At 63.4% G+C, this 54,947-nt stretch carries 58 protein-coding genes and 1 tRNA gene (2 of these 59 running past the window's edge); 19 read left to right on the forward strand and 40 right to left on the reverse strand.

All coding sequences use genetic code 11. The features are described from left to right. The 9 genes from gspD to gspG form a co-directional block, all read right to left on the reverse strand. Positions 1-1,686 carry the 5' portion of a type II secretion system secretin GspD gene (gene gspD, locus ACU8YE_RS18835; protein WP_446929335.1) on the reverse strand. 729 nt of this gene lie to the left of the window's left edge, so the window shows 1,686 of its 2,415 coding nt (coding positions 1-1,686); its start codon is at positions 1,684-1,686; the stop codon falls past the left edge of the window. A 37-nt stretch (positions 1,687-1,723) separates the two neighbouring features. Then, positions 1,724-2,566: a type II secretion system protein N gene (locus ACU8YE_RS18840; RefSeq protein WP_446929336.1), complete on the reverse strand. Its 843-nt coding sequence runs from the start codon at positions 2,564-2,566 to the stop codon at positions 1,724-1,726. Between the two features lie 17 nt (positions 2,567-2,583). Continuing rightward, positions 2,584-3,150 carry a type II secretion system protein GspM gene (gene gspM / locus ACU8YE_RS18845; RefSeq protein ID WP_232041276.1) on the reverse strand — a complete coding sequence of 189 codons (567 nt, stop codon included), beginning with the start codon at positions 3,148-3,150 and terminating at the stop codon, positions 2,584-2,586. Positions 3,151-3,160: 10 nt separating this feature from the next. Beyond that, complete coding sequence (gene gspL, locus ACU8YE_RS18850) at positions 3,161-4,597, reverse strand: type II secretion system protein GspL (protein ID WP_446929337.1); 1,437 nt, start codon at positions 4,595-4,597, stop codon at positions 3,161-3,163. A gap of 167 nt (positions 4,598-4,764) precedes the next feature. Next, a complete protein-coding gene (gene gspK / locus ACU8YE_RS18855; protein WP_446929338.1) occupies positions 4,765-5,850 on the reverse strand; it encodes a type II secretion system minor pseudopilin GspK in 1,086 nt (361 codons plus the stop codon). A 1-nt stretch (position 5,851) separates the two neighbouring features. Further along, a complete protein-coding gene (locus ACU8YE_RS18860; RefSeq protein WP_260803874.1) occupies positions 5,852-6,583 on the reverse strand; it encodes a PulJ/GspJ family protein in 732 nt (243 codons plus the stop codon). After that, complete coding sequence (gene gspI, locus ACU8YE_RS18865; RefSeq protein WP_045206679.1) at positions 6,564-6,962, reverse strand: type II secretion system minor pseudopilin GspI; 399 nt, start codon at positions 6,960-6,962, stop codon at positions 6,564-6,566. The genes ACU8YE_RS18860 and gspI overlap by 20 nt, the downstream gene beginning before the upstream one ends. Beyond that, positions 6,959-7,453 carry a GspH/FimT family pseudopilin gene (locus tag ACU8YE_RS18870; protein ID WP_440840096.1) on the reverse strand — a complete coding sequence of 165 codons (495 nt, stop codon included), beginning with the start codon at positions 7,451-7,453 and terminating at the stop codon, positions 6,959-6,961. The genes gspI and ACU8YE_RS18870 overlap by 4 nt, the downstream gene beginning before the upstream one ends. Before the next feature lie 35 nt (positions 7,454-7,488). Continuing rightward, the gene (gspG, locus tag ACU8YE_RS18875; protein WP_280928280.1) at positions 7,489-7,959 is read right to left on the reverse strand and encodes a type II secretion system major pseudopilin GspG; all 471 of its coding nucleotides are present in this window, start codon (positions 7,957-7,959) and stop codon (positions 7,489-7,491) included. A gap of 175 nt (positions 7,960-8,134) precedes the next feature. Between gspG and ACU8YE_RS18880 the strand changes: the two genes are divergently transcribed. Together ACU8YE_RS18880 and ACU8YE_RS18885 are read left to right on the forward strand one after the other, a co-directional pair. After that, positions 8,135-8,818, forward strand: coding sequence for a type II secretion system protein N (locus tag ACU8YE_RS18880; protein ID WP_232041270.1), 684 nt, complete (start codon positions 8,135-8,137; stop codon positions 8,816-8,818). Positions 8,819-8,957: 139 nt separating this feature from the next. Beyond that, complete coding sequence (locus ACU8YE_RS18885) at positions 8,958-9,572, forward strand: EF-hand domain-containing protein (RefSeq protein WP_316870632.1); 615 nt, start codon at positions 8,958-8,960, stop codon at positions 9,570-9,572. A gap of 140 nt (positions 9,573-9,712) precedes the next feature. On the opposite strand, the gene hppD is transcribed toward ACU8YE_RS18885, so the two are convergent. Next, positions 9,713-10,819 (reverse strand): 4-hydroxyphenylpyruvate dioxygenase, encoded by a 1,107-nt coding sequence (gene hppD / locus ACU8YE_RS18890; RefSeq protein ID WP_322018665.1) that lies wholly within the window; start codon positions 10,817-10,819, stop codon positions 9,713-9,715. A 156-nt stretch (positions 10,820-10,975) separates the two neighbouring features. Here hppD and ACU8YE_RS18895 point away from each other — a divergent pair, with 156 nt between their 5' ends. Together ACU8YE_RS18895 and ACU8YE_RS18900 are read left to right on the forward strand one after the other, a co-directional pair. Further along, on the forward strand, positions 10,976-11,464 hold the full coding sequence (locus ACU8YE_RS18895) for an Lrp/AsnC family transcriptional regulator (protein ID WP_027680403.1): 489 nt from the start codon (positions 10,976-10,978) through the stop codon (positions 11,462-11,464). Between the two features lie 19 nt (positions 11,465-11,483). After that, on the forward strand, positions 11,484-12,455 hold the full coding sequence (locus ACU8YE_RS18900; protein WP_322018664.1) for a 5'-nucleotidase: 972 nt from the start codon (positions 11,484-11,486) through the stop codon (positions 12,453-12,455). A 57-nt stretch (positions 12,456-12,512) separates the two neighbouring features. Here the strand turns inward: ACU8YE_RS18900 and ACU8YE_RS18905 are convergent, their stop codons facing one another. The 10 genes from ACU8YE_RS18905 to ACU8YE_RS18950 form a co-directional block, all read right to left on the reverse strand. Beyond that, the gene (locus ACU8YE_RS18905) at positions 12,513-12,947 is read right to left on the reverse strand and encodes a hypothetical protein (RefSeq protein ID WP_440076348.1); all 435 of its coding nucleotides are present in this window, start codon (positions 12,945-12,947) and stop codon (positions 12,513-12,515) included. 11 nt (positions 12,948-12,958) lie between these two features. Further along, a complete protein-coding gene (locus ACU8YE_RS18910; RefSeq protein ID WP_322018662.1) occupies positions 12,959-13,120 on the reverse strand; it encodes a hypothetical protein in 162 nt (53 codons plus the stop codon). Between the two features lie 100 nt (positions 13,121-13,220). Then, on the reverse strand, positions 13,221-13,610 hold the full coding sequence (locus ACU8YE_RS18915) for an SgcJ/EcaC family oxidoreductase (RefSeq protein WP_446929339.1): 390 nt from the start codon (positions 13,608-13,610) through the stop codon (positions 13,221-13,223). A gap of 35 nt (positions 13,611-13,645) precedes the next feature. Further along, complete coding sequence (locus ACU8YE_RS18920) at positions 13,646-14,083, reverse strand: hypothetical protein (protein ID WP_446929340.1); 438 nt, start codon at positions 14,081-14,083, stop codon at positions 13,646-13,648. Positions 14,084-14,104: 21 nt separating this feature from the next. After that, the gene (locus ACU8YE_RS18925; protein WP_414561218.1) at positions 14,105-14,518 is read right to left on the reverse strand and encodes a hypothetical protein; all 414 of its coding nucleotides are present in this window, start codon (positions 14,516-14,518) and stop codon (positions 14,105-14,107) included. Beyond that, positions 14,509-15,252: a LysM peptidoglycan-binding domain-containing protein gene (locus ACU8YE_RS18930; protein ID WP_414561217.1), complete on the reverse strand. Its 744-nt coding sequence runs from the start codon at positions 15,250-15,252 to the stop codon at positions 14,509-14,511. Before ACU8YE_RS18930 ends, ACU8YE_RS18925 begins: the two co-directional genes overlap by 10 nt. 134 nt (positions 15,253-15,386) lie before the next feature. Next, complete coding sequence (locus tag ACU8YE_RS18935; protein WP_446929341.1) at positions 15,387-16,493, reverse strand: sulfotransferase family protein; 1,107 nt, start codon at positions 16,491-16,493, stop codon at positions 15,387-15,389. Next, positions 16,490-17,137 (reverse strand): adenylyl-sulfate kinase, encoded by a 648-nt coding sequence (gene cysC, locus ACU8YE_RS18940; RefSeq protein ID WP_232041262.1) that lies wholly within the window; start codon positions 17,135-17,137, stop codon positions 16,490-16,492. Before cysC ends, ACU8YE_RS18935 begins: the two co-directional genes overlap by 4 nt. Before the next feature lie 16 nt (positions 17,138-17,153). Beyond that, positions 17,154-18,791: a methyl-accepting chemotaxis protein gene (locus tag ACU8YE_RS18945; protein ID WP_316870638.1), complete on the reverse strand. Its 1,638-nt coding sequence runs from the start codon at positions 18,789-18,791 to the stop codon at positions 17,154-17,156. Between the two features lie 257 nt (positions 18,792-19,048). After that, positions 19,049-19,744 carry a GNAT family N-acetyltransferase gene (locus ACU8YE_RS18950; RefSeq protein ID WP_232041261.1) on the reverse strand — a complete coding sequence of 232 codons (696 nt, stop codon included), beginning with the start codon at positions 19,742-19,744 and terminating at the stop codon, positions 19,049-19,051. Positions 19,745-20,144: 400 nt separating this feature from the next. Here ACU8YE_RS18950 and kefF point away from each other — a divergent pair, with 400 nt between their 5' ends. Beyond that, entirely contained in the window at positions 20,145-20,702 is a 558-nt protein-coding gene (gene kefF, locus ACU8YE_RS18955; protein ID WP_433865569.1) for a glutathione-regulated potassium-efflux system oxidoreductase KefF, read from the forward strand. 23 nt (positions 20,703-20,725) lie between these two features. After that, positions 20,726-22,666 carry a glutathione-regulated potassium-efflux system protein KefC gene (gene kefC, locus ACU8YE_RS18960; RefSeq protein ID WP_446929342.1) on the forward strand — a complete coding sequence of 647 codons (1,941 nt, stop codon included), beginning with the start codon at positions 20,726-20,728 and terminating at the stop codon, positions 22,664-22,666. A 99-nt stretch (positions 22,667-22,765) separates the two neighbouring features. On the opposite strand, the gene ACU8YE_RS18965 is transcribed toward kefC, so the two are convergent. Further along, positions 22,766-23,560, reverse strand: a complete 795-nt coding sequence (locus ACU8YE_RS18965; protein ID WP_024977378.1) for a DUF1835 domain-containing protein — start codon at positions 23,558-23,560, stop codon at positions 22,766-22,768. 183 nt (positions 23,561-23,743) lie between these two features. Between ACU8YE_RS18965 and ACU8YE_RS18970 the strand changes: the two genes are divergently transcribed. From ACU8YE_RS18970 to ACU8YE_RS18985, 4 genes are all read left to right on the forward strand, one after another. Further along, positions 23,744-25,054, forward strand: a complete 1,311-nt coding sequence (locus ACU8YE_RS18970) for a M20/M25/M40 family metallo-hydrolase (RefSeq protein WP_232041258.1) — start codon at positions 23,744-23,746, stop codon at positions 25,052-25,054. A gap of 163 nt (positions 25,055-25,217) precedes the next feature. Continuing rightward, on the forward strand, positions 25,218-25,958 hold the full coding sequence (locus tag ACU8YE_RS18975) for a 2Fe-2S iron-sulfur cluster-binding protein (protein WP_232041257.1): 741 nt from the start codon (positions 25,218-25,220) through the stop codon (positions 25,956-25,958). Positions 25,959-25,967: 9 nt separating this feature from the next. Continuing rightward, positions 25,968-26,999, forward strand: a complete 1,032-nt coding sequence (locus tag ACU8YE_RS18980) for an FAD binding domain-containing protein (protein WP_446929343.1) — start codon at positions 25,968-25,970, stop codon at positions 26,997-26,999. Continuing rightward, complete coding sequence (locus ACU8YE_RS18985) at positions 26,996-29,194, forward strand: xanthine dehydrogenase family protein molybdopterin-binding subunit (protein WP_446929344.1); 2,199 nt, start codon at positions 26,996-26,998, stop codon at positions 29,192-29,194. Before ACU8YE_RS18980 ends, ACU8YE_RS18985 begins: the two co-directional genes overlap by 4 nt. Positions 29,195-29,341: 147 nt before the next feature. Here ACU8YE_RS18985 and ACU8YE_RS18990 read toward each other — a convergent pair whose 3' ends face one another. Continuing rightward, positions 29,342-29,626 carry a hypothetical protein gene (locus ACU8YE_RS18990; RefSeq protein ID WP_232041254.1) on the reverse strand — a complete coding sequence of 95 codons (285 nt, stop codon included), beginning with the start codon at positions 29,624-29,626 and terminating at the stop codon, positions 29,342-29,344. A gap of 498 nt (positions 29,627-30,124) precedes the next feature. On the opposite strand from ACU8YE_RS18990, the gene ACU8YE_RS18995 reads away from it, so the two are divergent. Both ACU8YE_RS18995 and ACU8YE_RS19000 read left to right on the forward strand, forming a co-directional pair. Then, positions 30,125-31,279 (forward strand): porin, encoded by a 1,155-nt coding sequence (locus ACU8YE_RS18995; RefSeq protein WP_446929345.1) that lies wholly within the window; start codon positions 30,125-30,127, stop codon positions 31,277-31,279. A gap of 144 nt (positions 31,280-31,423) precedes the next feature. Beyond that, the gene (locus tag ACU8YE_RS19000) at positions 31,424-32,422 is read left to right on the forward strand and encodes a tripartite tricarboxylate transporter substrate-binding protein (RefSeq protein WP_440840083.1); all 999 of its coding nucleotides are present in this window, start codon (positions 31,424-31,426) and stop codon (positions 32,420-32,422) included. A 6-nt stretch (positions 32,423-32,428) separates the two neighbouring features. Here ACU8YE_RS19000 and kdpE read toward each other — a convergent pair whose 3' ends face one another. The 3 genes from kdpE to hisC all read right to left on the reverse strand — a co-directional run bounded on the left by kdpE (position 32,429) and on the right by hisC (position 34,907). After that, positions 32,429-33,133, reverse strand: a complete 705-nt coding sequence (gene kdpE / locus ACU8YE_RS19005) for a two-component system response regulator KdpE (RefSeq protein ID WP_260803857.1) — start codon at positions 33,131-33,133, stop codon at positions 32,429-32,431. A 70-nt stretch (positions 33,134-33,203) separates the two neighbouring features. Continuing rightward, a complete protein-coding gene (locus ACU8YE_RS19010) occupies positions 33,204-33,515 on the reverse strand; it encodes a high-potential iron-sulfur protein (protein WP_232041250.1) in 312 nt (103 codons plus the stop codon). A 324-nt stretch (positions 33,516-33,839) separates the two neighbouring features. Then, positions 33,840-34,907 carry a histidinol-phosphate transaminase gene (gene hisC / locus ACU8YE_RS19015; RefSeq protein WP_446929346.1) on the reverse strand — a complete coding sequence of 356 codons (1,068 nt, stop codon included), beginning with the start codon at positions 34,905-34,907 and terminating at the stop codon, positions 33,840-33,842. A gap of 353 nt (positions 34,908-35,260) precedes the next feature. Between hisC and ACU8YE_RS19020 the strand changes: the two genes are divergently transcribed. Then, positions 35,261-36,403 (forward strand): tyrosine-type recombinase/integrase, encoded by a 1,143-nt coding sequence (locus ACU8YE_RS19020; RefSeq protein ID WP_446929347.1) that lies wholly within the window; start codon positions 35,261-35,263, stop codon positions 36,401-36,403. 10 nt (positions 36,404-36,413) lie between these two features. Here the strand turns inward: ACU8YE_RS19020 and ACU8YE_RS19025 are convergent, their stop codons facing one another. The 3 genes from ACU8YE_RS19025 to ACU8YE_RS19035 all read right to left on the reverse strand — a co-directional run bounded on the left by ACU8YE_RS19025 (position 36,414) and on the right by ACU8YE_RS19035 (position 39,650). Continuing rightward, positions 36,414-37,724, reverse strand: coding sequence for a phosphoribosyltransferase-like protein (locus ACU8YE_RS19025; RefSeq protein ID WP_446929348.1), 1,311 nt, complete (start codon positions 37,722-37,724; stop codon positions 36,414-36,416). A gap of 2 nt (positions 37,725-37,726) precedes the next feature. Beyond that, complete coding sequence (locus ACU8YE_RS19030; protein WP_446929349.1) at positions 37,727-38,584, reverse strand: hypothetical protein; 858 nt, start codon at positions 38,582-38,584, stop codon at positions 37,727-37,729. A gap of 475 nt (positions 38,585-39,059) precedes the next feature. Continuing rightward, positions 39,060-39,650 carry a recombinase family protein gene (locus ACU8YE_RS19035; RefSeq protein ID WP_446929350.1) on the reverse strand — a complete coding sequence of 197 codons (591 nt, stop codon included), beginning with the start codon at positions 39,648-39,650 and terminating at the stop codon, positions 39,060-39,062. Between the two features lie 189 nt (positions 39,651-39,839). Here ACU8YE_RS19035 and ACU8YE_RS19040 point away from each other — a divergent pair, with 189 nt between their 5' ends. Both ACU8YE_RS19040 and ACU8YE_RS19045 read left to right on the forward strand, forming a co-directional pair. Further along, complete coding sequence (locus ACU8YE_RS19040; RefSeq protein ID WP_446929351.1) at positions 39,840-40,070, forward strand: helix-turn-helix domain-containing protein; 231 nt, start codon at positions 39,840-39,842, stop codon at positions 40,068-40,070. After that, a complete protein-coding gene (locus tag ACU8YE_RS19045) occupies positions 40,067-40,777 on the forward strand; it encodes a hypothetical protein (protein ID WP_446929352.1) in 711 nt (236 codons plus the stop codon). The genes ACU8YE_RS19040 and ACU8YE_RS19045 overlap by 4 nt, the downstream gene beginning before the upstream one ends. Before the next feature lie 13 nt (positions 40,778-40,790). Here the strand turns inward: ACU8YE_RS19045 and ACU8YE_RS19050 are convergent, their stop codons facing one another. The 3 genes from ACU8YE_RS19050 to ACU8YE_RS19060 form a co-directional block, all read right to left on the reverse strand. Beyond that, a complete protein-coding gene (locus ACU8YE_RS19050) occupies positions 40,791-41,744 on the reverse strand; it encodes a DNA-methyltransferase (RefSeq protein WP_446929353.1) in 954 nt (317 codons plus the stop codon). Positions 41,745-41,798: 54 nt separating this feature from the next. Continuing rightward, positions 41,799-42,383, reverse strand: coding sequence for a hypothetical protein (locus ACU8YE_RS19055; protein WP_446929354.1), 585 nt, complete (start codon positions 42,381-42,383; stop codon positions 41,799-41,801). A 246-nt stretch (positions 42,384-42,629) separates the two neighbouring features. Continuing rightward, the gene (locus ACU8YE_RS19060; protein WP_446929355.1) at positions 42,630-43,241 is read right to left on the reverse strand and encodes a hypothetical protein; all 612 of its coding nucleotides are present in this window, start codon (positions 43,239-43,241) and stop codon (positions 42,630-42,632) included. Positions 43,242-43,331: 90 nt separating this feature from the next. Here ACU8YE_RS19060 and ACU8YE_RS19065 point away from each other — a divergent pair, with 90 nt between their 5' ends. Beyond that, entirely contained in the window at positions 43,332-43,622 is a 291-nt protein-coding gene (locus ACU8YE_RS19065) for a helix-turn-helix domain-containing protein (protein ID WP_308217203.1), read from the forward strand. A gap of 757 nt (positions 43,623-44,379) precedes the next feature. Here the strand turns inward: ACU8YE_RS19065 and ACU8YE_RS19070 are convergent. From ACU8YE_RS19070 to ACU8YE_RS19085, 4 genes are all read right to left on the reverse strand, one after another. Further along, positions 44,380-45,780, reverse strand: coding sequence for a hypothetical protein (locus ACU8YE_RS19070; protein ID WP_446929356.1), 1,401 nt, complete (start codon positions 45,778-45,780; stop codon positions 44,380-44,382). A gap of 2 nt (positions 45,781-45,782) precedes the next feature. Next, positions 45,783-46,067, reverse strand: a complete 285-nt coding sequence (locus tag ACU8YE_RS19075; protein ID WP_446929357.1) for a helix-turn-helix transcriptional regulator — start codon at positions 46,065-46,067, stop codon at positions 45,783-45,785. Positions 46,068-46,134: 67 nt separating this feature from the next. After that, complete coding sequence (locus tag ACU8YE_RS19080; protein WP_446929358.1) at positions 46,135-46,890, reverse strand: hypothetical protein; 756 nt, start codon at positions 46,888-46,890, stop codon at positions 46,135-46,137. A 136-nt stretch (positions 46,891-47,026) separates the two neighbouring features. Next, positions 47,027-47,102 (reverse strand) — tRNA-Arg (locus tag ACU8YE_RS19085). Positions 47,103-47,483: 381 nt separating this feature from the next. Here ACU8YE_RS19085 and ACU8YE_RS19090 point away from each other — a divergent pair. Both ACU8YE_RS19090 and ACU8YE_RS19095 read left to right on the forward strand, forming a co-directional pair. Beyond that, on the forward strand, positions 47,484-48,332 hold the full coding sequence (locus ACU8YE_RS19090; RefSeq protein WP_446929359.1) for a c-type cytochrome: 849 nt from the start codon (positions 47,484-47,486) through the stop codon (positions 48,330-48,332). Between the two features lie 175 nt (positions 48,333-48,507). After that, the gene (locus ACU8YE_RS19095) at positions 48,508-48,921 is read left to right on the forward strand and encodes a surface-adhesin E family protein (RefSeq protein ID WP_232041247.1); all 414 of its coding nucleotides are present in this window, start codon (positions 48,508-48,510) and stop codon (positions 48,919-48,921) included. A 16-nt stretch (positions 48,922-48,937) separates the two neighbouring features. On the opposite strand, the gene ACU8YE_RS19100 is transcribed toward ACU8YE_RS19095, so the two are convergent. Next, positions 48,938-50,011 carry a DUF2993 domain-containing protein gene (locus ACU8YE_RS19100; RefSeq protein WP_446929360.1) on the reverse strand — a complete coding sequence of 358 codons (1,074 nt, stop codon included), beginning with the start codon at positions 50,009-50,011 and terminating at the stop codon, positions 48,938-48,940. Continuing rightward, a complete protein-coding gene (locus ACU8YE_RS19105; RefSeq protein WP_446929361.1) occupies positions 50,008-51,165 on the reverse strand; it encodes a hypothetical protein in 1,158 nt (385 codons plus the stop codon). Before ACU8YE_RS19105 ends, ACU8YE_RS19100 begins: the two co-directional genes overlap by 4 nt. Positions 51,166-51,251: 86 nt before the next feature. Between ACU8YE_RS19105 and ACU8YE_RS19110 the strand changes: the two genes are divergently transcribed. Beyond that, positions 51,252-52,070: a MerR family transcriptional regulator gene (locus tag ACU8YE_RS19110; RefSeq protein ID WP_232041244.1), complete on the forward strand. Its 819-nt coding sequence runs from the start codon at positions 51,252-51,254 to the stop codon at positions 52,068-52,070. 91 nt (positions 52,071-52,161) lie between these two features. On the opposite strand, the gene ACU8YE_RS19115 is transcribed toward ACU8YE_RS19110, so the two are convergent. The 3 genes in view from ACU8YE_RS19115 to ACU8YE_RS19125 are tightly spaced (at most 10 nt apart) and all read right to left on the reverse strand, a layout consistent with a single transcriptional unit that may run on beyond the window. Continuing rightward, positions 52,162-53,058 carry a metal-dependent hydrolase gene (locus tag ACU8YE_RS19115; protein ID WP_232041243.1) on the reverse strand — a complete coding sequence of 299 codons (897 nt, stop codon included), beginning with the start codon at positions 53,056-53,058 and terminating at the stop codon, positions 52,162-52,164. Next, complete coding sequence (locus ACU8YE_RS19120; RefSeq protein WP_102063953.1) at positions 53,055-54,077, reverse strand: alpha/beta fold hydrolase; 1,023 nt, start codon at positions 54,075-54,077, stop codon at positions 53,055-53,057. The genes ACU8YE_RS19115 and ACU8YE_RS19120 overlap by 4 nt, the downstream gene beginning before the upstream one ends. A 10-nt stretch (positions 54,078-54,087) precedes the next feature. Next, positions 54,088-54,947: the 3' portion of an SDR family NAD(P)-dependent oxidoreductase gene (locus ACU8YE_RS19125; RefSeq protein WP_147218435.1), read on the reverse strand. Its footprint extends 31 nt past the window's final position; the window shows 860 of its 891 coding nt (coding positions 32-891); its start codon lies beyond the right edge, outside the window; the stop codon is at positions 54,088-54,090.

The following is a 54,947-nucleotide window of genomic DNA, read 5'->3' on the forward strand; positions in this document are numbered from 1 at the left end:
CACGTTCTGGCCGATCAGGATCTTGGCCTCTTCGTTGTCGAGCGTGATCAGGTTCGGGGTGGACAGCACGTTGACAGAGCCGTCCGAGCCCAGCGCCGACAGAATCGCGCCCAGGCCGCTGGCCTTGTTGAAGACGCCGAAGTTGCCGCCATTGAGCTGCCCGACGTTCACGTTCGAGAGCGCCGTCTGCGCCGCCGTGCTGCCGATGCCGCCCGTCGTGATGGTGGCAATCGTGCCGGCCAGCGTCAGCAGGTTGCCCGAGCCGGTGCCGAAGTTGGTGCCGCCGCCGCCGTAGGTGTTCGGGCCGCCCGCGCCCACCATCCACTGGATGCCGAGTTGCGACGCCTTGGTGGCCGTCACTTCCACGATCATCGATTCGATATAGACCTGCGCGCGGCGCGCGTCGAGATCGTCGATCACGGCGCGCAGGTTGCGGTAGACCGGCTCGCTGGCGGTGATGATGAGCGCATTGGTGGCCGGATCGGCCTGGATGATGCCGCCGGTGGTCGGCGTGTTGTTCTGCCCGAACGAGGCGCGGAACGAAGAGCTGCCGCTGCCCGAGCCGCTGCCCGACCCCGAGCTGCTGCCGTAGTTGGTGTTCTGCGTGTTCTGGTTCTGCGAGGTGTTCACGCCGCCCGCCGGCTGCGAGGTCGCACCTTGCGCGGCGCTCTGGCCGCCCGGGCCGGTCGCTGCCGAGGGCGACAGCGTGGCATCGGCCGCGACGATCGCGCGCAGCGTGGTGGCCAGCTGCACCGCGTTGGCGTTCTTGAGCGGTACCACCCAGATGTTGCCCGGGCGTGCGTTCGGAACGTCGAGCTTGGCGATCAGCTGTTTGGCTTGCGCAAGGCGTGCCGCACTCGACGCACGCACCATCACGCTGTTCGAGCGTGGTTCAGCCACGACCGACGTGCGCAGGCTCGGGTCCGACAGCGCCGCGCCGGCGCCCGCTCCGCCTGCGCCACCGGCCGACGGGTCGAGCAGCTTCTGCAGCGTGGCCGCCACGTCGATGGCCACGGCGTTCTTCAGCGGAATCAGTTCGGTCTCGCCGGCCACGGGCGTGTCGATGGAGGCGATGATGCGGCCGATGCGGCGCAGGTTGTCGGCGTAATCGGTAATGACCAGCGTGTTGTTGGCCGGGTAGGCGGTGATCGTGTTGTTGGGCGCGATCATCGGGCGTAGCACCGGCACCAGGTTGTTGGCCGATTCATGCTGCAGGCGGAAAACCTGCGTGACGACCTGCTCGCCGCCGCGCGAGCCCGCCGCGCCCACGCTCGTGGGGGAGCCCTGCAGCTTGGCGTCGGCTTCCGGCACGACCTTGGTGAAGCCGTTGCCCTCGACAATCGCGTAGCCCTGCATGCGCAGGATCGAGCCCAGCGATTCCAGCGCCTGCGCGCGCGTCACCGGCTTTTCGGTGACGAGGTTGACGGTGCCCTTCACGCGCGGGTCGACGATGAAGTTCTTGCCTGTGGCCTGGCCGACGGCCTTGACCACCGAGTCCAGATCCGCGTTGACGAAATTCAGCGAGACCTCATCCCCGGGGTTGCCGGCGGCGCCGTTCTGGGCAGATGCCGCGCTCGGCGGAGCGGCAAAGACTGGCATCGAGCCGGCCACCATTGTTGCGCAGCATGCCAGGACGATGGCGCGAACGGTGAGTCGGGGGGAGGCGTTGTACATGGTCTCGTTCATGGTTGTCGGCACGCTGGCTCGCGCGCCGGCTTGAGGATCAAAAGCGGAGTCGATGATTGGACCCGTCGCGCGGGCCCAGCAGACTCAACAGGCCAATCAATTGCGGTTCCGACTCCGGCGTGGCACTGGCCACGCCGGCAAAATGCGCGCCCTGGCCAAGCGTGCCCTGGCCCTGCAGGGTGAGCGGCCCGGCCAGCGTCGACAGCGACAGCTGCATCGGCCCACCGCTCACGCCGCCAAACGACACCACCGCCTGGTAGCTGCCCAGCGGCCGTACCCGGCTGAGGCTGGATGATACCTGCTCGAGCGTGACAGTCAGCGCGCCCTGGGCGGTGTCTGGCTGGCCCTTTCCACGGCCGAATCGGCCCGAGAGCGGCGTCCACTGGGCCCGCAGCCGGCCGTCCAGCTTGAGCGTGTTGAACGGTGCGCCAATGCCTTCCAGCAATGATGCCGGCAGGGCGACCGTGCCCGCCTCCGCGTCCCAATGCCCTGGCGTGACCGTCAGCGTGACCGGCTTCTCCAGCGCGCGATCGTGCGTCAGGTGCGCGCGCAGCGTGCCGGTCAGCAGGGGCAGCATGTCGATCGACCAGGACAGCCGACCGGGCAGCACGGTTGCATCGGCGCCGCCGTTGCCGGCCGTCAGCGCCAGCGTTGCGCTGCCGTGCCAGATACTGCCCTGGCTGTCGGCCAGCAAAACGCGGTGGCCCGTGGCTGCGGCGATGCGCTCCGCCGCCCATGCGGCCGGATACTGCGCCACCAGGGTCACGCCCACGGCCAGCAGCGCCACGCCACACCACAGCACGCGCCAGCCGAGGCTCGTGCGCTCGTCGGACTCGGCACGGCGGCGCAAGCGCAGCGGCGGAAGCGATTCAATTCCCATCGGCACGATCGGACCCGTCAGTGGCCTGCGGCGGCGGGGCCTTGCAGCGTCGCCGTCACGTTGACCAGGGCCGTCGCGCCCACGTATTTGATGTTCGTGTCGATCACCTTCATGCGCTGCGCCTGCCGCACCTCCTGCAGCCATTCGGCGACGGCGCCGAAGGGCACCTTGTCCAGTTGCACCTGCACGCTCTCGCCCGACATCGCCATCCGCGTGGCCTTCAGGCCGTGGTTGGTCAGGCTCGTGTTGAGTGCCTGCTGCAGTTCCGCGCCGCGCGGCACGGGTGCAGCGGCAATGGCCGACAGGCTGCGCGCTTCCTGACCGAGCGTTTCCATCTCGGCGAGTTGGGTACGCATTTGGGGCAGGGCTTTCTCGATGCGGCGCTGGCCTTCAAAGGCCGGCTCCCACAGCACCAGGTAGACGATCACGAGTAACAGCACCACGCCGCCGCCAGCCAGGATGCGGCGCTCGCGCGGTTCGCGCTGCATCCAGAAGGTCGTGGCCGCATCGCGCACCGAGTCCGGCACGCCAATGCGCGGCAGGCGGCGGGATGACGATCGGGAAGAAGAGGAGGAAGTCGCCATGGAGGAATCGTTATTGGGCGATGGAGACCGTCCAGCGCGAGCCCGGTACGGTCGCCTCGGCACCGCGCGGGGCCTCGGCGGTGTCCATGTTCAGGCCGACATTGCGAGCAGCGGTGCGCAGGCTGGCGGTGTCGGTGCCGTCCGTGAGCGTGACCGTGAGCGCGCGGCCGTGGTAGTCGAGCGCGAGCAACGCGTCGGGCGCGAGGCCGGTGGCAGCCTGGGCGAAGCGATCGGCCAGCGGCAGGAAGTCGTCCGGCGCCGATTTGCCGGCGGCCAAGCGCAGTTGCTCGACCTGGCGGCGCATCTGCGCGGGCGGGTCGAGGATCACGGGCGTATTCGGGAATGCCGTCTGCAATTGCGCGCGCATGGCGGTATCGAGCCGCTTCTGCTCGGCGCGCAGCGTGAGCCAGCGCGCGTTCATGCCGATGAGCTGCACGACCACGATCAGCACGGCCAGCGCGATCGGCAGGCGCCACAGGCTCCAGTCCATGCCGGCCACGCCGCCGCTTGCAAAGTCGAACTGGCAGAGATCGGCTTCGCCTGACGCGAGGGCGTCGCGTGCGCCGGCGGCCCAGGTGGACCAGTCCAGCGTGGCGGTTGCGGGGTCGGCGGAGAGGCTGGGCGCCAGCTCGCGCAGTGCCGGGGACACCATCAGCGTGGCCGGCGTGGGGGCAATCCCCAGCCAGTTGCCGACGTTTGCGGGCAGCACGCGCAGACCGTAGCCCTCGGCGCGGCCGGTGCGTACGGTGATGTCGATGGCGACGGGCGCATCCGGGTCGGACGGCGGTGCCGCATCGAGCGCGATGATTGCCGGTGCGACCGCGGCCACGGTTTTAGCAGCAGGCGCGTCGGCTGCGGGTTCAGCGGCAGAGGAAGCGTCAAGCGACGGCTCGGCACGTTCGACGGCGCTTGCCGATTCTGCAATCGGCGCTGCCGCTACGGCAGGTGTTTCAAACGGCACGCAAAGCTGCGCGGGCAGCAGATGGCAGGTGCGGTGCTTGTGGCCGGCAAAGGTATCCAAGATGAAGCGGACCCACGCGCGATCGGCAATCATCAGCGCGCGCGATTGCGGCTCGCGGGGGGCGCGCCAGCCACGGGCCGGTGCATCTCCGAGGCGGGGCCCAAGGGCGATATGGCATTGCTGCGCGTCCTGCACGAGGCGGTCTTCCACCAGGTTGGGCAGGGCCAGACGCAGCTTGGGCAGCGCCAGCGGCGGCATGTTGGCCGGCACCAGCAGCACATCGGCGGCGGGCAGCAGAAGGATCAGGCGGTCAGCCGCGGGCAGCTCGTCGGTGCGCGACGTGCCTTCGCGCTGAACACGTTGCGGCCCCTGCGCGCCTTCTTCACGCACCAGCGCGAATGGCACGGAGGCAAGCGCGCCCGCCGACCAGCGTTCGGGCGATTGAATGGGCCGGTGCGGCAGGCGCACGTACAGGGAGGTCGTCAAACCGCTCCTCTATTGATATTGATCTTGAGAGTGTGAATGCGAACTGCCGACGGAAGCGCCGGATTGCGCAAAACCCGCGATGCTGAACGATGCGGATGACAATACGGCGAAGGCCAGGGTCTGTCTACAAGCGGCGCGTACGCACGTGGCGGGGTGTTGCGCCGCCGTCATGACGGAATCTCGTCGATGCGGCGGACCCAGACGATGCGGGTCGCGTTATTGTTGATCGGATCGCCACGTGAAACAAGCGCCACTTCCCCGATCCGAGCGCGCTCGTGGCGGGCCATGCCGTAGACCAGAAAATAGTGGGTCTGCACGTCCAGCAGATTGGCTGCGGCGGTGGTGTCGACCCCGGGCGCGATGCCGCGCAACTGGTTCGTGACATCGCCGATGTTGCGGAAGTACGCGCGGTCGCGCGCCTGCACCAGCGAGCGGGCGCGGTCCAGGCTCAGGTTCGGGATGACGGCGGCCAGCACTTCGGCGCTGGCCGTGTTCGCGTTGATCTGCGTGCGGGTAGGCAGCACGATCACGTAGGGGCGCAGCTTGGCGATCATGTCGGCCGTGTAGCCGGGAATCGTCAGCAGGCTGGCCACGTCGTCGAGCGGCCGGGGGCCGTTGCTGTTGCTGCCGCCGCTCCCGCCGCCGCTGTCTTCGCCGCCTTGCTGACCGCCCTGCATGCCTTCGAGCGACTGGAAGCCGCCCAGCATCTGCGCCAGGTACGTCGCCGTGATATTGGCCAGGCTCGGGTCGATGTTGAGCGACTGCAGCAGCAGACCGTACGCCTTGATGGCGTCCTTGTCGCGGCCGGTGATGAGGGTGCGGGCGCCCAGCGTCTGCGCCGTCAGCAAGTTCATCAGGTTGAAGCGTGCCTGGGCATCGAAGATGCGGCCCGACAGGTACGACTCCTCGCCGGCCGTATCCGTGCGCAGCGAGCTGCCGAGGAAGTCCGACAGCTTGGTCTCCTGGATCGGCACAGCCCAGATTTCGCCAAGGTGGTCGACGGCGCCGGTGCGGCGTTGGTCATCGCGCAGGATGAGGCGCGCCCAGTCGATGCCGGCCCGCGCGATCCATGTGGCCTGCGCTTTCAGGCGCTGGTTTTCCACTGCGCGGATCTCCACCTGCTGGCGCCACAACATGCCCGACACGATGACCACGGCCAGCGTGACGACCAGCAGGGCCGTGATGATGGCCGCGCCGCGCTGGCGCCGGGCACGCGCGTTACGTTGGGCAGGTTGACGAGAGCATCGCGCCATGTCAAAGCCCCGTCATGCAGATGCGCGTGAAGCGCTGCGGCGCGCCCTGCGGCGTCATGCGCACGAGCAATGCCAGTTCCACCGCGCGCACCGAGGCGGCCGGCACGACCACGCCCGGGCTGTTGGCCGTCGGCGCCGACGCGCTGGGCGCGGAAGCCGTCGGCAAGCCGGTGAGGGTGGTGGTGTTGCTGCCGGCCGGGAACAGCGCCGCCGACAGCGCGCCCGTGTTGTCCATCCAGCCGCCGGGTTCAATCCAGGCGCGCGCGCTGATGCTGTCGACGTTGGCGGCGAGCAGGTAGCGCGCCGCGCCCGCGCCGCCCTGGCGCAGGTTGTCCATCGCATTGCGCAGGTCGCCGCGGTTGGTGATCGGTTGGGTCTGGAGGCGTTCGAGCCGGCCGTCGACGATGCGGTAGAGCACCACCTGCCACGCGGGCGGCTGGCCGTCGTCGCGGCGGTCGCGCACCATCAGCACGCGGTTGGCGTCCACCTCCACTGGTGAGCGCGACAACGTGTTCGGATCGGCCAGTTGGGTGCAATCGGCGTCGAACTGGGCGTAGGCCGTCTTGAGTGCTTCGATGCGTTCGTCGCGCTGGGCCAGCGCCTCGTGCGTGCGGGTCATGCTGTCGAGCCCGCGCCAGGCAATCACGGCCAGGATGGCCAGCAGCGTGATCGCCACCAGCAGTTCGAGCAGGGTGAAGCCGCGCGCCGAACGGTTAGAAGACATTGCGCGCATCGTTCGGCAACAGAGTCACGAGCCAGGCCAGCCGCACGGATTTGGAAGCGTCCGGATAGACGGACACCTCCACGCGGCGGAACACCGGGTTGGGCGTGGTGGCGATGGTCTCTTCGCACCACAGTTGTGTATCGCCCTGCGGGCAGGCGAAGCCGCGCGCGCCGGGGTCGGGGAAGACGCGTGCCAGGCGCAGGTTGGCGAGGTGGTTTTCGGCGCTCCAGGTGGCTATCATGCGCGTCTGCAGGGAGTCGCTTGCGGTGGTCATGCTGCCCATGGCGCGCATGGTGGCAGTCAGCGCCACGGCCACGATGGTCAGCGCCACCAGCACTTCGAGCAGGGTGAAACCGCGCGTGCGCGTTGGACGGTGGCTGCGCGTCATTGCGTTTGCGTCTCCGTCAGCACGCGCGGGCCGCCGTCTGATACCACGTCGACGCGCGAGCCCTGCGAGGTCAGCGCCACGCGCCACGGCAGGCCGATCGCCTCACGGCCGAACACGAGGCGCTGCGGGGCGCCCGGCACCGCAGCGGCACCGGCTACGATCTGTACGTTGTCCATGCCTTGGCGCCAGTGGCCCGGCGCGAGCACGTCCTGGTTGAGCACGCGCCAGCCACTCGGCGTCGATTCGTAGAAGCGCCAGCCCTGCGCATCGCCTTCCCACGCCACGGGGCGCGAGGTGAGTTGCGCCTCTTCCTGAGCCAGTTCGATCAGGCGGGCGAGCTTCTGCGCGTCATCGGCCAGTTGCGAGCGCGGGTTGGGCGTGGCGTTGACGGCCACCACGGCCAGCACGATGCCGATGATGACCACCACCACCAGCAACTCCAGCAGCGTAAAGCCGAGAGCCCGCCGGCGGCGGTGTGGATGGCCGAGCATGGTGAGCGGGTGGGGGCTGGGGGGACGGCGGCGGCTTAGTTGTCCCAGTTGCCGATGTCGGCGTCGTTGCCCGTGCCACCGGCCTGGCCATCCGCGCCGAAGCTGAAGACGTCCACTTCACCGCGCACGCCGGGATTCAGATATTGGTACGGGTGGCCCCACGGGTCTTTGGGCAGGCGTTCCAGATAGCCGCCGCCTTTCCAGTTGTTGGGGATCGGCTCGGTGGTCGGCTTGGCGACCAGCGCCCCGATGCCTTGTTCGGTGGTCGGGTAGCGGCCGTTGTCCAGGCGATAGAGCTTGAGCGCCTGCGAAATGGAGGCGATGTCCTGTTTGGCGGCAATGATGCGCGCCTCGTCAGGACGGCTCATGATCTTCGGCACCACCAGCGCGGCGAGGATGCCCAGGATCACCACCACCACCATGATTTCGATCAGGGTGAAGCCACGCGCCGCATGTCGGGCGAGGGCGCGCTGGCGGAAGGAAGAGCGAAGTTGGCCTTGCATCATGGCGACAGAGTTGGCAATAAGGGGAAGAGACACAGTATATCCGTGACATATGACCATATATTGCACGCGGGGGTCATGCCGCGTTGGCTCTAGAGCCGCACCTCCAAGCTGTTCACCGAACCGGCATGAAGGGCGGATAGAATCGGCGTATTCCTACGGTGCCTTGCCCCATTTCATGAACGCTCGACAGTCGTCCCGCCTGCTCAGTCTTGTACTGTTTGCTGCCCTGTGTGCGCTCCTGACGCACTGGGTGCTGACGCTGTCGTCGCTGCGCTCGCTGGGTACGCCGCGCGAGGCGCGTGTGGCCCAGACCGACGCGCTGGAGACCGGCGCGGCCGTCACGCTCTTTGGCGGTGGCCCGCAGAATGGCCCGCGCGATGTGCAGGTGATGGGCGTGGTGGCTGATCTGGCCGATGGTTCGGGCGCGGCCATCGTGTCGGTGGACGGCGGCGCACCGCAGGCGGTTCGGGCCGGCAAGTCGCTGTCACCCAACCTCAAGCTGGTGGAAATCAAGGCGCGCTCGGTAGTGATCGAGCGTAACGGTGCGCGCCAGGAGATTCCGCTGCCAGCCAGCGCCGTGGCCGGCGTGTCGCCTGCCAATCGCCATGCGCCGCCTTTGCCGCTGCCGCCTGCAGGTGCCGCAGCTCCGCTATCGACGCCCGCTATGCCACCCGCGCCGCCAGTTGCCAACAACCCGGCCAACACCGCCATGCCGGGCGCCATGCTGCCCATTGCGCCCGCTCAGATCAACACGGGTGACGAGCCTGCCAGCCAGGGCGGCGGTATCGTCGGCCCGCGTCACCGCGCGGCGGCGGCCGCACGCAAGGGCGATAACCCCCAGCCGGGTGCCAACCAATAGGCACGGGGCGGCCCCGCCATGCGGTGGGGCGCGCATATTACAGGGCATGTCATCGGGGTAACAGCGTGTAAAAGCCGGCAACGCGTCGGCATTGTCGGGTTCTAATCCGCTACACAGTCCATGTGAAAAGGAGCTGACCATGACCAACAAACGTGCTGTCCAAGCCTTCCTCGCCACCTCGGCCCTGTTCCTGGCCATGTCGGGCATGAACGCCCGTGCCCAGGATGCCAGCGCCCCAGCCGCCAGCGCACAGGCGCCCGCGACAGTGCCAGCTGCGCCGCAAGCCAATGCGCCTGCCGGCAAGCCTGGCCGTCACGGCGGCGGCCTGAAGGCCCTCGACACCAACGGCGACGGCCAAATCTCGCGCGACGAGGCCAAGGGTCACACCTGGCTTGAGAAGAACTTCGACCAGATCGATACCAACCACGACGGCCAACTCAGCAAGGACGAGCTGGCCGCCTGGCACAAGGCCCACAAGGGCGAGATGCGCGAAAAGATGGCGCAACGCTTCGACGCCAAGTTCAAGGCCGCCGACAAGGACAACGACGGCTCCTTGACCAAGGACGAAGTGCAGGCCGGCATGCCGCGTCTGGCCAAGAACTTCGACCAGATCGACGCCAACCACGACGGCAAGATCACCGAAGACGAAATCCGCGCCTACATGAAGGCCCGTCACGATGCCCGCAAGGCGCAGAAGAACACCCCTGCAGCCGCGGCCATGCCGGGCGGCCCGTCTGCCACCAAGGGCGAATAAGCCTTCCACCCGCGGTATCGGTTGTAAGCAAGCGGCGCCTTCGGGCGCCGTTTTTTATTGCTTGCCGCGACGCCCCAAAAAAAACACCCCGATGGCGAACCACCGGGGTGCGGGTACAGCTCGCCTGAAGTTGAGGGTTTTCAGGCCGGCTGATCGTCGGCCTTGAGCACGCCGCGGCGCATCTGGTCGAGTTCGATCGACTCGAACAGCGCCTTGAAGTTGCCCTCGCCAAAACCTTGGTTGCCCTTGCGCTGGATGAACTCGAAGAAGATCGGGCCGAGTTGGTTCTCGGAGAAGATCTGCAGCAGCAGGTCGCCCGGCGCGCCATCGATCAGAATCTTGCGCTTCTTCAGTTCCGCCACGTTTTCGCCATGGCCGGGGATACGCTTGTCGACCAGTTCGTAATACGTGTCGATCGTGTCGAGCAGCGTGATGCCGTTGCTGCGCAGTGCGTCCACCGTGTTGAACAGGTTGGTCGAGCCCAGCGCAATGTGCTGGATGCCCTCGCCGTGGTACATGTCCAGATACTCCTGGATCTGGCCGGCCTTCTCCGTCCCTTCCTCGTTGATGGGGATGCGGATGTTGCCGCACGGGCTCGTCATCGCCTTGCTCTTCACGCCCGTGACCTGGCCTTCGATGTCGAAGTAGCGCACTTCGCGGAAGTTGAAGAAGCGTTCGTAAAACTCGGCCCATTCCTTCATGCGGCCACGGTAGACGTTGTGCGTCAGGTGATCGATGTAGGTCAGGCCGTGCCCGGTGGGGTTCGGGTTGGCGCCCGCGATGGGCACGAAATCCACGTCGTAGATGCTGATGTTGCCGATGTCGCCGGCCTTGGCGTTGTTCTTGCCGGTCCAGCGGTCGACCAGGTAGATCAGCGAATCGCCGATGCCCTTGATGGCCGGAATGTTCAGCTCCATCGGGCCGCTGTGGGTGTCGAAGCCCCAGGCGCCCAGTTCCAGAGCGCGCTTGTAGGCGAACGCGGCGTCCTGCACGCGAAACGCGATCGCGCAGATCGACGGGCCGTGCAGGCGCGCAAAGCGCTGCGCGAACGAATCCGGCTCGGCGTTGATGATGAAATTGATCTCGCCCTGGCGATACAGCGTCACGTTCTTGTGACGGTGCTTCGCGATGGCGGTAAAGCCCATGTTCTCGAACAGCTTGCCCATGGCAACGGGGTCCGGCGCGGCGTATTCGATGAATTCGAAACCGGCGGTGCCCATCGGGTTTTCCCAAGGCGTGAATTGCATGGTGAGTCTCCTGTGGGGGCGCGCTCTGGAGCGCTCAGGTCTTTGACGATCCTCGCAGTGTAGGAGTGTCCCTCCAAGCAAAAATTGCGAAGTTGTGCCCACCTTGCTAAATTTGCGCAAGAAAATTGCCGAATTAATTGGTGCGGAGCAACAAAAATGAATAAAGTGGAACTCGACAAGATCGACCGCAAGATCTTGGAAGTCCTGCAGAACAACGGCCGCCTCACCAACCTCGAAGTCGCCGAGCGGGTGAATCTGTCGCCCAGCCCGTGTTTGCGACGCATCCGCCGCCTGGAAGAGTCCGGCGTCATCCGCCAATACGCCGCGCTGCTCGACCCGACCAAGATCGGGCTGGGGCTGTCGGCCTACATCAACGTGCGGCTGGAAAAGCAGGGCGGTGCGCCCAAGGGCAAGGGGCCGTCAGACATCTTTCGCGCCGCCGTGGCGACATGGCCCGAGGTGGTCACGTGCTACGCCATGACCGGCGAGATGGATTACCTGCTCAAGGTGTTCGTGGAAGACATGGAGCACTTCGCGCGCTTCATCCGCGACCAGCTGCTTGCGCACCCGGCGGTGATCGATGTGAAGAGCAGCTTTGCGTTGGAGCGGATTAAAGATACGACGGCGTTGCCGGTGGTGGTTTGAGGGGATAGTGGAGTAGGTAGTGGCTTATCCAATAGAACGAAAGTTAGTAATTGGGGTGGCGTCCAGCGCCTTGTTCAATCTCTCTGAGTCGGATGAGATTTACAAACGACAAGGCGTTGAAGAGTATCGGCTGCACCAAGAAGAAAATCTAGACACACCGTTCCCGAAAGGTGTTGCATTTCCGTTCATCAGGCGGTTCTTACGCATCAATCAAGTCTTTCCGAAGCAATCGCCCGTGGAGGTGGTTCTCTTATCTCGAAATTCTCCGGAAACAGGGCTACGTGTCTTTCGTTCTATCAGGTACTACGGACTTGATATCACACGGGCGGCATTTATGGCCGGGCGGTCACCCTATGAATATGTCCCCGCCTTTAACGCGGCCTTGTTTTTGACGGCAAATCAGGCCGACGTTCAACAATCAATCGACGCTAACTACCCAGCAGGCCTGGTGTTGCCCTCGACAGTGTATGACGACGAGCTTGATATCGAGTTGAGGGTCGCTTTCGATTTCGACGGTGTTATCGCAGACGATGAAGCGGAGTCGGTGTACAAGCGCAACAACGATCTGGGAGAGTTCCAGGCCCACGAATCGGCTCATCGCGAAATACCTCATCAACCGGGGCTACTTGCAAATCTATTTATGAAACTTGCCTTCTTACAGAAGCTTGAAGAAAAGCGAGTGAAGGAGGAGCCCGGATATAAGAAATTGTTACGTACGGCTATTGTGACTGCGCGCAATGCACCGTCGCACGAGCGCGTAGTTACCACTTTGAAATCGTGGGGAGTATCACCCGATGAGTCATTTTTTCTCGGAGGAATGGACAAGACGAGAATTCTCTCGATTCTGAAGCCGCATATGTACTTCGATGATCAATTGAGTCATCTGCAATCTTCTGCCGCCAATATTCCGATGGTCCATATCCCTTTCGGAATTGCCAATCGAGGGCATGCTGGTCGATCCGTACCGGTGGGAAGTGTTGGACCTGCTTGAGCGAGAAGAAAACAAAAACAGTAGGAAGGCTTCCCCGAGACGGGCGGGGATGCTGAATCAGGCGGCCACTAGTGAGCCATCGCTGAAGATGAGCGGTGCATGTTCCGTGGGGCTCCAAGATTTCAATGCGGCGCCCAAACGACTGATTGCCGCAGCCTCGATGGGAACCGCGAAACGAGCGCTTTCTTGGTCCAGTCGGTCACCGCGTCGTTCATATTCGATCTCCAGTGCTGTGGCGCCAGCACCGTTCACCACAAATGCACGGATAGCCAATCGGAGAATGGTGTTGTCGCCCGTGGCGCCCTTCTCGAAAGCGACTTCGTCATCGATACCGGCTGGAAACGCAGCCAATTGCGCGCCCCATGCAATCAAGCTCGGTGCGTAATCGTAGAAATCGACTGCGACGGACTGGGTCGCGCTTCGAAGTGACAGCCGTAGTTCGAGCATCTCGTCATCAGGGTCGCGCCAGAGTAGTTCCAGTGAAAGTCGCATGGCAAAAAGGTCTAGGTCGGCGTCAGGTGTTCTACCCAAACGGGCTCACCGGGATGATGCTCTGCGATCGTTTCGACTGCACCTTGCTGCACCTCGGTAGAGGCCCCGCGCAGCGGATAGACAAACCGCGATACGTTGCGTCCGGCGAGTTTGCCGTAGTCAGCTTCGGACATTGCATCCGATCCGCACCAGATTGGCAGATTCGCCTCGCTTGCTAGTTGTAGCGCGCGTTGCAAGCCTTCGGGGCTGATTGCTAGGAAGACCATGACGGTATCAGTTTGTCGAGTCAGCCATCACCAAATTCGCATCCCGCACCACCCGCCACTTCCCATCTACCTCTTTGCGCAGGATCGTCAACGTCTGCCCCGAGCGCCGCGCCACCTTCCCATCCGGCATCGTGACGACGATGCGCAGCGCGTTGCGCAAGTAAGCGATCTCGCCAAACACCTGCACCTCCTGAATATCGCTCGTGCCGTCGATGTGCACGTCCTTCATGCCGCCGGACATCTTGGAGAAGGCGTCCTTGCCAAAGGGCGCTTGGCCGGGCGTGAGAAACAACACGTCGTCGGTCATCAGGCCGAGCACGGTATCGATGTCGCCGGTCTTGCTGGCGGCGAGCCAGGTGTCCACTACGTTGCGGATGGCGCGTTCGTCGTCGGTCATGGCGGCAGGTATCGATGAAAGGGCAGCCTTTCACTCTACACCGCGGGCTCGACCGGCGGCGCCACACGGCGCTTGATGAAGACGGCCGGCGATAACACCGGGATATGGCGGGCGCGCAGCGTGACCAGCCAATCACCCACGGCGTCTTCGCAGGTGAGGCGAAAGTGGCTTGCGTCGATCCACTCGACGTCATCCAGCCAGAACGTGTAGTACGCCGCGCCGATGGTGCCGGTGCTGATCGCGCGTGAAAGGTCGGGCGCGATGAGCGTGATGGAGACGGCCTCTTCAAACGGGCAGTCGTAGCTGGTGATGAGGACGAAGCCGAGGTCGGTCTGGTATTGCCGGAGCAGCTCGTAGCCGGGGATGGTGAGCGTCGGGTGCGGCACGCCGTCGACGATCACGCGTGTGCGCATGGGCCACTGCTCATACGGGCCGCTGTGTTTCTCCAGGGTGAAGCGTTGGAGCGGCTGCATGGCGGCGGCGCGTTGGCTGCGCTATTCCTTGCGCATGCCGCACAAGGCGACCTGGCGTGCGGGGTCGGCGGAATCCTTCCAGCCGGGTTCCTCGCGCTTCTGATAGGCCTCCACGGTCTGGTAGCCCTTTACGCTCCAGGAGAACTCGCTGTACCGCGAGACTTCGATCACGGCCAGGCCGCAGCGTTTGCGGTGGTCTTCAATCTTGAACGACGCATGCGGATGCTCGCCCGACAGGTCCTGCTCGATCACCTTGTAACGCGTGGGGCCGCACTTGAAGAAGCTGGCGTTCCACTCGATGGTCTTCGGGCGGAGGAACAAGGCGCCGTAGCAGGCGCGGCCATCACCGCGGAAGGTTCCGGTCAGGGTATCTGCAGCCATGGCCGATTGTGCGGCCAGCAGCGATACGGCGATAAGGAGGCGGCCTACTTGCATGCGGCGGTTCCGATCTTCGGGATAAGCGTGAGCACGTAATCGAGTTTCCGGATGTACGCGGCGTCGCCGTGGTTGTACAGCACGGCAATGTTCTGCGTCGTCACGGGCCGCCAGCCGGTAATCATCTTGCGCATGGCGGCCTTGCGGTATTTGACCACCTGTCCGGGTTTGAGTGTTGCGGCGTTCGGGTTGAGCGTGCGCATTTCCGCCAGGGTTGAGCCTTGTGCGCGGGCGATCTTGTCGAGGCTGTCGCCCGCCTTGACGGTGACCTCATAGACCTTGTCGTCGGTATCGCGCACGCTCCGGACGTCGAACTTCGCCATGCGCGTGAGGAGGTAGCCGATCCCGGCGCGAATGTTCCACGCGGGCACCGTTCGGGCCAGGCCCGCGTTCAACCGGGTGCGGATGGCCGGCGGCACGATCAGGTCGCTGCCTTCTTCGCCGCGCAGCAGGGTATTCAGACCGGGGTCGCCCAGGTTGCCGATCTGCATCGGCTTGGTCTGCCACGCTTCCGAATCTGCCCCAGTTTCGACCCACACCATCGCCTTGACGATCTGCCAGTCCAGCGGCAGATAGCCGGCGTTGCCCATCAGGTAGCGGTTGTATTCCCCCACCGCAGATTGGATATCGCAGTCGTAGCCGTTCCAGCGGTCGGGGTGCTTGGTAGATGTGTTGATGTAATCCTGCCAGCGCTCGAAATCGGTTTTCGGTTTGGCCTGGGCCTTGGTGACCATGTGCCCCTCCGCGGTTGCTTGACCTATGGAGGGGCATGGTAGCCAGCGCCCGCCGGCCGCGTGTTAACGGCTGTTTATGTACCTTGCTGGCGGCTGTCCACGGCAATGCATGTGCACCCAAGCGGTGGCGTCGGCTAGTCCGTGACTTCAAACGCAGCCGGGTCGGCCAGCGCCTCCAGCCGGTGCGGTGCCGTGGGTTTGACGGCCGTCGCCGTCTTCGCTTGGAGCATGAGCCGCTCGCGCACGCTGCCCAGAAAATCAGCGCGGTGGCGGCGCAAGACAAAATCGCGGTAGTTGTCCGTTTCCAGTGCGTGCCATGCCGCCTGACGGCCGGATTCCGAGCGCATGCGCGCCGCTTCCTGTGTGTGTGTTTCGATGCGGGCGTTTGCGGCGGTCAGCGGGGCATAGCCGTAGCGGGCCATGTCGTCGCGCGCCAGGGTTTCGATGAGCGTGATTTCGTCCATCGACAACTGCTGGTGGAATTTGTCGATATTGGCCGTGATGGGCGCGAAGCAGTTGGACGTCCACAACGCTGACAACCGCGAAATCTGCCGCGCTTCGGCCGAGCGCGAGACATCGAGCATCTGCGGCAGGAAATCGATCTCCAGGAAAGCACAAACGCGGCGCAACGTGCTTTCCTGATCGACCAGGAAATCTTCATACCGGATGGTGCAGGTTCGCTCCGGGTACTGGGCGATGAGCGCGTTGGCGGCGCGGTGCGCGGCCACCCAGGTCTGCGTGTTCAGCAGCGTGTCGAAGTCGTGGATGATCGCGCGGTTCATTGACGCGACTTGGGCGCGCGGGTCGCGCACGACATTCAGGAAGCGCATGTCTGGGAAGAGCGTCATCAGCTCGGCGGCGTAGTGCACGCTGTCGAGTGATTTGTCCATGACGACGCGGGCACCGTGCTGCGCGCCCGCACGCAGCAGCAGTTCCCACACCACGCGGTGCACGCTGCGCGGTTGGTCGCGCAAGGCTTCGAACACCTCCACCGGATCAAACACCATGCCGGGCCACTTCACCATGCTCGCTGCCTGCAGGCCGATCACGTCGGTCACGAGGCGGAAGTAGGCGCGATCGTCCTGCAGGTCGCCGTACAGCGGCACCAGCGGCATGAAGTCGACGATGTGCAGCGGATACGGTGCGTAGAACGCGGGGTTGAAGTTCAGCCGCAGGCGCAGCGCATGGCTGCCGCAGCGGCGCAGCGGAATCATCAGGACGGGGCGTGGCAGGGCGGTCATCGAACGGTCTCCGGTTGGCGATTGTCCAGCCAGGCGGACAAGTGAGCGTGCAGCGCGGCCGTGGCTGCCAGCAGCGGCATGGCGCCGGTATCGAGCCGCAGCGACGGCGCCTCCGGTGCCTCATACGGCGACGAAACGCCGGTGAATTGCGGGATCTGCCCGCCTCGCGCCCGGGCGTATAGCCCCTTTGGGTCGCGCGCCTCGCACACATCGAGCGTGGTGCAGACGTGCACTTCCACAAACCGGTCTGCGCCGATGATCTCGCGCGCCATCTCGCGATCGGAGCGCAGCGGCGAGATGAACGCCGTCACGACGATCAGGCCGACGTCGTTCATGAGGCGCGCCACCTCGGCGGCGCGGCGCAGGTTCTCGGTGCGGTCGGCTTCAGTAAAGCCGAGATCGTGGTTCAGGTGGTGGCGCAGGTTGTCGCCGTCGAGCACGGCGCAGCGCTGGCACGTCTCGTACAAGCGCTTTTCCAGCGCATAGGCGAGGGTGGACTTGCCCGCGCCGCTCAGGCCCGTGAGCCACAGCGTGAGCGGCGCATGACCGAACTGATGCGCGCGGGCTTCGTCAGCCACGGCGCCGGTATGCCAGTAGACATTCCGTGCGCCGGGGCTGGCGCAGGAAGAGAGCGCAGGCTTCATCTCGGCGTTCTCCGCGTCAGGCCGGCAACAGGGCGGGTTGGTGATAGCCGATGCGCGCTGCTGCGGGGGCTGCCGCTTTCGCCTGGTTTGCCAGCTTGAATACGCTCACCACGCCCACCAGTCGGCTCGACTGCTCGCGCATCGATTCCGCTGCTGCGGCCGCTTCTTCAACCAGCGCGGCGTTCTGCTGCGTGACTTCGTCCATTTGCGTGATGGCGCGGTGGATCTGGTCGATGCCGCTGGCCTGCTCGTCGGTCGCGCCCATGATTTCGGTCACGATGGCAGTTACGCGGTGGATGCTGGTCACGACATCCTGCATCGTGGTGCCGGCTTGTTCCACCAGCGTGCTGCCGGCGTCGACATGGTTGGCAGAGTCGTTGATTAGCAACTTGATCTCTTTGGCTGCCGCAGCAGAGCGTTGCGCCAGCCCGCGCACCTCGCTGGCGACCACCGCAAAGCCGCGTCCCTGCTCGCCGGCACGGGCCGCTTCCACGGCTGCGTTGAGTGCCAGGATGTTGGTCTGGAAAGCAATGCTGTCGATCACGCCGATGATCTCGCTTACCTTGCGTGCCGATTCGCTGATCGCGCCCATCGTGTCCACCACGCGCGCTACCACCGTACCGCCTCGCGTAGCGACCTCGGCAGCCGTGGCGGCGAGCTGGTTGGCGTGACGCGCATGATCGGCGTTCTGCTTGACGGTGGCGTTGAGCTCTTCCATCGACGCGGCGCATTCCTCCAACGCCGAGGCCTGTTCCTGCGTGCGGGTCGACAGGTCGAAGTTGCCGGTGGCGATCTGCTCAGATGCCGTGGCCAGCGTGTCGGTGCTGGTGTGTACCTGTTCGGCAATCGTCGCGAGGCTGTCGCGCATGCGCTTCATGGCGTGCATGAGGCTCGTCTGATTGTCGTCGCGCGTCGGTATGGCCACGGCCAGGTTGCCGCCGGCGATCTGGCTGGCAATGTCGGCCACCGTGCCGGGCTCGCCGCCGAGCTTGCGCAGCAGCCCGCGCGTGATGAGGACGCTGGCCGCGAGACTCACCAGCAGTGCCAGGACGCTCAGCGCCAGTAGCCAGTTGCGGCTGTCGATGTAGCTCGACTTGGCCTTGGCGGTGTTTTCGTCGTTGAGCTTTTCTTCAAACGCCTGCAGCTTGCCGAGCAGATCCCACCAAGCGCGCTGCACCGGGCGGAATTCGAAGCGCAACACCTTGTACGCGTCTTCCTTGTGGCCGGCGGCAATCAGCGCCTTGACGCGCGCTGCGAACGGCGCGGCCAATTCAGCCTGCTGCCGGATTTGCGCAAGCAGCGTTTTTTCTTCGGCGGTGGTGTCCGGCAACGTGTCGAACATGCGGCCAAGCTTGCGGTCGGCTTCGCTGTACAGGGCCTCCTGCTTATCAACGCGGCTCAGTTCGATCTGGATTTCGTCATGCTGCTCCAGCAGCACGATATTCCGATAAGCCAATGCCCGTTCAGTAACGCTCGAATACATTTTTGCGGCGAGCTTGGCTTCCACGGCGTTGATTTCCGTAGTGTCCTCCAGCAGCCGTCGAAAATCTGACATGCGCTGCAGGCTGAATGCCATCAGCAGCACGAGCAGCCCCATTGTTAAGCCAAAACCCCACGCCAGTTGGGTGGCCACCTTCATTTTCGAGAAGCGCATCTTTGTCCCCGTCATAATCGATAACGAATGCACTATCGAGCGGTATGGCGGGAGCTTGAGTGATTTAAATCAAATTACTCAATATGCGTAATGGCACGTCGGACTGGCATCACAAAATAAGGCTGGGAATATCGATGACGCTTTTTGCAGATATTATTTTATTGAAATGACTTGCATTAAATTGCGAGCAATCCAAATGCGCCGCGCAAAACAAAAACGCCCGGGTGGAACCGGGCGTTTCTTGTTGGGCGAAGCAGTTACACCGTGCGCTTTTGCGGCACCAGCGAGCGCCAGAAGCGCTGTCCAAACCGGCGCACATCGCGCAGGTTGCGCTTGAGCATGTAGTCCAGGTCGGCCACTTGTTCGTCGATGGCTTCCGTCAGCAGGCTCATCGTGTCGGCGGGCGGCAATTCGAGATAGGCATCGGCTTCGCCATAGGCGTACTGAACGCGCATACCCGCCTTCTTGGCGATGTGCATCATGGCTGCATTGCGTGACAGGCAGTGCATGTACAGCGTACGCACCTTGGTGTTCTGGCCATGCATGGCGGCACGTTGGAACAGCGCGCTGCCCACGCCCTTGCCGCGCGCCGATTCCGACACCGACACGCCGAACTCCGCCACGCGCCCTTGCGGGTTGTCGCGCAGGTAGGCGAGGTGGCCCACGCCCGTCAGCTCCAGACGCTCGTCGTAGACGCCGAAGACCTTGTCGTGGTCGAAATCGATGCTGTCGACGTACGCCTCGATCACGTGATCCCGCACCACCTGGCCGAATCGCAGCAGGCGGTCTTCCTCGCCCAGGGCGAGCAGGTGTTTGAGCAGGCGCGACCGGTGGTGCGCAGCAAGCTCGCGCACCAGCACGGTGGAACGCGGCGCGCCTTGCGCTGCTTCCGTTTTGTCGATGTCGTCCTGGGTGACGACGCCGATGGCCTTGCTCAGCTCGAGCGGGTTCACGACACGGTTTCCTGTTCTGATCGCGCCTTTCAGTGGAAGGCTGCGAAGTGATGAGTCGGAGGCGCGGATGGCACCTCCGGGGCACTCAATCGGGTGCAACTGAGTGTTGTGCAATGCACCATGCTATTGTAGTGCAATCAGGGTTTCCCCGTAAGTCTGGTGTCAGACTTTCCAGAGGATTTCCCGGTAAATCATTGATTTAACGCATCCGACGGTGGGTTCCAGAGGTGTGGCGTGGCAACAACGTAAATGTTGCATCGCGCAAAAGCGAGCGAAGGCGCGCTTTCCGGGTGCTCTGAAAGTTACATCGCCCGATTACCTGCCGCCGCCGTTCGTAACGCCGCTCAACAATAGCCGTGCGAAGATGCGCCATCAAGACGCCCCAGCCTCCTGATTTTCCATGACGCCCTCGCGCATTCTTGTGATCTACGCGCATCCTGCGCCGCGCCGTTCGCGCGCCAACAAGCCGCTCGCGCGTGCCCTGGCCAGCCTGCCTGGCGTGGCCATGCACGACCTGTACCGGCAGTACCCGGATTTCGACATCGATGTGCGTGTTGAGCAGGAAGCGGTGGAGGCGGCGGAGTTGCTCGTCTTCCAGTTTCCGGTGCAGTGGTACGCCACGCCGTCGCTGCTCAAGGAATGGATCGACGTGGTTCTGGAGATGGGCTGGGCCTACGGGCCGGGCGGCACGGCGCTGCGCGGCAAGCATCTGATGGTGCTGGCCACGACCGGCGGTCGCGCGCATTCCTACAACCCGGATGGCGTTCACGGCCACACGTTCGACATGTTCCTGCTGCCGCTGCAACAGACGGCTGCGTTGTGCGGCATGCAATGGCAGCCACCGCACGTGCTGCACGATGCCGACGATGTGTCTGCCGATGTCATCGACGCCCATATCGCCCAGGTGCGCGCCGCGCTGCAACCCTGGCTCCCGACCGACGCCGACTCCGTCGCCTGACGTTTCCGATCTCCTCCCTGCCTATGCAATCGCACGATCTGCTCGTCAATTTCGTCATCTACCTGGCTGCGGCCGTGGCGGCAGTGCCGCTTGCGCGTCGGCTGGGGCTGGGCTCGGTGCTCGGCTATCTGCTGGCGGGGGTGATCGTGGGGCCGTGGGGCTTGCGGCTCATCACCAATGTGCAGTCGATTCTGGATTTCTCGGAATTCGGCGTCGTGCTGATGATGTTTGTGATTGGCCTGGAGCTGGAGCCGGCGCGGCTGTGGTCGCTGCGGCGGAGCATCTTCGGTTACGGCGGGCTGCAGATTCTGGTGTGTGCGCTGGCCGTCGGGCTGGCGGTCATGGCGGTGGGCCACCCGTGGCGCGCGGCTGTGGTTGCGGGGCTGGGGCTCGCGTTGTCGTCCACGGCGATTGCGCTGGCTACACTTTCCGAGCGCAATCTGATGCGCACGCCGGCGGGCACGGCCAGTTTCGGCATTCTGCTGTTCCAGGACATTGCCGCCATTCCGATGATCGCGCTGCTGCCGCTGCTGGCAACCGAGGCAAGCGACGCGTCCGGCGGTCATAGCTGGGTGGCGGCGGCCAAGGCAGTTGGCGTGGTGGCGGCCGTGATCTTTGGCGGGCGCACGGTGTTGCGGCCGGTGCTGCGCGCCATTGCCCGTACCAACATGCGCGAGATGTTCACCTCGTTCTCGCTGCTGCTGGTGGTGGGCATTGCGCTGCTGATGCACAGTGTGGGCCTGTCGATGGCGCTGGGCGCCTTCATTGCCGGGGTGCTGCTGGCCGATTCCGAATACCGTCACGCGCTCGAAACCGACATTGAGCCCTTCAAGGGCCTGCTGCTCGGCCTGTTCTTCCTGGCCGTTGGCATGTCGATCGACTTCGGCGTGCTGATGCGCCAGCCGCTGGCCGTGATCGGGCTGGTTGCGGTGTTCCTGGCGGTGAAGATTGGCGCGCTGCGCCTGCTTGCCACCCGCTTTGGCATTGCGCGTGGGCAGGCATGGCTGTTTGCGTTCCTGCTCTCGCAAGGCGGTGAATTTGCGTTCGTTGTATTCGGTCCCGGCGTGGCTGGCGACGTGCTCGGGGCGGAGACGGCCGCTGCGCTCAACCTCGTGGTGGCGCTGTCGATGGCCGCGACGCCATTGCTCCTGCTGCTGCACGACAAAGTGCTGGTGCCGCACCTGATGGATGGCAAGAAGCGCGCGCCCGAGGCCATCGAGCCCCAGGACAACCAGGTCATCATCGCGGGCTTCGGCCGTTTCGGGCAGATCGTCGGCCGCATGCTCTACAGCCAGGGCTACAGCGCCACCGTGCTCGATCACGATCCGGACCAGATCGACATGCTGCGCCGCTTCGGCTTCAAGGTCTTCTACGGCGACGCCACGCGCATGGACCTGCTGGAAACCGCCGGCGCCGACAAGGCCAGCATGATGGTCGTCGCCATCGACGACATGGAAACCAACCTGGAGGTGGTCGACCGTGTGCGCGAGCGCTTTCCGCACCTGAAGCTGTATGTGCGGGCGCGCAACGTGTCGCACGTGTACCAGCTGCGCGACCGCGGCGTGGAAGTGATCGAGCGGGAGATGTTCGAGGGCTCGCTCATGCTCAGCCGCCGGGTGCTGGAGGGGCTAGGCAAGGAGCCGTACGAAGCGCACCGCATCGCGCAGACGTTCCGCCGCCACACGCTCAACTCAATGGAGCAGGTCTACCCCGTTTACCGCGATCAGAAGAAGCTCGTGTCACTTGCCCAGCAGGGGCGCGACGAGCTGGCCGAAATGTTCCAGCGCGACCGCACACAGCGCAAGCGTCTGCGCGAATCCGGCATGCCCTGGGGCGAGGGCGACGTCCATAGCGATGAGGAAGGCACGCAGCCCGATAGCGATCTCGCCAACGAGGTCGACGGCGGCGACGCCGATGCCCCGATCGATTGCCCGGCACGCGCGGGCCTTCGGCGCGACGGCTGACTCGCGCCGGTTACGGTCGCGATTCATGCGCAAGCCGTGCTCAAACAAAAAGGAGCGCTTTTGGCGCTCCTCGCGGCAGATCCAGGTTTAGGGCGGCACTTACACGGCCACGCTCACATTGCGCCGCAGTTCACAGGTGCTGAGCGAATCGGCCTCGCCGCGCAGCAGCAACTGGCCGTTGCCGACCAGTTCGCGGCAGCGCCAGAAGACAAACCAGTCGCTGGCGAGCAGGCCGTCGATGGCGCCCATGATGCTGCCGACTACGTCGCGGGCGCTGGCCCAGTCGGTGGGAACGTGCTCCAGGATCACTTCGTCCACCGTGCCGTACGACACCGGCACCAGCGTGTTGCCCTTCCACAGCCGCGTGTCGGCGTTCTCGCGCACGGTCTGCTGCCATTCGTAGGCCAGGCGGCCGATGCGCAACACCGACACCGGCGCGATGGTCGAAAACCGCCGTGCCAACCGGGCACCCGAATACATGCCGATGGTCGTCAGCGGGCCCTGGCCGTTGGGCGCCTCAAGTTCGCGCACATCCATGCCGACTTCATTGATGCGCTGGGGCGCTTGGTGCAGGTGGAACGCCACCCGGCGCAGCATGAGCTGGTCCGACGCGCTTTGGCCGTGCCAGATGGCGACTTCGGTAGTGGCATCGCGCAGGTCGGCGAGCGACGCAAGCGCGTCGCGCATCTCGGCGGCGAAGTCGATATTGCTGTTGGGCGCCACGCGCTGCCAGAAGCCGGAGCGCGCCATGGCGACGCTGTCGACGTCGACCAGCGGCCCGACGGCGAGATCGTCGCGCAGTACGACTACGGAATCGGGGCGGCCAGCCTGTGCGAGCGCCTGCTTGAGCGTGGCGCCGGCAACATCGCCGTTGACGACATGGATGTATTGCATGGCAGCAATTGTAGCGAGAGTGTCAGCCCAGCGCTTTCGTTTTGCGCATCTCTATCAGTATTCCTTTGCGCGGTGTCATGCGCCTATCCAAAGGGGGGATAGCCCTCGGGCAATGCTCAGGCGGGCGTGCGAAAATCGCCGTTTTGTTGCAGACCATAACTAAGAACAGGTGAGGAAACATTCATGAGAGCCCCGTTGTTGCCCAAGGGCATGCGCCCCGCAGTGCTCGCCGTCGTCGCAATGGTGGGTGTGCTGGCTGCCGGCCATGCCGCCGCCGTGCCGCCGGCTGAAATCTACAAGCGCGCCCAGCAGGAAAAACCGGCGCTGATCGACACCATGAAGACATTGGTCTCGATCGAATCGGGCAGCAAGGACATCGAAGGCCTGGACAAGATTGCCGGCGTGATCGCCGAGCGCCTGCGCGGCATGGGCGGCGACGTGAAGCTCATTGACCCCAGCGACCACGCCTACCGCATGGCCGACACGCCCGAGAAGATCGGCAAGATGGTGCTTGCGCGCTTCAAGGGCGAGGGCAAGCGCAACATCATGCTGATCGCGCACATGGATACCGTGTACTTGAAGGGCATGCTTGCGCACCAGCCATTCCGCATCGACGGTGAGCGCGCCTACGGCCTGGGCATTGCCGACGACAAGAACGGCGTGGCGGTCATCCTGCACACGGTATCGATTCTGCAGGCCGTCAACTTCAAACAGTACGGCACGCTCACGGTGCTGATCAACGGCGATGAAGAGATCAGCTCGCCGGGCGCGCGGGCCATGCAAGCCAAGCTGGGCGCCGAGCAGGACGCCGTGTTCTCCTGCGAAGGCACGCGCGTGACGTCGGACAAGCTTTCGCTGGCCACCAGCGGCATCGGCGCGATCCTGCTGGATGTGAAGGGCAAGGCTTCGCACGCGGGCGGCGCGCCGGAGCAGGGCCGCAACGCGCTGTACGAGCTGTCGCACCAGATCCTGCAGATGCGCGATCTGTCCAAGCCGGAAACCGGCCTGAAGGTGAACTGGACCGTGGCGCAGGCGGGCACCAACCGCAATGTGATCCCGGCCGTGGCCAGCGCCCAGGCCGATGTGCGGCTGCTGCGAGCAGCCGACGCCGACAAGCTCGAAGAAATCGTCAACGAACGCATCAAGAACAAGCTGATCCCGGATACGCAGGTCTCGGCCAAGTTCGAGCGCCGCCGCCCGCCGCTGGAAGCCACGCCGGCCTCGCGCGCGCTGGCCGAGCACGCCCAGAAGATCTATGGCGAACTCGGCAAGACGCTGGAGATTGACGACAAGGCCGAGGGCGGTGGCACCGATGCCGCGTTCGCCGCCTCGAAAACCAAGGCGCCCGTGATCGAGCGCTTCGGTCTGGCGAGCTTTGGCGCGCACTCGAATGACGCCGAATATGTCGATCTGAATTCCATCGTGCCGCGCCTGTACCTGTTGACGCGCATGGTCATGGATGTGTCGCGCGATCGCGTCGGCCCGGCCAGGTAACCGCACTGCAACGCGGCGCGTAAGGCTTACACGCGCCGCGGCACATCTCCTGCGCGAAGCCGCTGCTCAGCGGCTTCCCAACGCCCGGCTGCCGGGTATTCCGCTTGCTTTCCGCTGACGCATGTCCCCAGCTACGGCCGCCCCGGCCGGTGGAGCGCGCGCCATGTCCGAACATCCCTTCCCAGCATCGAATGACCCCGCCGACGAACCGGATGGGTCGCCTGCGCGCCCGAGCCGGCGCGGCTTTCTGCAGGGCGCGGCGGCTGCGGCGTCGGCGTTTGCGCTGCCGCACGAGTCGGCCGGCGCGCGCGCTTCTGCGTCTGCCCCGGCACGTTCAGCCGCGTTGGCGCCGGCGCGGCCGGTCTCGCTCAATATCAACGGCAAGCCGTATGCGTTGTCGCTGGAGCCGCGCGTCACGTTGCTCGATGCGCTGCGAGAGGTGCTGGCGCTGACCGGCACCAAGAAAGGCTGCGACCGCGGCCAGTGCGGCGCGTGCACCGTCCTCGTGAATGGGCGGCGCATCAACAGTTGCCTGACGCTGGCGATCATGCACGAGGGGGACTCCATCACCACCGTCGAAGGGCTAGCGCACGCGAAAGACGGCCTGGTCGACCGCGCGGCGCTGCATCCGGTGCAGGCCGCGTTTCTTGAACACGACGCGTTTCAGTGCGGATATTGCACGCCGGGGCAGATCTGCTCGGCCGTGGCGGTGCTGGAGGAGGCGCGCCGCGGCATGCCGAGCACGGTCACCTCGCCGGCGGCACTGGGCAATGACGGCCCCGTTGCGCTGACCGAAGACGAAATACGCGAGCGCATGAGCGGCAACATTTGCCGCTGCGGCGCGTACCCCAACATCGTGGCGGCGATCCGCGTGGTGGCCGCCAAGTCCGGCAACACTGTTTGAGGAGCCGCCATGCAATCGATTGCCTATGACCGTGCGTCTTCAGTGGAGGCCGCCGTGCGCTTGGGCCATGAGCCGGGCGCGCGCTATATCGGCGGCGGGACAAACCTGCTGGACCTGATGAAGGGCGGCGTCGAGCAGCCGCAGCGGCTCGTGGACGTGAGCCGCCTGCCGCTTGCGCAAATTCGTGCGTTGCCCGATGGCGGACTGCGACTGGGCGCGATGGCGCGCAATGCCGATACGGCGGCGCATCCGCTGGTGCGCTCGCGCTATCCGCTCCTGAGTGAGGCGATTGTGTCGGGCGCCTCGGGTCAGCTGCGCAACATGGCCACCAACGGCGGCAACCTGATGCAGCGCACGCGCTGCCATTACTTCTACGACACGGCGTACCCGGCGTGCAACAAGCGGCAGCCCGGCTCCGGCTGCGCCGCGCGGGAGGGCTTCACTCGCATGCACGCCATCCTCGGTGCGAGCGAGGCCTGCGTGGCGACGCATCCGTCCGATATGGCCGTCGCGTTGGCGGCTCTGGACGCCACAGTGGTTGTGCACGGCACGCACGGCGAGCGGCGTATCCCGATCGAAGCGTTCCACCGGCTGCCCGAAGCGCATCCCGAGATCGACACGATGCTGGCGCCCGGTGAGCTGATCGTCGCCATCGACCTGCCGCCACCAATGTTCGGCACGCATGTGCATTACCTGAAGGTGCGCGACCGCGCCAGTTATGCGTTTGCGCTGGTGTCGGTGGCGGCGGCGCTGGCGTTGCAGACGGATGGTCGGACGATCCGGGAGGCGCGCATCGCGCTGGGCGGCGTGGCACACAAGCCTTGGCGCGCGCATGCGGCAGAACAGATGCTGGCGGGGCAGGTGCTGGACGCGCAGTTGTTTGCCCAGGCCGGTGCGTTGGCCGTGCAGGGCGCTCAGCCGCTGCGCGACAACGGCTTCAAGGTACCGCTCGCACAGCGGGCGGTGGCGCGCGCGCTGACCTCGGCGGCCAATCCACCCAATCCGGCCAACCCGGCCAATCCGACTGGGGGTGTGGCATGAGCAACGTCGGCCAACCGCTGGACCGCACAGACGGTCTGCTCAAAGTCACCGGCCAGGCGCGCTACTCCGCCGAGTTCCAGGTGCCGCGCCTGGCGCATGCCGTGCTGGTGCAAAGCACGGTGCCGGCCGGCAGAATCACACGGGTCGATACACACGTCGCGCAGGCCATGCCCGGCGTGCTGCTGGTGATGACGCACGAGAACGCACCGCGCCTGCCCAACGGCGGCAAGCCCGCGCTGGAGCCGCCGGCCGGACGCGCTCTGTCTTTGTTGCAGGACGATCAGGTGCACTACAACGGCCAGCCCATTGCGCTGGTGGTGGGCGACACGCTGGAACACGCCCAGGCCGCAGCCCGCATGGTCCGCGTGGAGGTCGCTCAGCAGCCCGCGCGGCTCGATTTCGAAACCGCCCGCGCCGATGCGCACTCGCCCGGCAAGGTGCAGACGCAATCGGCCGACACCACACGCGGCGACGTGGCCGTTGGCATGGCCCAGGCGGCGCAGCGCATCGAGGCCCTCTACGGCACGCCCATGGAAACGCACAATCCCATGGAGCCGCACGCGACCATCGCTGTCTGGGAGGGCGATTCGCTGACGCTGTACGACAGCACGCAATACGTTTCGGGCGTGCGCCGCACTGTTGCCAAGACGCTGGGCTTGTCGCCCGACAAACTGCGTGTGGTGTGCCCGTTCGTGGGCGGTGGATTCGGCTGCAAGGGCTCGGTGTGGTCGCACGTGGTGTTGGCTGCGATGGCCGCGCGCCAAGCGGGGCGGCCCGTCAAGCTGGTGCTGGAACGCCCGCAGATGTTCGGGCCGGTCGGCGGGCGCCCGCGCACCGAGCAACGCATCGCCTTGGGCGCCGCCAGCGATGGCCGCTTCACCGCCATCTCGCATGACTCGCTGACCACCACGTCGATGATCGAAGACTGGACCGAGCCATGCGCCATCGTCACCCGCATGCTTTACGACACGCCCAACCAGCGGACGACGCATCGGCTCGCGCGGCTCAACATCGGCACGCCGACGTTCATGCGTGCGCCGGGCGAGGCCACCGGTACGTTCGCACTGGAAGTGGCGCTGGATGAAATGGCCTACGCGCTCGGCATCGATCCGGTGGAGCTGCGTCTGCGCAACGACGCCGCGCAGGACCCGGAAAAACGCATCCCGTGGTCGAGCAAATCGCTGGCGGCGTGCTACCGCGCTGGTGCCGAGCGCTTCGGCTGGGCGCGGCGCAACCCGCAGCCGGGCAGCATGCGCGAAGGCAACACACGCATCGGCTGGGGCATGGCATCGGCCACATACCCCGCCAACCGCAGCGCGGCCGGCGCCACCGCGCGCTATCTGCCCGACGGCACGGCGCAGGTGGAATCCGGCTCGCAGGATCTGGGCACCGGCACCTACACGGTGATGACCCAGGTGGCGGCCGATGCCATGGGCATGCCCGTCGACCGGGTGCATTTCAGCCTGGGCGATACGCGCATGCCCGAGGCGCCGGTGTCGGGCGGCTCGCAAAGTGTGGCCAGCGTATCGCCCGCCGTGCAGGCCGCCGGCGCGCAGGCTCGCGATGCGCTGATTGCCGCGGCCATTGCCGATGCCAGCTCGCCGCTACATGGGCTGGCCGCAAGCGACATCACCGTGGCCGACGGCATCTTGACTGCGCGCAGCGGTGCGCGCGAGCCCGTGGCTGCCGTGGTCGCGCGCTACGGCCGTCCCATCGAGGCGACCGCCAAGGTGCAGCCGGGCGAGGAGAAGCAGAAGTACTCGATGCACTCGTTCGGTGCGGTGTTTGCCGAGGTGCATGTCGATGCGGACCTGGGCGTGGTCCGCCTCTCGCGCATCGTGGGCAGCTACGGCGTAGGGCGGTTGCTCAACGCCAAGACGGGCCGCAGCCAGCTCATGGGCGGCATCGTCTGGGGCATGGGCATGGCGCTGTTCGAAGAGAGCCTATTCGATACGCGCTACGGCCGCATCGTCAACAACAACCTGGCGGAGTACCACGTGCCCGTCAACGCCGATGTGCCCGACATCGACATCCTCGTGCTCGACGAGGCGGACTCGCACATCAACCCGCTGGGCGCCAAGGGCATTGGCGAGATCGGCATCACGGGCGTGCCGGCGGCCATTGCCAACGCCGTCTATCACGCCACCGGCCGGCGCGTGCGCGAATTGCCGATCACGCTCGATAAGCTCATCTGAGCGCGCATGAAAAAGCCCCGCTGGCGCATCACCAGCGGGGCCTGAGTGGGCCAAGAGGCGGAAAAACGGAGGATGCCTGGAGACCGGCCCGTAATTGATCAATGCGTAACGACTGCGTGACGAACGCAGTGCATGCCGATCAGCGCATCAATTCGGAACCGGGTACCCGTAGACCGTACCGCCGCCCTCGCGGGAGCGGCCGGCAGGGTCGCTGCGCATGCCGTCCGAATACGGATCGAAGCGGCCGCTGCGTGCGCCTTCTGTATACGTGTCGAAGCGTCCGGTGCGGGCACCGTCGCTATAGACGTCAAACCGTTCGGCCCGCGCATTCTGGCCGAACACTTCCACGCGGCTGGCCTGCGCCCAAGCGCTGCCCGCCGCGAGGGCCCCGACCGCCAACATGGCGGCCAACCCCATTTGCTTGAGTCGCATGGCGAACTCCTTCTTCAACTGATTTTCGGTGCTGTTTTAGGCGTGGTCATTTGATGTCTTGCCACGGTCTACAGCCTAGGTCAGGGGGCATGCCGTATCCACGGTGGTGCGACGAACGGTTTGTTGTCGGTGCCGAAATGATGCAAGTCAGCGTGAACGGCGCTGAATATCGCGCCAATGGCGTAACGCCCCCGGCAATCCCCCAACCTTTTTGACTAATCAAGAGAGCGGTTCAAAGCCGGCGGTCCGCGTTGGTGCACCACGGCAGGGCAGTGCACGCTGGCAAGCCTTGCCGTAGGCCGATTTGGTGCGGTGCATTAAGAGCGATGCGCGCGTACCACACTTGGTAGAACGATTCCGTGAATTACTTTGCCGGGCATATGGGCTTTTGTTAAATTTGCGCGGCACTTCCGACACGGAAGTTAAGGAAACGGAGGAGCCCAACCTCATGCACACGGGGTCGGGCGGTTTGAGACAACTCTTTTATTACGAGCCCACATGAAAAAGTCTGCCATTCTGGTTGCAGTTGGCGCCCTGTTCGCAGGTTCTGCCTACGCCCAATCGAGCGTGACGCTGTACGGTATTGTCGATACCAGCATTCACTACACCACCAATGCAAATGCTGCCGGCAATAGCAAGGTCGAACTGACCAATGGTGCTGTGTCCAACAGCCGCTGGGGCCTGAAGGGCTCGGAAGACCTGGGTGGTGGCAACAAGGCGCTGTTCGTGCTGGAAAGCGGCTTTGATCCGGATACCGGCCGTGGTAATGGCGGTGCGGGTGCTTTGTTCAATCGTCAGTCGTTCGTGGGTCTGTCCAACAGCAGCATGGGCACCATCACGCTGGGCCGCCAGTACAACTTCGGCTTCACGATGGGTGGCAACTTCGATCCGCTGGGCGTGGGTAACTACGACCAGAACTCGTGGCCGTTCTACGGCATCACGGGTCTGCGCGAGTCGAACATGCTGAAGTACGAAGGCAAGTGGAACGGCTTCTATGTTGGCCTGGGCTATGGCTTTGGTGAAGTGGCTGGCAGCAACTCGGCCAACCGTTACCTGGGCGCTGCGGCTTCGTACGAATTCGGTCCGGCCCTGCTGGGTGGTTTCTATCAACAGCACAAGGATGTCGCTGGCAACAAGCAAAGCGTGTGGGGCATTGGCGGCAACTACGCCGTTGGTCCGGCTAAGCTGTTCCTGGGCTATATCGACAGCAGCGATGCCACAGGTTGCGTGAGCAGCTCCGCGGGTTGCGTCGGTAACAGCGCTTTCGGTCTGAATATTGACGCCAACAATGGCAACGGCTTTACCCAAACTCAACTGGGCGCTGGCGCATTTGCTGGCAATACGAAGCGCCGTGACCACGTTGGCCTCGCTGGCGTGACGTACCAAGTGACCCCGGCTCTGGCTCTGACTGGCGCGTTCTATTACGACAGCATCAGCAATGCCAACCTGACCGCCGGCAACGATGGCAAGCGCTACACTGGCGTTCTGCTGGCCGAGTACTCGCTGTCCAAGCGCACGCAAGTGTATGGCACGGTGGATTACAACAAGGTCAAGAACGCAGCTATCCCGCAACTGTCGGGTGGCACGGCTGACGGCCAGAACGCCAAGACCAACCAAGTTGGTGCTGGCGTGGGTATCCGCCACATCTTCTAATCGACGCTGTCACTCGATTGGGAATGGAAAAGGCGCCTTCGGGCGCCTTTTCTTTTGCCTGCTGTTTTTGTGCTTCGTCGGGCAAGGTTGCCTGGGCATCCGCCTACAATGTTGACTCCTGTTTCGTTCATCTGACATTGCGCCATGACTTCCGCACGTACTGCCCGCCGCCGTCTGATTGCCTCTGCCGTGCTGCTGTGCGCCGGTGTGCCGCTGCTTGCCGCTGTGCCCGCGCAAGCGCAGGACTATCCGGTCAAGCCGATCCGCATCATCGTCGCGTACCCGACCGGTGGCATTTCCGACAACGTGGCGCGTGCACTGGGCGAAAAGCTGTCGGCGCAACTTGGCCAGCCCGTGGTGGTGGAAAACCGCGCCGGGGCCGGCGGCAGCATCGGCATGGACGCCGTGGCCAAGGCGCCGCCCGATGGCTACACGCTGGGTTTTTCGTCGGTGAGCCCGCTCACGCTGAACCCGCATTTCAGCAAGCTGCCGTATGACCCGCAGAAAGACATCGCACCCGTGGCCAATGTCATGTACGCCCCGATGATCCTGCTGGGCACGCCCGCGTTCACGGGCAAGAGTTTTGCCGACATGCTGAGCCAGTCGCGCAGCAAGCCGGGCTCGATCCGCTGGTCGACATCTGGCCTGGGTACGGTGGGGCATCTCGCGCTGGAGCAGATCAAGTCGCAGGCGCATGTGGATATCACGCTCATCCCGTACAAAGGCGGTGGCCAGCAATTGACGGATGCGCTGGGCGGCCAGGTAGAGATCATGTCGACCAACGTTGGCCCGACGCTGATGCAACACATCGCGAGCGGCAAGCTGCGCCCGCTGGCGGTGGGTGCGCCGCACCGGCTCGATACGCTGCCGAACGTGCCGACCTTCACCGAACTGGGTTACGCCAAGGCCAACATGGCGTCGACCTTCGGCGTGTTCGCGCCGGCCAAGACGCCTGCGCCCGTCATTGCCCGCCTGAACGCGGAGATCAACAAGGCGCTGGCTGCGCCTGATCTGCGTGATCGCCTCACGCAGGCCGCCGTGGTGCCGGCCGGCGGTACGGCCGAACAGTTTGCCGCGGCCATCCGCGCGGAATACGACAGCAACGGCCGCATCGTCCGCGCCGCAGGCATCAAGGAGCAGTGAACCGGCTTACGCCGTGAAACGGTACCCGACGCCGACTTCGGTCAGCAGGTGTTCGGGCCGCGCCGGATCGCGCTCGAGCTTGTGACGCAGGTGGCCCATGTAGATGCGCAGATAGTGGCTGCTGTCGGAATGCGCGGGGCCCCAGACTTCGCGCAGCAGCTCGCGGTGCGTCATCACGGTGCCACGGCGGCCGAGCAGTACTGCCAGCAGCCGGTATTCGATGGGTGTGAGATGCACGGCTTGGCCATTGCGGCTGACCAGGCGGCGCGCGAGGTCGACTTCCACCTCGCCGAAGCGGATAACGCTGCCGCCGTCTTCGCCGCGCTTGGCGTGCCGTCGCAGCAGCACGCGCAGGCGCGCAACCAGCTCCCCCACGCCGAAGGGCTTCGTCAGGTAATCGTCTGCGCCGGCATCGAGCGCGTCGATCTTGTCGCGCTCATCCACCCGGGCCGAAAGCACGAGCACCGGCACTTCCGTCCAGGTGCGCAATTCGCGAATCAACTGCATGCCATCGCCATCGGGCAGGCCGAGATCGAGGATCACCGCATCCGGCTGACGCGTGCCCGCTTCGATCAGGCCGCGCTCGACGCGGTCGGCTTCATGGACTTCGCAGCCTTCCTCCTCCAGTGCAGCGCGGACGAAGCGTCGGATGTGCGGTTCGTCGTCGATGACGAGGACGGTGGGTGTGAATGTGAACGGCATGGCACGCATTGTAGAGGGCGCGCCCATAAAAAAACGGACCCCGAAGGGTCCGTTTTGCCTGCATGCGATACCGCTCCGCTCAAGCCTTCTTGGCCCAGGCGCTGCACCAGCCCTTGTTTGCGACGTCCTTGCCGGCGAACAGCGGGCAGGCGCCTTGCGCAGCCGCACCGCCTTGGTACAGGGCGCAGTTGCCGCAATGCTGATCCGGCGTGTGCTTCGGGAATTTGGCTTTGTCGGCCTTGGTGGTGTCAGCCACGTAGCCCAGCGCTTTGGCTTGCGGGTCGGTTTCCGCCACCATCGGTGCAGCCAGTGCCAGGTCCGACATCGACATGACGGCGCCCGCAGCGGCCACGATGGGGATGCTCTTCAGGAATTGACGACGATTGGACATGCTGATTCCTTTTGTGGGAGTGTGTTGTGTGGCGTCCCGTGCCGCCCGTGCAATGCTCAGGCTCGCCCTAGGGGACAGCGGACGGCGTCGGCGCGCCATTTACCCGCTCATGCATTCTGGCACAGCAATCGGCCGGCAGCATCTGCGTACGGTCAATGTTCCGCATACCTGAGTGCAGCAATCGGTTGCTTTCGTGGCCTTCGATCCACACCACGCAATGCCGCGGATGCACCGTGTGGTCGAGGAATGCCGGCGTCAGCGCAATCGCAGTCGTCCAAATGGCTGGTCCACTCCGGTGGCAATTTGCCGCAGAGGCGTGGGTGCTTACGCCAGCAGACCTTGCAGCGCCTTTAAGAATGCGTCGCATTCATCATCGGTGCCGACCGTGATACGCAGATGCTGGTCGATACGCGGGAGCTTGAAATGGCGCACGAAGATGGCTTGCTCTTTCAGCCGCGCTGCCAGCGTTGCCGCGTCGTGGGCGGGATGCCGCGCGAACACAAAGTTCGCCATCGACGGCACGACCTCGAACCCCAGCGACTGCAGCGATTGCTTGAGCCGCGCGCGGCTCGCCACCACGCGTGCACACGTGGCACGGAAGTACGCATCGTCTTCGTAAGCCGCTTGGGCGGCCGCCTGCGCGAGGCGATCCAGCGGATATGAATTGAAGCTGTCCTTCACGCGATTGAGCGCCTCAATGAGCGCCGTATGCCCGAACGCAAAGCCCACGCGCATGCCGGCCAGCGAGCGCGACTTCGACGTCGTGTGCACCACCAGCAAATTCGGATAGCGGTCGATGAGCGCAATGGCGGACTCGGCGCCGAAATCGACATAGGCCTCGTCCACTACGACCACCGACGACGGGTTCGCGGCGACGATCCGTTCGATCTCTGCCAGCGGCAGCGCGTGGCCGGTCGGCGCGTTCGGGTTTGGAAACAGCACGCCGCCCGCGTCGCCAAGATAGTCATCGGCGCGGATGGAGAAGTCGTCCGCCAGCGGCACCACTTCGCACTGCACGCCGTACAGCCGCGCGTAGGTCGGGTAGAAGCTGTATGAAATGTCGGGAAAGCGCAGTGGCTTGTCGTGTTTGAGCAGCGCCTGGAAGACGTGCGCCAAGACTTCGTCCGATCCGTTGCCCGCAAAGACCTGCTCAGGCTTGAGGCCGACCTGCGCGGCCACTGTCTCGAGCAGCCGGCGCGACAGCGGATCGGGATAGCGGCGCAGGCTCTCGCCCGTCTGCCCCAGCTCGGCCGAGATTGCCGCCACCACGCGCGGCGATGGCGGGTACGGGTTCTCGTTGGTATTCAGCTTGATGGGCCGCGCGATGGCCGGCTGCTCTCCCGGGACGTAGGGCACAAGTTGCTGAACGATATCGCTCCAGTAACGGCTCACGGCTTGACTCCTGATGAGGTGACTATTTTCTAAGCGTGCCCGCAGCGCGATCGATGGATCGAAACAGGCTGGGAAGCTGAATAAGGTTCGGGAATGGGCAGGCCTGCACGTTGCGGCAGAAGCGCGGTTCTGGCGTCGGAAAATCGTACAAGCTGCGTAAATCTTTGATTTTTGGCGCGCCCGGCTGGGATCGAACCAGCAACCCCTGCCTTCGGAGGGCTGGAACTAAGGTTTTTTACCGACCGGGGACGTCCACTATGTTTTCTAATGCGTTGATTTTAAAGAAATGTTGGTCCATTGACGATCGAGGGGGTGCGCCATAGAATTTCCGTACCCTTTCCGTACGGACCCGCATGAGCGAACCCATCCAATCCAAGACGGCGCGCGACAAACTCGAACCCCGCCGCGAGCCATATTTTTCCCGAATCCGAACGGGTCTCTACGTTGGCTATCGCAAGCTGTCGCACGGTGAGGGAAGTTGGGTGGCCCGCCGCAGAAACGACGAGGGTAAGCAGGAATACAAGACATTCGCAGCTTGCGCAAGCTACGACGAAGCCCTCAATGCCACGCTTGAGTGGGCGGAGGCGGTCGATGGTGGGGTCTCATCGAAAGGCATGACAGTCAAAGAGGTATGTGAGCACTATGTGAGGCACCTTGCCCTTCACAAAGGTGATAAGAGCAAGGCAGACGCGGAAGGGCGGTTCAAGCGGCTCGTTTATGGGGCGAAGATCGGGAGGATCGACATATCGAAGTTGCGCACGTCGGACCTCAAGGCATGGCTGTCCGCTCAAATTGAGTTGGATGAGGATGACGCGGAAGATGAGGATGACTTGCGGCGCGCTAAAGACAGTGCAAATCGCAACCTTGCTTCGCTTAAGGCCGCGTTGAACCTCGCATTACACGACCGGCTGGTGCCGACGGATGCGGGTTGGAAAACAGTTGGCAAATTCAAGGATGTTGGAAGGCGGAGGCTGGGGTTTCTGGCGGCTGAGCAACGGAAGGCTCTAGTTGACGCCTGTGCCCCTGACATTCGACGGCTTGTGCAGGCTATGCTGTTCACGGGCGCCCGCCCTGGCGAATTGGCTAACGCTAACGTAACGCATTTTGATCGGGCGCAGGGAACGTTGGCCTTGGACGGGAAGACAGGCTATCGGGTTGTCTCGCTACCTTCGGCAGCAATTGCGTTCTTTGAGGCGCAGGCTAAGGACAAGATTGCTAACGCCCCTATTTTGGCGACGGAGTTCGGTCAACGCTGGAATAAAGACTCTTGGAAGAAGCCGTTCAAGGCGGCCGTGGCCGCCGCTCAGCTTCCGCCAACTGTAGTCATGTACTCACTCCGGCATACCGCCATTAGCGAAATGATCGCCAGCGGAAGAATGGATAGTTTCGAGGTTGCGAGAATGGCCGGTACGTCTACCGAGATGATCGATAAGCACTACGGACATCTTCGTCACGATAGGGTGCGGGCGAAATTAGACGCTATCGGGATACTGTAGTCGGGTCGTGCTAGGCAGCATTTGGAAATAGCGGCTCCCACGCGATCGGCTTCCTATGCCCGTCAACATTCCCGGGGCACCAGAATAGGGGCAAAGAGACCTTGGGCAACGAAAATGAAAACGCCATTGCAAAACCTAGGTTGCTTGCGCCAAGAGCGACCCGGTCCAACATGTCTTCTGACACCGGTTTATTTTTCTTGCGCCAGTAGCTTGACCAGAGCGCACGCCCAACACGGTCGCACCACTTGATGCCCTCATCTGCTCGGTCCCCCCAAGCGGGAGTCTGGAACGCTCGGGGCACTACGGCATCGCGTTCGATCTTTCCGTCTTCCGAGAATAGCGTTCCTGTTGCCAACCGTTCTCTGCCAAGTGGTGAAAGAACTTGCAGTGGCTCCGTACCGAACGTTAGCCGTATATGTTGAAGTCCAAGCTGCTCAAGTTCCCGTTGCAGGAAAGCGATACCCACGGTTGTTGCGATGGCGAAGCGGACTTCCAAATCCATCTCTCTCAATGCAGTCGGGTCGTCGAGCTTCTCGCACTTCTTACTGCTGCCTTCGTCCACGCCGAGGAGGCTTCGGAAGATGCCAACCCATTCAGTACCCGAAAACAAGCCGTCTTCGTAGATGACAACTTTGCCACTGTGTCGGGGCATACGCCGCACCAGCTCGTCAAAGCTGTCGACTACGCCAGCATTGTTCAGAACCCCTTTCTTGAGCATCCCAGTAATGGCATCGGCGCTTTTGCCATTTTCATACCTCATCACACAGAGGGCATTGTCCCCAGAGACCTTGCTGAATGCTGCGATGAGCTGAGCGCGCGCAATGAACTCAAAAGAATGCAGCAAAGCTTGCCCTAACCACCGGCAGCTAGGTTCTGCCAGTCGGTCGAATTGCTGTAGCCATCTATTAACGCGCTCTTCTGCCCAATTAGAGGCAAGCGCCTCTTCAGGGTCAGGGTATTCCCATGCTTCCAGGATGTCTTCTATGCGCTTGCGCCAATCTGCGCCGATCCATTGAAGTGCTTTCCTCAGTTCCTGCTTGAGGAAGATGTCGAGATTTCCTGGTGATCTTGTGACGCTCCGGATAGGCGGCAGTCCATTCTCGTCGAAACGGATATCTGGTCGCAGTAGATAAACGCGAGTATCTCTGACGGGCCGGAGTACACCCTTTAGTTTTTTACGTACTTCTTGCGGGTTTTGTCGGTCCTTAACGGGGACTATGACAATCTCGCTTCTGTCCGGCCATCCTGGCCCCGCATATGCGTCAAGCCGCCTTCTTAACGTATCTACGTCATCCGTAGAGCCAACAAAGACCAAGCGCATGGTTAACGGGGGGACAGCAGCGCGTCAATGATGAGTCCCATCGGAAGGTTGAGCGCGCGGATTTGGTCAATTGGCATCTGGTCAATTGCCTTCTTGGCCGCATTGCGGACCATCGCATCGAGCTCATCGCTGGTAGCGGCTGACTTCAACTGCTTGGTTGGAGCAGTGATTGGCTCCGCCGACGCCTTAGTCATGTCGCGCCGCGCCTTGGAAGAGGTAAGCGTCTGTGCGAATGCGCCAACTCTTTCTTCGGTGCAGCCGGCTAGACGCAATTGCTCCTTGAACTGGTCGACGACGTACTGGACGCGCTTTTGCTCAAGTACCCGGCTGGTCGCTGTGTTCTCTGTTTTTCGGAGGAGGTTCAGTACTTCAGACCAGGGCGTGGTCTCGTTTGAGGATAGGATCGCGTTGAAGCGGTCTTGTAGGTCGGCTGGTATCTCGCCGACACTACTCAGAAGAAGCGTGGCATAGTCGCTTGCCTTTATCCGCTGCAACTCTTGTGCCCCTTCGGGGGCGCTCGTCCCTTCATCTTGGGCTAGAAGCTCGTCGCCGCGAAGGAAGATTCTTCCTCTACGCTGTGGATTACTGAACAGGCTCCACAGCGTCCGGTCGTCGCCGGATAGTGAGTTGTCGCTCGGGCTATAAGTTTTGTTGCGGTAAATATCGTTTCCGCCTTGCTTCCCTACATTCTCCAGCACATCACCCAGCTCTTCTTCCACAAAGGCTCGCAGGGATCGGTACTCGGTTTTCAGATTCCAGCCAGGCGCAAGCTTCTTGATCAAGACGCCCAGGTCACTTCCAAAGATTTCGTGCCTTCCAGCCAGATAGGTGAGGATCGCTTCTCGGAGATTATTCGGCATGGGTTTCTTCTTGTCGCCGCACATAAGGAAAAGCCCCTTCATAGAAGGGGCTTCGTGGCTAGCCAAGGGCCTAGAATTGGTAGCCTGAATTCGTCAAATCACATGCGACAAAGCGCCTAGGAATTGTCTGCACGCCGGCGGCCACCTGGTAGGCCAACTCCGCCTCTGCTTGCAGGACTGTGCAGTCCTGTTCCCACAATCCAAGCGCGCATCTGATTGGATGCGAGATGGCTTGGACCAAGCACGAGAACATGTTAGCGCAAGTGTCACCGAAAGCGATAGCACTTTTGGTTAATAACGTTCCTTGCGCACGATGTTTGCGTAACGGGGGCAAGTGCTCACCCATGGCATGGCGTTGCTTTATTTGGGGGGGCGAGTGGTGAAAAATTCCGTGAAGTGCAGTCCGCATGGCACAACTAGCCTCGCTGCTGGGTTAGATGATTTTGCAACCGGTTGCGCAGCGATCCTTGCCGCACTAGCGGTTAACAGCACCTTCCATGCGCGCGCGGAGGCGCATGACGGTTTGGCGACTTGTATTCAGTGCGCGCGCAATTGAAGCTATTGATTCGCCTTGCGCCAGCCGTTCGCGCGCCATCGCTTCCCGCTTGTCGCCCAGGGCACGCGGGCGCCCCAGCACCTTGCCCGCATCGCGCGCACGTGCGAGGCCGGCAGTCGTTCTCTCTAAAAGCAGATCACGCTCGAATTCCGCCACGGCGGATAGTACCGACATCGTCATCTTGCCGGCGGCACTGGTAAGGTCAGCTCCGCCAAGCGCCAAGCAGTGGACGCGCACACCGATCTCTTGAAGGCCCTCGACAGTGGCGCGCACGTCCATGGCATTGCGGCCAAGACGATCCAGTTTGGTCACCACCAGTACGTCTCCCGCCTCCAAACGGTCACGCAGCTTGGCGAAACCCGCACGCTGATTTGCCGCCACCGAGCCAGACACCACCTCAGCGATGACACGGCGCGGTTCCAGATTGAAGCCGGCAGCCTTGATCTCTCGGACTTGATTCTCAGTTGTCTGCTCGGCTGTCGACACGCGGCAATAGGCGAAGACTCTCACACTCACAACCCCTGTACGAAATATCTGTACGGAAGATTAACCACGTACGGAATCAGGTCAAGCAGATATTTGGACAGGGCTGGTGAGGGTGTTCAAAGACGACCGTCTTTGGACACCAGACGAGCGAGCCAGTCCGCTTGGTACTGATAGTCCGTGGACTCATAGTCCTCATTCCAGCACTCTCTCCGAATGGAATCTACAGCACTTATTTTGCTCGGCGCTCGTATCCGCGAGGAACGAAAGACGCGAGGGTGGACACAAGAAGAGCTCGCAGACCGAGCTCAGATGGACCGTTCGTATCTTGGTGGGGTGGAGCGTGGCGAGCGAAACGTAACGTTCACCGTCCTCTGTGAAATCTGCCAGGCTCTCGGTTGTGATGTCGGAGCAATCGCTGCAGGCCTTCCAGGAGAGGCAAAGTGAGGTGGCTGCGTTCTATTGTCGTTTTTGATCGAAGCAACGTGCTCGCTTCGACGGATTGGGCCGCAATTCACGAAAGCTATGTGCGCTCTATCCAGAGCATCGATTTCCCACGCGGCAGCGGTTCGCTCACTCTGAAAAAGAAGGTGCGGCGTCCTGACGGTCAGTGGAATCGGAACGGGGTCAACTACCTGAAGCGGAGCTTCCTCGAACATTTGACCGGCGTTGAGGGCTGGGCTCCCGAGATTGGTTTCGACTCGGGGCGTATCCGCACCCCGTCCGTACTGCAGCTTTATCCATCGATGGCACCGCACGAGGAGCCCATTACGTCAGATTTCGGCGGCTTTGACTTCGTGACAACCGGCCCGGAGCGTACGCGTGTTGCGATAGAGTGGGAGACGGGGAACATTTCGTCCTCACATCGCAGCGTGAACAAGTTAGCTATCGCTCTGATCAGTGGAGAGATTCAGGTCGGCGTACTGATCGTCCCGAGTCGGGCATTGTACGAACACCTTACCGACAGAATCGGCAACATCGGCGAGTTGTCAGGTTACCTAACGATGTGGAAAGACTTAGAGCCACGAGTTGCTCGTGGAGCTCTAATCATCAGCGTTGTGGAGCACGATCACCTGACTGACGACGACGGCTACCCTTACCTGCCAACGGGCAACGATGGCCGTGCAGCTCAGGGAAGAGCTAGACGCGCCTGAAGCTGTGGGCGCGCTAATCGCATTCACATTCTGCTGCGTGGCCGTTCAGCCTGTAATGTTTTGAAAGCGGCCTCCCCTGTTTTTCGCGGCGCTCGATATCAGAGGCCGTGAACAGAGTGTTCTTGCTGTCGTGAAGCGATCGCATGTGATCTCTATCTCCCTCCAGAGACTGAAAACGGGCAACTATGTCTTCGCAATGAAGATCGCCGCCCACCCAGCGGCGCCCGAGCAATTCGGCGGCAACAAAAGTAGTTCCAGACCCGCCGAATGGATCAAGAATCAGGGAGCCTGGATCGCTGGCCATAGAGATGATGCGGTCCATCAGCTTCAGCGGTAACGCATTCGCCTCACGCTTCTTATATTTGGCATGCCGAACCGGCGGGATGTCGGTCCACACATCTGAGATGTTCACACCAAGTGGATTCATCTTGTTCTTGTAACCCCCGTAGTCCTTTAACTCTCCGCCACAATGTCGGCAGCAAGGAATCGGGAGGCGATCCGGGTGGAAGATCGCCGGTTTGTTTCCCTTTATGAAATAGAGCAAGGAGTAGTGAGACGGGTACAGCCTCCCGGAAATGGGAAGCGAGTACTTGATGTCCACGGCAATCCAATGTCGGAAAGTCAGCCGTTCCGAAAGATATGCCCCAAGTGGCAAATTCCACTTAGGCAAGTTCCACAGCAATAGAGCGCCACCAGGCTTCAATGCCATGATCATGCCGTCGAGCCACTCCTTACACCAGTCGACGTACTCGTGGTCGGCCACGGCGTCGTTAATGTTGGACTTGTAGCGCTTGCCTAAGTTAAATGGGGGGTCGGCGAATGCGAGATCGACGCTCTGCGGCTCGATCGTTTTCAGCAGATCGTTACAGTCGGACTCGTGCAGCTCGCCTAGCTGCGTTCGGAAAATGGGTACCATAGTCATCATTATGGCAGCCTCCGTAGGTACAGGCAACTTGTCGACCTTCATCGTTGGTGGGACTCAATAAGCATGCACCTGCAACCGCAATGCTTCGCCGGCGGATCAGCGTGACAATGGCGAGTGCCGCCGCTCGCCCCTGAACTGACCGACCGGCACGGTCACCCACGCAGGGTGTGGCGCGTGCGCGAGCAGGTCGTCCACCGAGCAGCGCTTGGCGGTTTGGGTGTCGTTCGCTGACAGCGCGTGAGCCCAGGTGCCGGGCAATGCCTCGCCGGCCAGGAACGCCGCCCACTTGTTCGAGTAGCGGTCGCGCGTGTGGATCAGCAGATGGGCGCGACGTGAAACCGGGTAGGCGTCCCACGGGCGCGCGTAGTCCTCCTGATGAAGCCCGACCTCGCCCTCTCTGCCAGTGACGGAGCACACCTGCGGATACCGTAGCCAACCGTTCAGTTCGTAGAATCGCACGATCTGCCATGCCCGGATGCGTGCCGCCCCATCGAAGCCGTTGTAGGGACCGATGGTCGGCCACTTCCAGCGCGGGAGAGAGAACACTGTCTGCGGCCGGTCGAACGCCAGTGTCACGAACTCGTAGCGGTGGACGACCGGGGGAATGTCACCCGACAGCTCTGGCAGACAGCTGCTGTCATCCGCTATATCTTCATTGTCGACGTCCGCGACGTTCAGCAAGACTGCTCCATTAAACAAACCGTGATCTACGGTCGCAGACAGTTAGTGTTGCAACCAGTTTCAAAATTCACCCAAGGAACGTGACAGTGCTTTCCGGCTCGTGACATGCGTCCGCCGCCTGCCGTCCCCTCGTGAGCCTCCGGAACCAACAGGGCTTGTCTGAACATCCGGCACTGAGTGTCATATCAGGGACACCATGTCGGTAACGCAGCTCGACGTGGCTGGCAGCCGCCGACAAAAAAACGGTCAGAGCTTTGACGCTGGATCGCCGTGCTTTGCGCGGTCCTGATCCATGCTTGCTTTCATGAGCGCTTTGTTCTGGACGAAGACGGCCGACTCATCGACTTTGTCGTAGCGCTGATAAAGAGAGATATCGACGTTGGTGCCAATCCAAGCTAACTCTTCGGAACGGAACTCGGCGCCGACCAGTGACTTCACGGTGGAGATAGAAGCGTTGGTCGGGGGACCGTACCGCGTTATGAGCAAGCTCTTGAGCGCTTGATAGCTGTCGTCGTTCACCTTCAGTGTCACGGACGCGACTTTGCCGGAGTAAAGGAATATGGAATTGGAATAGGCGAACCCAAGGTCCGGCGCCCGCCACATCCTGAAAATCGGGTCAGAACCTTGCAGGCACGACGTCGTTGTATAGGCGAGTTCTCGGTCGCCGCGAGGACAAGCAGGAAGGGTGTCAGGCAACGGCTGCCCAAACTCGAAACCGAGGAAGGACGTCGGCTCTTTTGTCCAAACCGCAGCCGGCGGCGTCGCTGATTTCTTGGCTGGCGTCTTCGCCGTTGCAACAAGAGCGGAGCCCCCCAGAGCGACGCCCAATATCACCGCACACATCCAAGTGTTCTTCATCAATCGCCTCTCCGCTTTCGGCCGCCGCCGGTTCTCGTGCAACCGGTTTCAAAATGGCACTCATAGTTACCGAGATTAACCGCATAGTGCGTGGACCGCAACATTTCAGGCGGCGATGCTTTCGGCATGACCAAACCGCATGCCGAATTAACCACGAGGAAGCTTTTCGCGCGTAACGTGCGTGCGCTACGCCGTGCAAGGGAGATATCGCAGGAGGAGTTGGCCCACGCGGCTGAACTGAGTCGGACCTATGTCAGCTCGGTCGAGCGGGGGGAACGAAATATCTCTATCGACAACATTGGCAAGCTCGCAGCAGCACTCGGGGCCACGCCAATGGCGCTGCTGGACCCCGAGTTGGCGAAGCGTCTGCGGGGAGAGTAGTGGGGCGGGTGCCAACCCCGGAACGCGCTGTGCACATCTGCGTCGCGATGCCACGACGTGAGGGCGCGCTCGCCGAACTTGCCTACGTCCGGGGTGGACGGCTGCGCTGACGAATGATCGGCGCGGAGACTGCAGGCGCGACACACGGACTCGGTTCTGGCGATACCCTAGATTTTCTTGGTTGCCTCCGCGTCTGTGCCCGGCTAGCCCGCCATCGAATCTCATCGATGACCGCCATTGCCAAGGAAGCCGCGTACTTCAACAGAAATTCCTCCGCGATGGCAGCGTCGACGCTGTCATCATTCAACGCGGGGTCACCTCTGCGGTACCGATCGAGCACGGTTCGTTCGGCTTCGCCCATCGCCTCAAAGTATGCCTGCTCTTCAAGCTCCAACATAGGCATCCGCCGACGCGGGAGATCGTTCAATCGCTCAATCCGCCACCGGCGATACAAGACTTGTTCTCCAATCCGGCGCGGCAAGGCCGACTTGAAGCTCTTGACGCTTACCCCGAGGAAATTTGCTGCTGACGCTATGCTCTCTAAGTCGCGCACGTCGCGCGGGTCGTGCGAGTTGGTCAAGCGGACATGTACACAATTCGGCATGAATGCTCCACGTATTGAGGCATCGGTTGGCACCCGTAACGACTTCCCGCGCGACCACGCGCGAGGTTACAGCCGCTACTACCCTTGATGGATTTATGAAAGGGCACGGGCCCAAGTGCCCGCGCTACGTGTGGTTGCGGCTGAACGGTACCGCTAGCTGAGGCGCCGCCCCACATAGCGAGCCATCAGGCGCCCGACCTCGCTGTCTGTCAGGAAGCGTTCCGCGCGCGCAACCAGCGGAAACACCCTGCAACCGGCGGTCTTCGCAACATCGCATGCCAGCTCGACAAGCTGCTCACGGTCATCTGTTGGCACGCCTGCCAGAAATCCGACAAGGCAATCCGAGGTCTTCCCCAGCAATCGATCCCTTGCCTCCATATCGTCAGCCAGCGCGTGCCGGAGACGATCCCCCAGCTTCGAGCGCTTCTCGGTCGACGCTTCGGCATGAACTCGACGTTTCTCTGTCGCCAGCGTGGTTTCTATGTGGAACGTGACTCCGATGAACTCGAAGCGTGCGTTCTCAGTGATTTCGCCGTATTCGATCGGGCCGAGATGCAGTGGCCCAGCTGGATGCCTTACGAGGTTGGCCGCGTAACGGGAGACTTTGGCGCGCACATCCTCTTCCGACTCGCCCAAGATTAAGAGATCATCCGCATAGGGAAACAGATGCTCCAAGTCTTCTAGGGGCAAGGCTTCTTCAAGAAGCCCATAAGCAATCAGAGGAGACGACGCCGCTCCCTGGGGCAGAGCCAGCGGGCGATCTACATCCACCACCTCGCTTGCACATATACGCGCATAGCGAGTCTGTCGCCCTCTTGCACTATCTGCAGGGGGAGACACGCACAAGGTGTTTTCCATCACCTTCCTGTCCAGAGGAAGGAAACAGGTGGCCCCTCGTAAGTCCACGTTATCGAAAAACGCCGTCACGTCCACGATGGCGTAGTGCGTCAGCGCCGGATTTGCGAGCGCCGCTTTGATGTCGGCCACGCCGGGAGGCAGGCCGCCCGCGAAGAGCATCTGTGACCAAGGGCGCCGCCTATAGAACGCGCTCAACGCTTCGCAGACGAGCAGTTGTCGCGCTGTCATGCACAGACCAAATTTCCACAGGCGCCGAGTACCACCGCTGCGCTTCCGCTGGGAGTGTACGGAGCACGATTCACGGCATGGCTTGGACGGTTGCAGCTCCTCCATGCTTCGCGACTCCATGTTGTATTCGAGCCAGCGCGTATAGAACGCGTATTCCCAGTTGCGGTCGCCATGGCTTCGCTCGCGCGACATTGCACGTCGAAGCGCCAGCAGTTGCATATCTTTTGATGCGAGGTAGCGCCCTACGCGAGTACGCAGTTCGCGTCGGCGGATGCGGGCCGGGGCAGTCGCTGCCGCACGGATAAGCTCCAGCATTTCATGGCGTCGCCGCGTGGCAAGCCGGCGCCACCGGCGATAGTCTTGTGGCAGCTTGTCCCGGGATGCATCCGATGCAACAGGTGCAACAGGTGCAACAGGTGCAACAGGCTGTGGCAGAGGGCGGGCGTGAGAACGACTGACGATTGCCATGGTCAGGCGCTCCGCAAGGACGACGGCTGATTCTCCGCCGATGCAGCGACACTGCCGGATCGTTGGTAGGCCAAGACCTTCGGCGCAGTTGGCGCGGCCGGGCGGCGAGTAGAAATCCACACTTCAAGATCGGCTTGCCGCCATGCGACGGCTCTTCGACCGATATGCACGGGGCTCGGGAACTCGCCGGTCCGGATCATCGCGTAGATCGAGCTCTTCCGTAGCCCGGTCAGTTGACACACATAGGGCAGCCGCCGCAGCGGCCCGGCAACTATTTGCTGTTCCATTTGATGAGTTCCTCTGATGTTCAGGTGAACCCATTGTGGTCCGGGGCCGAGCAGTGACGTTATATGCTTATTCTTCGACTTTGCCGGGGTAAAAGCACCATATATCTTGAGCTGCGGATTGCAGTTGGTCGCGCTTCCTCATCTGCGTCAACTCATTGCGGATGGTGGCGAATCCCGGCCAGGAGGTCTCATCCATGCCATGGTATTCACATGCAGTACGCAGAACCTCATCGAACACGCCGTTTGGAGTCGCAGGCGGCGGCGCGTTGAATCGATGTTGCCAAACCGCAATAGCCTGTCGGACGATCTCGCCTCGCACCACCTTCAGTCGACCCCGTTGCCGCTTCTGGAACGAAAAGCGGGCACGGGTGGTGCAAAGAATCGCTTGATCGTCGGCAGAGGGCTCCAAAGGCGGGGCTAGGCTATCCACGCACTGTGCTAGTTCTGCTAGTTCGTTCTGAAGATACTGGTACTGGGCGGGTAAAGCCGAGGCGGCTTCCAATGCTGACCGCAGGGGCTGCAGCGCAAGGTATAAGTCGACGTAGGTTTGCCAGACGTCGGCTGCAATGGGGCCGCTATTCATGGCGCGCTGCACGGCTGCTAGCAATTCGCGTGCGACGCCCTCGGCCTGCTTCAGCGTTATTTTGGGCGGCCCGGGCTGATTCTTGGTCGGCCTCTGTAACTTGCTCTCTACCCAGGAGTGCAGGCGTTCGCCGATGGCCTTGTACGTTGCCTCGTATTTCTCGTGTTCTGCCGGCGCCGAATCCTTTTCGGGCGCTCTAACGCGTGCTCGGACGTAGATTCCCGGCAGAGGTTGGGCCATCTTGAGATTGGTTGAGGAAGCCCTGGGACACCGATTTTGCAACGAGTTTCACGCGGCCCAATATTCCGTACGATTTCCGTACGAAAAGCTGCGGGATGGCTTTGCTTCTGTAGTCCCTTGTATTTAAAAGGCTTTCTGGCGCGCCCGGCTGGGATCGAACCAGCAACCCCTGCCTTCGGAGGGCAGTACTCTATCCATTGAGCTACGGGCGCATATCGGCACAGAACGCACCGAAAGAGAAGCCCTGCAGGATAGCGCATTTGGGCGCAAGCGTCCATCGCGCTCCCGTGGACCCCTGGGTATGAGGCCTGCTGCTGCAACGTTTCGTTGGGTTTTTGACGCAGGTCGAAAAGCGGCGCCTAGGGCTGTCCCGCGTGTCAAAGGCCAAAGCATTACGGATATAATCGCGCGTTATTTGCCAGAAGAAAGACGGGGACAGGTCTGTTTGGGCCGACGCGGCGATTGAATCGCCATGGTCTTCCTGCCCTCATCGCGATCCAATGCGGCCCCCACGCCCTGCCGGCGATGCTCGTGACCTTGCCGGCGGCGCTCTGAGGGCTCCAAGAGCGGTTTCACCATCCTGAGAGTTGAGCATGAGCGACGCGCAACACGACGAACACGAGCCTCTGATCAAGACCCCCAAGCAGCTGATCATCGCGGTGATCGCCGCCTTTGCCGTTCCCATTCTCATCATCATCCTGTTGGCCAATTACGTCGGCCTGGGTGCCAGGGAAGGCGCCGGCGGTTCAGGCATGTCGGAAGAGGCGGTCAACGATCGCATCAAGCCCGTTGCACAGCTCGAACTGAAAGACCCGAACGCACCGCACGTTTTCAAGACGGGCGAGCAACTCTACAAGGAAGTCTGTGCGACTTGTCACGCAGCAGGCGTGGCTGGTGCGCCCAAGTTCGGCGACGCGGCAAGCTGGGGTCCGCGCCTGCCGCAGGGCCTGGATGGCCTGACGAAGGTGGCGCTGGCCGGCAAGGGCGGCATGCCCGCACGCGGCGGCACGTCGCCGGATGACGTCAGCGACTACGAAATCGAACGCGCCATCGTCTACATGGCCAACTCCGCTGGCGGCAAGCTGCAGGAACCGGCTGCACCGGCGGGCGCGGGTGCAGCCCCGGCTGCAGCATCGGCATCGGAAGCATCGGCTCCGGCGGCGGCCCCGGCTCCGGCGGCTGCAGCACCGCAAGCCTCGGCGGGGGAAGTTGGCAAGAAGGTCTACGAGTCGACTTGCCAGATGTGCCACGCCGCCGGAGTGGCGGGCGCGCCCAAGTTTGGCGACAAGGCCGCCTGGGCGCCGCGCATTGCCCAAGGCAAGGCCAAGTTGTATGAATCCGCGCTGCACGGCAAGGGCGCGATGCCGCCCAAGGGCACTTATGCCGGCTCCGATGACGACGTGAAAGCAGCCGTCGACTACATGGCCGCCGCTGCCAAGTAAGCCGTCCTGTATTTCCGAAGAAGCCCGCCTCGTGCGGGCTTTTTTGTTGCCTGCTCCGGGAGTGACACGCGTGAGGCATGCCGTTTGCTACGCCTAATTCGAATGTGCGGAGAACGAGGCAGCCATGCCGCTTCGTTCCGCATACGTCTGTGCAATGAGGCAAACGGAGGTTGCGATGCGAACGGAACGAACGACGCTGATCTACTGGGTGGCTGCCGCGCTGGCAATCGGTAGCTCGACCGCTATGGCGGCCGACAACTGGGTCAAGCTGGCCCCGCTGGCCGACAACGGCGGCTCGCTCTATCTGGACAAGGACTCCATCGAGCACAACAAGGATGGCACCGTGCGCGCCACGACGCGCGACGCCTATGACGCGCCGCGCAAGCTCTCGGACGGCAGGGCGTATCAGTACGACACGCGCACGTCCGTCTACGACTGCAAGGAGGGGCGCATCCTGCCGGTCAGCGCGCTGATCCAGGATAGCCAGCACGGTACGGTGCTCACCAAGACCATCGACGGCCCCCGCTGGGAGGCCGTCGTGCCGCGTTCAGAAGGCGAGGCGATCCTGCGCGCCGTTTGCCAGAAATAGCGCGTTGACGACGGCGTTACTGGACGGCCGCTGCCGGCGCGAGGTCGACGCGCAGCGTCCCGTCCGCATCCATGCGCGTGGTGCCGCGCGCAGCGGCCTCGCGGTAGTGATACAGGTCGAAGCGCAGCGGCCCACGCGTTGATGTATCGGTCACGAGAATGCGGCTGTTGGTGACCAGCACGTTGTACATCTTCAGGTCGCCGGACTGGATCCAGATGCGGCTGGCCGCGTCGGTTGGCGCAGACGCGCACAGGGCCGGCGCGGGGCCGAAGCCGAGCACCAGCCCGTCTGGCGTGACACGCGCCGTTTTCATCTGACCGATCAGCCGCGGCGGCGGAAACACCGTGTATTGGTCCAGCACCATCTCATTGCCATCCAGCTTGGCGCCGTCGCGATTGAGCGGCGCCAGCTGCGACAACTCCAGCCCCATCCCCTTGAGCAGCGCCAGCGTCTGGATGCCCATCACGCGGGCCTCGGTGGGCGTATAGACGAGGTAGCGCGATTCCTTCAGCGTCAACGTGCCGCGCATGCCGAACGGCAGCCACACGCCGGGAAAATGATTGCGCAGCTTGAGCCCACCCGACACGTCGAGCACGCCGTCGCCGGGCGTGAGCGACAGCGCATTGAGCGAGCGCGGCGAATAGTCGAGCAGATACCGGTTGAACAGCTCGTCGAGCGAATCCTTGGGCACCGTCACTTCACCGCCGAGGATGCGGATGTCGAACTGGCTCGGGTCGTCCATGTCGACGGGCTGCCCCGGCTTGTGCGGCACGAGCTGCGCGGTGAGTTGGTGCACGCGAAAGCCGATGTCGCCGGTGATACGGAAATCCACATCACGCATCTGCACCACGGGCGGTGCCGTGCCCGAGTCGCGCGCAACGGCGGGGCCGCTGGCGTTGGGTGCACCGGAGGACGGATCGCAGCGTTGCCCCCATTGCTGGCGCACGGTGGTCAACTCCTTGCGCTGTGCGCCGGCCATGGGTGGCTCGGCGGCGCGGGCGACGGCGCTGGCAAGAAGTCCGGTCAAGCCGAGCGTCACCACCACCAGGCGCAACATCAGGGCGGCGAGAGCGAAGGCGGGGGCGATCATGGCGCGGTCCTCTTGGCGAGTTGCAGGGCGGGCTTGCCCGCTTTGGCGACGGCAGGTGCCTTGGCGGCTCTGGCAGCGCTGAGTGTGTCGAACGACGGCATCAGCACGCGAATGCCGCCATCGGGCGAGAAGCGCAGTGACCCCGCCACCAGTTGATCGCGATAGCGGTACAGGTTGAACACGAACGGCTTGGCCGGATCGGCGACGACGATATCGATGCGCGCATTCATCGGCATCGAGCGCATGAAGCGGATGTCGCCGCCGCGAAAAAGGATGTACGGGCGCTGCGCGTCGGCGGCGTTGGCCAGCGGCGGCATCTGCGGGTTGCCATCGCCGATCTGCATGAGCAGCCCCTCGCGCGTGACGCGGATGGCGGAGAGCTTCAGATCCAGCGCGGGCGGCGGAAAGAGCTTGGGCACCTGCATGACGATCTCGCTGCCGGCCAACTGCACGGCGGGCGTGGACACCGGCAACAGATCGGCCAGTTCGATATGCGCGGCGCCCATCAGCGCGCTGGCGTCCTGGCCCCGGACTTTGACCACGTTGGGGCGGAACACGATGGTCTGCGGGTCGCGCAACACGAGCGGACCACGCAGCTCGATCGGCACCCACGCGCCGCGCCGGCGCATCTCGGCACGCATGTCGAGCGAGCCGTCGTCCAGCGAGAAAGTGAAGTTACGCAGCGGCGGATCATCGCCCGGCCCGCGCGCAAAGACCACGGTATTGAACAGTGCGGCCATGCTCTGAGCCGTGACGCGCACCGAGCCGCTCACCGGCTGCAGCGTGTACGACGACACATCGTCGAGCCACACCGGGTCGCCGGGCGCACGCGGCACCATGCGCAGCGCGAGCTGATCGACCAGGAAGCCCACGCCACCATCGAAGCGGAAATCGACGTGGCGCAGATACGAGATCGCATCGGGCTGGCCGGAGTCGCGCAGCGTGGCGGGCCGCACCTCGCGCGTGGCGAGATTGCCAGACTGGAATGGCGCGCGCGCCTGCGCCCGCGCGTCTTCAAGCTGTTTGGCTTTGTCAGCCTCGATGGCGCCGTGTCCGTCGCCGGCGGTGGCGCAACTTTGCAGCAGCAGCGCCGCAACCACCGCGCCCGCAGCCCGCAGCGCGCTATTTCGATGACGCAAGGTCAAGTCCCACATCGACGGTCTCCTCGTCGTGAGAAACGCACCGGAAACGTTCCGGTCACCGACGCGGTCTGTTGCCGCGCTCGTGTAGAATTTTTTGCATGCCTGCCCGCAAACCAACCGGCGACGCCGGTCCGCCTGCCAATCCGCCCGCCCGCGAGTTCACCATCGATGAACTCGCGCGCGCGGCCGAAACCACTGTCCGCAACGTCCGCTCGTACCAGGACCGCGGCCTGATCGATCCGCCCGAGCGGCGCGGCCGCGTGGGTATCTACACGCAGGCGCATCTGGGGCGGCTCAAGCTCATCAATCACCTGCTCGGGCGCGGCTACACGCTTTCCAACATCCAGGAGCTGCTCAAGGCCATCGTCGAAGGCCATGATCTGCGCTCCATCCTCGGGCTCGAATCCGCCATCGCCAGCCCGTGGTCGGACGAGTCGCCCAAGCATTACTCGCTCCTCGCGCTTGCCAAGCTGTTCGGCCGCGCCATGTCGCGTCAGGCGCTGGCGCGGGCCATCTCGCTCGGCCTGCTTGAACCCGATGGCCTTGGCTATCTGGCGCGCAGCCCGAAAGCATTGCTGGCCGGCGCGCAGATGGCAAAGGCCGGTTTCCCGCTCGTCGAAGTGCTCGACATCATCGAGCGTGCCCGGCCGCATACGCAGGCGGTGGCCGACGATCTCGTCTCGATGGTCGTGCGCGAACTCGACAAGTACGGCAGCGATCTGCCACCGGTCGAAGACGTGCCGCGTCTGGTCGACGTGATCTGGCGCATCCGTCCGCTGGCGCTGGTGGCGGTCGAAGCCGAGCTGATGCGCGCGCTTGAGACGGCCGCCAACAAATATCTGGGCGACCGTGTGGCGCAGGTCATCGAGCACATGCATGAACCGCCGGGCAGCACGCCCGGGCCGGACAAAGGCTAGTGTCTCCGGCGCGCCCATGCGTGGGGCGCGCCTTATCTATTTCTAGTTTGATCCCGATACGACGGGTGCTGCAGGCGTTTTGAATGCCTGCTCAAGATCCGGCCGCACCGGCCGTCGAGAGCTTGCGCCGGATCGACGGCGACGGTGCTTCCCCGTTGGCAGCCGCATAGGCTTCGATCTCCGAGATCAGCTTGGGCAGGCGTTCGAGTGCGGCGCGGTTGTCTTCATCCCACGGGTGGAAGGACGGCCGGAAGAAGTCGAAGAACTCCGGAATGATCTTGCGCAGCGGTGCCGGGTGGATCCACAGGTAATGGAACGCCTTGCCCAGACCGAAGAACTTGTTCTTGCAGGTGCGGTCGGCAAGGATCAGCCGCATGTGCACGTAGAACACCATCGCCCAGAAGGTGACGGTCGTCAGCAGCATCGTCGAGGTGCGCAGGATGTAACGGCGCAGGCCAGGCTTGATGGCGAGGTTCCACACGTCGTAGCTCACCGCCTTGTGCTCGGTCTCTTCCATGGCGTGCCACATCCAGACCTGGCGGTAGCCGGGTTCGGAGTTGCGGCCCAGGCCATCTTCATGGGCGAGTACCTGGCCGGCCAGCATGGCCGTGTAATGCTCCAGCGCAACCGTCACCGCCAACTGGTGCGACTTGGGCGTGTACTTTCGCAGCATGTTCAGGAACTTGCCGACAAAGCGGTCGATGCGCGTGGCGGGCAGGCCGGCGCGGTCGAGCAGGTCGTTGTACAGCACGTGTTCGCGCGTGTGCATTGCTTCCTGGCCGATGAAGCCGGCCACGGCCTGCTTGAGCTCGGGATCGGTCACCAGATGGCGGTAGTTGCGCACGCTGTCCATGAAGAAGCGCTCGCCGGTCGGGAAGAAGATCGACAGCGCGTTCAGGAAGTGGGTGACATGCGTGCCTCGCTCGTGCCAGTTGCTGATGCGATCAGCCGGCAGGTGAGGATGCACGTCGCGGCGGACTGGCATCATGGGCGGTTCTCCTGGAATGTGGTTTCTGAAAGGCGCGTCGACGCGCGCCCCTGGTCGAGGAATGCACAGAGGTCGGTCCCCACGCGTACGGGGTCTTCCTCCATCGGGATATGGCCGAGCGCCGGATACATGCGCAGCGTGGCGCCGGGAATGCGGCGGGCAAATTCGCCGGCATGCGCGGGCGGGATCCACCGGTCGCGCTGGCCCCAGAGGATGAGCGTGGGCACTCGGATCGAGGCCAGCCCGCTGGTATCGACATCGTCAAAGCGGAACTTCGGCACCATCTTGCCGATGGCCTGTCGTGCACCGTCGGCATAGAAGAAATCGGCGTAGCGGCGCAGCGTGGGCTCGGACACGCGCGACGGGTCGCCATACACATCGCGCGTGGCGGCGCGGATGATGCCTTCGGGCAGCATCCACGGCGACGTCATCCGCACGCCAATGTGATTGAACAGGTCGATGTAGATCGGCAGCTTCATCGGAAAGCCGGCCGAGTCGATCAGCACGAGCTTCTCGACGCGACCCGGGTGCCGCACGGCAAAGTCCCACGACACCATGCCGCCCAGCGAATTGCCGATCAGCGTGAGTTTCGACAGGCCCAGCGTGTCGACAAACGCGTCGATGAAGTCGCGATACAGCGGCAGTTCCATCGTGCGCGGGCGGCCTTGCGCATCGCGCAGCGGGCCGGTGATGCCGAACGGCGGCAGGTCGAGCCGGATGACGCGGTAGCGTCGCGTGAGCTGCGGCAGCACGCCATCCCACGTGTGCAGTGACGCGCCAAAACCGTGGATCAGCAGCAGCGTGCCTTCGGAGTTGGCTGCGCCTTCATCGGTGTAATGCACGCGCGTGCCCATCAACGGCAGGTAGCGCGACTGCGGCTTGGCGTAGCGTGCGATCAGCACATCGCGGCCGATGCTGCGCAGGCCGATGCGGCCGGGGCGCAGCATGGCGCGTGCAACGTTGAGCAGGTTCGCGCGCGGGGGGCTGGCGAACAATTCTCCGGTGGTGGCCGTGTTCATCGGCGGCCTCCTACTTTGCGCGGGCGGTGGCCGGCGCCGTATCGTCGCGCAGCGCCTTTTTGCGCGTGCGGCGGGCTTCGCGCACGACCAGCGCCTGGTATGCGGCGGGCAGCAAGCGGGCCATCACATCGGCGGCGTGGGCGTCGGGGCCGATCAGCACACGACGCTTGTTCTTGCGCACGCCGTCCAGAATCACCTCCGCAGCCTTGTCGGCCGAGGTGATGAAGAACTTCTCGAACTCCGCCTTGCCCTGCTGTTCGTCGCGCACCAGGAAGCCGTTCATGCTCGGCGAGACGCGGCTCGACTTGGCAATATTGGTCTTGATGCCGCCCGGGTGGACGCACGTGGCTGACACGCCGCAGTTCATCAGATCCAGTTCCTGGCGCAGGGCTTCGGTGTAGCCGCGCACGGCGTACTTGCTGGCGTTGTAGGCGCCCATGCCCGGCTGCGCAAAGATGCCGAAAATGCTCGACGTGTTGATGATGTGGCCGTTGCCGGTGGCTTTGAGTAGCGGCAGGAACGCCTTGGTGCCGTGCACGACGCCCCAGAAATTGATGTTCATGATCCAGGCCAGCTCGTCGTCTTCCATGCCTTCGATCGTGCTGGACAGGGCCACGCCCGCGTTGTTGAAGATCAGGTTGACCTTGCCGTGCGCGGCGGCCGCTTCTTCTGCCCAGCGGTACACCGCGGCGCGGTCGGCCACGTCGACGGCATGCGTGGTCACGCGGATGCGGTCGCCTTCGTGCGCGCGCACCAGTTGCAGCGTCTGCGCGAGCGCCGCTTCATTGCGATCGGCCAGTGCGAGGTGGCAGCCTTCGCGCGCCAGCTGCAGCGCCAGCGAGCGGCCCATGCCCGACGCGGCACCGGTGA

The organism is Ralstonia sp. VS2407 (assembly GCF_052950655.1).

Bases quoted from the DNA above. Each gene is read 5' to 3' on its own strand.
- ACU8YE_RS18880 (WP_232041270.1), top strand. From the start codon at position 8,135: ATGAACGCTCGACAGTCGTCCCGCCTGCTCAGTCTTGTACTGTTTGCT.
- ACU8YE_RS19075 (WP_446929357.1), bottom strand. From the start codon at position 46,067: ATGGAACAGCAAATAGTTGCCGGGCCGCTGCGGCGGCTGCCCTATGTG.
- ACU8YE_RS18970 (WP_232041258.1), top strand. From the start codon at position 23,744: ATGAGAGCCCCGTTGTTGCCCAAGGGCATGCGCCCCGCAGTGCTCGCC.
- ACU8YE_RS18885 (WP_316870632.1), top strand. From the start codon at position 8,958: ATGACCAACAAACGTGCTGTCCAAGCCTTCCTCGCCACCTCGGCCCTG.
- ACU8YE_RS19095 (WP_232041247.1), top strand. From the start codon at position 48,508: ATGCGAACGGAACGAACGACGCTGATCTACTGGGTGGCTGCCGCGCTG.
- ACU8YE_RS18945 (WP_316870638.1), bottom strand. From the start codon at position 18,791: ATGCGCTTCTCGAAAATGAAGGTGGCCACCCAACTGGCGTGGGGTTTT.
- kdpE (WP_260803857.1), bottom strand. From the start codon at position 33,133: ATGCGTGCCATGCCGTTCACATTCACACCCACCGTCCTCGTCATCGAC.
- ACU8YE_RS18915 (WP_446929339.1), bottom strand. From the start codon at position 13,610: ATGACCGACGACGAACGCGCCATCCGCAACGTAGTGGACACCTGGCTC.
- ACU8YE_RS19025 (WP_446929348.1), bottom strand. From the start codon at position 37,724: ATGCGCTTGGTCTTTGTTGGCTCTACGGATGACGTAGATACGTTAAGA.
- ACU8YE_RS18840 (WP_446929336.1), bottom strand. From the start codon at position 2,566: ATGGGAATTGAATCGCTTCCGCCGCTGCGCTTGCGCCGCCGTGCCGAG.
- ACU8YE_RS19040 (WP_446929351.1), top strand. From the start codon at position 39,840: ATGGAATCTACAGCACTTATTTTGCTCGGCGCTCGTATCCGCGAGGAA.
- ACU8YE_RS19120 (WP_102063953.1), bottom strand. From the start codon at position 54,077: ATGAACACGGCCACCACCGGAGAATTGTTCGCCAGCCCCCCGCGCGCG.
- ACU8YE_RS18905 (WP_440076348.1), bottom strand. From the start codon at position 12,947: ATGCGACTTTCACTGGAACTACTCTGGCGCGACCCTGATGACGAGATG.
- ACU8YE_RS18920 (WP_446929340.1), bottom strand. From the start codon at position 14,083: ATGCAGCCGCTCCAACGCTTCACCCTGGAGAAACACAGCGGCCCGTAT.
- ACU8YE_RS19115 (WP_232041243.1), bottom strand. From the start codon at position 53,058: ATGATGCCAGTCCGCCGCGACGTGCATCCTCACCTGCCGGCTGATCGC.
- gspK (WP_446929338.1), bottom strand. From the start codon at position 5,850: ATGGCGCGATGCTCTCGTCAACCTGCCCAACGTAACGCGCGTGCCCGG.
- gspM (WP_232041276.1), bottom strand. From the start codon at position 3,150: ATGGCGACTTCCTCCTCTTCTTCCCGATCGTCATCCCGCCGCCTGCCG.
- ACU8YE_RS18860 (WP_260803874.1), bottom strand. From the start codon at position 6,583: ATGCGCGCAATGTCTTCTAACCGTTCGGCGCGCGGCTTCACCCTGCTC.
- ACU8YE_RS19080 (WP_446929358.1), bottom strand. From the start codon at position 46,890: ATGGCCCAACCTCTGCCGGGAATCTACGTCCGAGCACGCGTTAGAGCG.
- ACU8YE_RS19020 (WP_446929347.1), top strand. From the start codon at position 35,261: ATGAGCGAACCCATCCAATCCAAGACGGCGCGCGACAAACTCGAACCC.
- ACU8YE_RS18965 (WP_024977378.1), bottom strand. From the start codon at position 23,560: ATGCAATACATCCATGTCGTCAACGGCGATGTTGCCGGCGCCACGCTC.
- ACU8YE_RS19060 (WP_446929355.1), bottom strand. From the start codon at position 43,241: ATGAAGAACACTTGGATGTGTGCGGTGATATTGGGCGTCGCTCTGGGG.
- ACU8YE_RS18995 (WP_446929345.1), top strand. From the start codon at position 30,125: ATGAAAAAGTCTGCCATTCTGGTTGCAGTTGGCGCCCTGTTCGCAGGT.
- ACU8YE_RS19105 (WP_446929361.1), bottom strand. From the start codon at position 51,165: ATGTGGGACTTGACCTTGCGTCATCGAAATAGCGCGCTGCGGGCTGCG.
- ACU8YE_RS19050 (WP_446929353.1), bottom strand. From the start codon at position 41,744: ATGAAGGTCGACAAGTTGCCTGTACCTACGGAGGCTGCCATAATGATG.
- ACU8YE_RS19090 (WP_446929359.1), top strand. From the start codon at position 47,484: ATGAGCGACGCGCAACACGACGAACACGAGCCTCTGATCAAGACCCCC.
- ACU8YE_RS19010 (WP_232041250.1), bottom strand. From the start codon at position 33,515: ATGTCCAATCGTCGTCAATTCCTGAAGAGCATCCCCATCGTGGCCGCT.
- cysC (WP_232041262.1), bottom strand. From the start codon at position 17,137: ATGAAGCCTGCGCTCTCTTCCTGCGCCAGCCCCGGCGCACGGAATGTC.
- ACU8YE_RS19110 (WP_232041244.1), top strand. From the start codon at position 51,252: ATGCCTGCCCGCAAACCAACCGGCGACGCCGGTCCGCCTGCCAATCCG.
- ACU8YE_RS18980 (WP_446929343.1), top strand. From the start codon at position 25,968: ATGCAATCGATTGCCTATGACCGTGCGTCTTCAGTGGAGGCCGCCGTG.
- ACU8YE_RS18930 (WP_414561217.1), bottom strand. From the start codon at position 15,252: ATGGTCACCAAGGCCCAGGCCAAACCGAAAACCGATTTCGAGCGCTGG.
- hppD (WP_322018665.1), bottom strand. From the start codon at position 10,819: ATGCAATTCACGCCTTGGGAAAACCCGATGGGCACCGCCGGTTTCGAA.
- ACU8YE_RS18925 (WP_414561218.1), bottom strand. From the start codon at position 14,518: ATGCAAGTAGGCCGCCTCCTTATCGCCGTATCGCTGCTGGCCGCACAA.
- ACU8YE_RS18990 (WP_232041254.1), bottom strand. From the start codon at position 29,626: ATGCGACTCAAGCAAATGGGGTTGGCCGCCATGTTGGCGGTCGGGGCC.
- ACU8YE_RS18895 (WP_027680403.1), top strand. From the start codon at position 10,976: ATGAATAAAGTGGAACTCGACAAGATCGACCGCAAGATCTTGGAAGTC.
- ACU8YE_RS19000 (WP_440840083.1), top strand. From the start codon at position 31,424: ATGACTTCCGCACGTACTGCCCGCCGCCGTCTGATTGCCTCTGCCGTG.
- ACU8YE_RS18910 (WP_322018662.1), bottom strand. From the start codon at position 13,120: ATGTCCGAAGCTGACTACGGCAAACTCGCCGGACGCAACGTATCGCGG.
- ACU8YE_RS18935 (WP_446929341.1), bottom strand. From the start codon at position 16,493: ATGACCGCCCTGCCACGCCCCGTCCTGATGATTCCGCTGCGCCGCTGC.
- gspG (WP_280928280.1), bottom strand. From the start codon at position 7,959: ATGATGCAAGGCCAACTTCGCTCTTCCTTCCGCCAGCGCGCCCTCGCC.
- ACU8YE_RS18985 (WP_446929344.1), top strand. From the start codon at position 26,996: ATGAGCAACGTCGGCCAACCGCTGGACCGCACAGACGGTCTGCTCAAA.
- kefF (WP_433865569.1), top strand. From the start codon at position 20,145: ATGACGCCCTCGCGCATTCTTGTGATCTACGCGCATCCTGCGCCGCGC.
- ACU8YE_RS19100 (WP_446929360.1), bottom strand. From the start codon at position 50,011: ATGATCGCCCCCGCCTTCGCTCTCGCCGCCCTGATGTTGCGCCTGGTG.
- gspI (WP_045206679.1), bottom strand. From the start codon at position 6,962: ATGACGCGCAGCCACCGTCCAACGCGCACGCGCGGTTTCACCCTGCTC.
- ACU8YE_RS18975 (WP_232041257.1), top strand. From the start codon at position 25,218: ATGTCCGAACATCCCTTCCCAGCATCGAATGACCCCGCCGACGAACCG.
- ACU8YE_RS19070 (WP_446929356.1), bottom strand. From the start codon at position 45,780: ATGGCAATCGTCAGTCGTTCTCACGCCCGCCCTCTGCCACAGCCTGTT.
- ACU8YE_RS18870 (WP_440840096.1), bottom strand. From the start codon at position 7,453: ATGCTCGGCCATCCACACCGCCGCCGGCGGGCTCTCGGCTTTACGCTG.
- ACU8YE_RS19030 (WP_446929349.1), bottom strand. From the start codon at position 38,584: ATGCCGAATAATCTCCGAGAAGCGATCCTCACCTATCTGGCTGGAAGG.
- kefC (WP_446929342.1), top strand. From the start codon at position 20,726: ATGCAATCGCACGATCTGCTCGTCAATTTCGTCATCTACCTGGCTGCG.